The following is a 57,671-nucleotide window of genomic DNA, read 5'->3' as shown; positions in this document are numbered from 1 at the left end:
AGTAACTGACCACCGGTCTCGCCAGCAGATTGGAGTCGAGACCGTCGAGACGAGCCTGCACATCGGGGCCGAGGTCGTCGAGGGTCCGGCCTTCCGGCGCGGTGTACAGCGCGACGACATCCGGTGTCTGACGCCCGTAATGGTCCTCGATCAGCTTCTCGGTGGCGACCGCTTCACTGCCGGGGTCGGCGTAGCCGCCCGCACTTAGCCGGTCCATGACGGTGGCGCCGAACGCACCGGACAGCACGACGATCACGACGGACGTCAACAACACGGCCAGTCTGTGTCGGAGAACGACACCGGCCCACGTCGTCACGGGCGTGCCTGCACGGTCTGCTCCGTGATGTTCGACGCTTTCGCGATCTCCGGATACAGCGGCGAGAACACGCCGAGCGCAGTCGCTCGCTCGAAGTTGGGGTCGTCGCGGTGCGTATCCAGCGTGCGGATGCGGTCGAGACCGTAGTACTCGGATGCACCCGGCCGCACCACCGCTTCGGGGTGACCGGAGACGACGGCGTCGAGGTTGCGCTCGAACAGGACGTGACAGGACTTGATCCCGGCCATCATCACTTCCTGGAATCGGTCGTCGGGGCAGATGTCGAAAGTCTCCACGTCGACGACTCGTCCGGTGTCGATACCGGCGTCCACTTCGTGCAACGTTGCCCCATAAGTGTTTTCACCTGCGAGGATTGCGTGAACGATCGCGATTTCGGGTCGGCCCCGGAAACCGGGGAGCAGTCCGTTGTGAATGTTGTAGATCCGCATACCCGAACCGATCAGCGGTGCCTTCAGGATCGTCGCGTTGTTGACGGACCACACGACGTCGTCGGTGCGGGCGGTTTCGATCGTAGCGAACTCGGTGTTCACGTTGTCGGAGAAAAGAATTCGGTACGGATGTTGTCCATCCGGAACCTGCTCCCGCGTCGGTACACAGACGAGATCGACGGAATGGCATCGACTCGAGGCCAACCGCACGGCCCGCCACAGGAGGGAACCGCTGCCGATGAATATCATCCGTCTGCCCCACTTTTCGCGGCGACGGCTGCTTCGTGAACTCGACCAAGCGTCAGATGGTGAATCAGCCCCTCCAACTGCGCTACGAAAACCTGCTCGCCCGCCCTGCCGACGATGTCGCGTGACACCTTGGCGAGCATCTCGACCGAAGCGAGGGAGTCGCCACCGAGGGCGAAGAAGTCCGATGATGGGCCGAGCGAGGCCGCATCCACCGACAACGCATTCGACCAGATCTGTGTAACAGCGGCGAAAGCGGGATCCGTCACGGTCGATTCCGGGGCCTCGGCACGCTCGCCGGTGTGACGCTCTTCGAGCAGGGTGACGTCGAGTTTCCCGTTCGAGGTGAGGGGGAGTGCCTCGACGAAGGACAGCGTCGCCGGAATCATGTAGGTGGGCAAACGGGTTGCAAGGTGGTCGCGAACGGTCGCTTCCGGATCTTCGCCGAGAGTGCCGTCTGCGACGACGTACGCGGCGAGAACATTGCCACCGTCGGGGCGGCGCACGGCTGTGACCGCGGCGTGGCCCACACCGTCCAGTTCCACGATCGCAGCGCGGACTTCGCCGGGCTCGACCCGGTTGCCACGAATCTTCACCTGGTGGTCCACTCGGCCGACGAACTCCAGCTCACCGTTCGGGAGTCGGCGTGCCAGGTCACCGGTCCGATAGAAGCGTTCTCCCACCGCTGATGTCACGAATCGTTCCGCGGTCAGATCCGGCCGGTTCAGGTAACCGCGCGCAACCTGAGGTCCCCCGAAGAGGAGTTCGCCGACCTGACCTTCGCCGACCTCCTGACCGGAGGAGTCGACGATCTTCGACCGGGTGTCGATCGCCGGGTACCCGATCGGTACGGAGGGTGCTTCGGTGTCGAGACGGTCGCCGATGACATGGGTGGTGCACACGATGCTGACCTCGGTGGGCCCATAGCTGTTCAGCAGCCTGGTCGTCGGACCGAAGAAGCTGCGTGCCCGCGCTGCCAGGTCGGGTACGAGGAGTTCTCCTCCGATGATCACCGTTCGTGGTGGCGGTACGCCGATACCGAGTCGCACGATCACCTCGAGCAGGCTCGGGGTGAGCAGGAACGTGTTTGCGCCGGAGTCGCACAGCATTTCACGCAGTGACACGTGGGATACGTCATCGGGCACGAGGACGATGGTGCCCCCTCTGAGCAGGGGGCTGAGGAACGCAGCACACGCCATGTCGGCTGCAGGTGTGTGATAGTGGGCGAACCGAGTCTCCGGGCCGAGTGCGAACCACTCTGTCGCCGAGGCCACGTAGTTCGCCACCCCGCCGTGGGTGACGACAACACCCTTCGGGCGTCCGGTAGAGCCCGAGGTATAGGTGACGAATGCACTGTCGGTCGGAGTGACGTCACACTCGTCGCCGGGCTCGCCAGGTGCGATGTCGCCGAGGTCCAGAGAAAGAACGTTGGGTATGTCCGCGTAGTCGGTCTCGACGAGTGCGAGCGCAGCTCCGGAGTCCTGCAATGTTTCCCGTATACGGGCGCGGGGGTGTTTCGGGTCGAGTGGCAGAAACGCGGAGCCGGCCCGCATGATCCCGAGTTGGCCGGCGATGCCTGCGAAAGTGCGGCCGGAGATCACGGCAACTATCGAGCCGGGGCCGATGCCGCGAGCGGACAACTGTGCTGCAATTCCTGCGGATCGGGCGTCGAGGTCGGCATAGGTGTAGTCGCGTTCGGGGGACTTCACTGCGATGGCTTCGGGGTTCTCGGCCAGCCGTGCGGCGAAAAGGCCTACGACAGTTTCCGATTGCCGATTGCGTTCGACGGCCTCGTCGGCAGGGGAGCTGGTGGTCACTTCCTTTTCGAGGGCCTGGGCGATCCGGTCGAGCAGCGCATCCAAGCGCGGCTCGATGCCGACGCCGGTCCGGCACGACGCCGTGATCTCGGTCCTGCCGCCGGCTTCCAGTGCCACGAAGGAGAGCGGCACCATCCCGGTGTGCACAGGAAGCGCACGGACCGTGGACGGAGTGAAGCCGGGGGCGGCGAAGTCGTCGAGATCGATCGTTCCGGCGTGAGAAACGATGGCCGAAACCAAGTTCAGGTTTCGCCGGGAACCGAGTGAGTGCACCGCTCGCAGTACCCCGCGGGTGACCACGGGTGGAAACTTCCCGAGCCCGCCGTTGTCCATCTCGTTCAGTTCACGCTTCTCGACCAAACCTATCAACATCTGGGCGTTGACCTGCGTCCAGTCCTGTCCGGGCGCCACCGTCAGGAAAAGCGGAAGGGCGAGGTTGGCGGTCGACCGGATGCTCGGGTCGTGACGTCGCAGATCCACGGGAACCATCAGTCGCACAGGAGCGTCGGCGGATGCGGCGAGGACGGCACCTATCCTGGCCACCACTGTTCCCGGAGTTGCCGTCACGGTCCGGTGCCGCCAGCCGAATTTCGCATGGCCTCGAATCGGGGCGCCGGGGCCGATCGGAGAAGGAAACGTCGGGAGCAGCCGAGTTGCCTTGCCCGGACGCCCCAGACGCTCGACGAGCGTGTGGTCGGCAGTGACGTCGGGCGCACCCTCCACCGCCTCGCCCCGAAGAGCACGAAAGACGTCGGACGCCCACAGTGTCAGTCCCTTTGCGTCCATGACACCGTGAAAGGCCCTGAACACCAATGCGGCTCGTCGTCCACGTACGAGAACGACCTCGGTTGTGGCGTCCGCCCTCGGCCCGAGGGGACGACCGAACAGCTCGTGCGCATCGGGGTCGTCCAGATCGAGGTCGGTACCGGTCGTCATCTCCACGTGTGGCGCGCGCCCGGTGTCCACCCAGGTGCTTCCCGATCGGACGAGCCTCGAACCCGGACACGCGGCGGACGCTTTGGTCACGGCGGCTGTCAGCGCGTCGAGGCCGATGCAGCCGGCACCTTCGACGATCAGCTGGATCGCGAACGGCGAGGCCAACTGCTGCCCCGACAGGTACAGCCGTTCGGTCGGCGAGATCGGTCTGTGGAAACCGGATGTGGTCGATGTCGTCATGGTCACCTCGGAGGAAGAACTGTTGCGGTGTCGGCGTGGAGTTACTTCAGATCTCGGGTCAGCTCGGCCACCCCGCCCTGCGCCTGTACCCAGGTCTTGAAATCGGCGAGCCCGGCATCCCGGTCGACAACGGGGGTGTATCCGAAATCTCGCCGCGCAGCGCCGGTGTCGAACGTGGACGACCTGGTCAGAAGTGCGAGAACGTAGCGAGACAGCGGAGGCGAATAGCGGTTCGCGAGAAGGGGAATCTTCCAGATCAGTTCGATGGCCGTGACCGCAGCCGACACCACTCGCGGATTCGGCTTTCGAGTCGGTGGGGTGATTCCGAAGTCCCGTGCGGTTTCTGCCATGAAGGGCCAGATGTCCGTCACCTCGTCGTCGGCGATGAAATAGGCCAGACCGCCCACGTTGTCGGACCGGGAGGCCTTCACCGCAGCATCGACGATGTTGTCGACGTGGCACAACGACGCCAACACCTGACGGCCGCCGGACAGGTCGGGGAGAGCACCCGTGTTCGCTCGTCCGAGCAGTCGCACGATCGGACCGGAGCGATCACCCGGACCCCAGATTGCACGTGGCCGAAGTGCGCAGGTCACGAAGCCCGGCTCGTTCGCATCCAGCACGGCCTGCTCGGCCAGAGCTTTCGTTTCCGAGTAGTAATTCAGGTAGCGCTTCGGGTACGGAACGGATTCGTCGATGTTCAATTGGTCGCCACCGTCGTACTCCATCAGCGCGCTCGGGCTCGAGATGAACACGAACCGGCTCACCCCGTTCGCCTTCGCAGATGTGAGCAGATGTTCGGTGGCATCCACGTTCTCGGCGACGAACTGTGAACGCACGCCACATTCGTCGACGCGGGCAGCGCTGTGGAACACGACATCGATCCCCCGAGTCGCTGCTTCGAGTGAATCCTTGTCGGTGAGATCGCCGTAGACGAGACTCAGTTGCGAGAGGTCACCGAGATCCTGCAGGTTGCTGGTGCGCCGTACGAGTACCGAAACGTCGTTCCCGCCGTCCTCGACGAGGCGGCGGGCCAACCGCCCGCCAAGGAACCCGGAGGCGCCGGTCACGAGTACCTTCATCGAGCTTCCTCTCGAACGGTTGGTTTGTGTCTTCCACCAGGTCAGACCGAACACCAGGGTCAGCAGTGCCGTGCGAATTCGCGAGTGGCCGAGTCGATCACCTCGGCGAACGGCCGACGGGATCTGGGCGGCGTGGACGACGATGCTCAGAAACGCATCGATCCACCAGACGACCCGCAGCAGAGGGTGTCTCAGTGGCTGGGCGCGACTCGCCCGGAGTACGCCGTACATGAGGAATACCCAGCCAAGAACGGGGATGGTCCGGAGGGTCAGGGTCTTCCCGCTCATCACGAATCTCCGAGTTGCTTGGCGGCCCAAACCGCCAGCTTCTCGCGTCCGATCTTCGCGTTGTGACGAATATCGACGGGAAACGACGGGTGGAACAAGAAGGTTTCGATGGACGCGGCGAGTGCGAAGTCTGCGCTGCGGGCCCGCAGCGCAGCTGCCACGGCGGGATGATCAGCCCCCTCGCGGGCCTCGACACAGAGCACCGGACGCTGTGCACCGCGGGTCCCGATCCCCACCAGTGCAGTGCGTGCGACGCCTTCGACGGCGTTGAAGATCTGTTCCACCTGTACCGAGAACATCGGGCCTGTCGGGGTGACGATCCGTTGGCTCTTGCGTCCACAGAACCAGATTCGTCCCACGTCGTCGATCCAGCCGAGGTCCCCGGTGCGGTGCCAGACTCGGGCACCGTCCTGGATTTTGCCGATGCGGTTCGCTTCCTCGGGCCAGTAGTAGCGAGTACTGACATTCTGCCCGGCAACGACGATCTCGCCGATACTGTCGATCCCACTGTCCAACTGCCGGGCGTCTGCCCACGTAAGGACGGGATCGTCGGTGATGGCGACGATGCGAGCCTCGAGGCGTGGCGCCGGACGCCCGATGCAGGTTCCGTGACCCGTGCGAGACTTCTCGACGAGACCGGCCAACAACTCACGGGATTCGATCGACGACATCGGAATTGCCTCGGTGGAGCCGTATCCCGCGTGCACTTCCGCAGTGTCGGAAAGGACCTCCCGCAGACCACCGATCACGTGATCGGGGACGGGCGCCCCGCCCGAGAAGATGGCCTGCACGGACGGCATCACGACGTTGTGGGCTCGGGCGTACGTGAGAAGGGGGCCCAGGACGGCGGGAGAGCCGAACATGGTGTGCACGTCGAAACGGTTGATCGCGTCGACCACGTGGGCGGGATCGGTGGAGCCGACGTTGCTCGGAATCAGCGGTGGCAGGATCACACGCGATCCGAGGAACAGGTCGAGCACTCCGAACATCGGCAGGGTGACCAGCGAGGCCTCGGGGGCGAGACGGGAGCTGAGCGTTTCCATCTGGTCGACCATCGCGGACAGATTCCCGTGTGACATCTCCACGGCTTTCGCCGGGCCCGTAGAACCGGTCGTGAAGGCGATCATGAGGAGATCGTCCTCTTCCGCAACAGCTTCCGGCAACGCGCTTCCGTCCAGTTGGCGGCTCCATTTCGCGAGCTTGTGCCCGCCCCAGAACCAACGGCGTCCTACCGTCACCTTGGTCCCGACACCCCGGAAGGTCCGGCGGAAGAGGACTCGAACTGCATGGGCCGCCGGAACTCCGATGAACGCCTGCGGTGACGTTGCGGCAAGGCAGCGCAACATCGGGCGCAACCCCATACCCGGATCGATGACGACGGGTACGGCGCCGAGCTTGAACAACCCGAACAAGATCGCGTACAGCTCGGGGCCCGGCGTGACGAGCACGATAGTTCGTGTGCCGGTACGGACTCCGTCCGCCGCGAGTTGCTGGGCGAGTGCGTCGGACCACCGGTCGAGTTCGGAAAACGTCACGTCCGAATAGACGGGGAGGCCACTGGCGTCGGTGCCCGTCGCGTGGGTGACCGCCGGCCGCTCGGGATTCCGGCCCGCGAACGCCCGAAACCGGTCGATCGATCCGCAGTAGGTCGGTGTCCTCATGCGTTCGCTTCGGCGGAGCCCGAATCCGGGCCGGTGGCCGGGATCCGATAGACGACGGAGGCCGCGCTCGGTCCGGCACCGGCAGTAACGAACAGGATGTCCCTGTACCCGTCGAGAAGTCCCCTTTGCAGGGCGTGGTGGTACGTCAGAGTCGCAGTGGCGGTGTGAGGGTCGCGGTCGAATTCACGAAGAAGATCCGACTCGGCGGCTGTGACGCCCAGTTCCGCCGCCAGCTTGGCCGGGAAGTCGGCAGTCGGAGTCGAAGCGATGACCAGAGTTGTCTGTGGGTCGGCGGCCGATTCCGCCAGTGCGGCCCGGGCCGTGGATGCGGCTATCTCGAGAAGCCGGATCTCGAATCCGTCTTCGCACTCGACGGTCATCAGATTTCGCCCGTTGGCCCCGATTGTGTCGCCGTCGACATACCCTCGAACACCGTTGGTGCCATCGCCGAGCTCGGTGTGAACACGACCGAATCCGTCTGCGGAGTCGGTGAATCCGAGCAGCATGGCGGCTCCGCTCGTGGCGTACGGGAAGTCCGCAGGTGCGTCGGCACCCGTCATCGAAGGGTGGGTGTCACCCGAGACGACCATGACGTGTTCGGTGCTCCCGGTGGACAGCAGCGAGGACGCGACGTGGACGGCGTCGAGTACCCCGCACGCGCCGTTCATGAGATCGAACGAGAAGGTCAGTGGATCCTCGGCTGCGTATTCCAGACCGATCTCCGCCTCCTTCTGGACCAGTGCTGCCAGGGCGGGCTCCATGGTGTTCGAGTCGCGGTAGACGCAGGTGTTGATAAGCACACCGACCTGGGTGGGGCTGATTCCGGCCGCCGCGATGGCAGACTTCGTGGCCCGTGCAGCGTGGGTGACGATGCTGGCAGTGTCGGTGTCGCTGCTGGTACCGGTGGCTGTGATGACGACGCCCATTTCAGGCCTCCAGAGACGAGATCGTGGCGGACAGGTAACCGGTGACGATTCCGGAGGCGGCAGGGACCATCAGAATCTTGGACCCTGCCGGTAGGTTCTTCTGTTTCAGCTGATCGTGCAGTACGACGAAGTGTGATGTGCTGGAGGTGTTTCCGTACTTCTCCACCACGTTGAGCGCCTCGGGCATGGGAGTTCCGAACTCCCTCTCGGCGAGGTTGTTCAAATAGGTCACCGCGGAGGCGCCGAACTGGTGGTGAATGATGTAGTCGAAGTCCTCGTCGGCGAACGATCGGCCCTGTGAGTCGAGGAAACGGCCCTGGCTGTTCGTCCACAGCTTGAAGCGATTCTCGTTGTGCATTCGCCGGTTGTCCGTGTAGAGCGCTATCCCCTGAGTGCGGTCGCTCGGCATTCCGAGGCAGGCGTCGGCATACTCGGACGCGGTCAGCAGGTCGATGTATTCGATGCAGTCGTTCTCGTCCTCTGCGCGGTCGAGAATCACTGCTGCGCCGGAGTCTCCCACCGACAACGAGGCGAACTGCAGATCGTACTTCTCCGAGATCTCCTTGACCGCGGTGTCGGCGATGGGAGTGATCGATTCGCCGCTCACGACCATGCCGTTGCGTACGGAGCCGGACCGGATCATTCGGTCCAAAATGTATGTCCCGGTGAGCATCCCGGCGCAGGCGTTCGAGATGTCGAAGTGGATTGCCTTCTTTGCTCCGATCGTCTTGGCGATCATTGCCGCGAACGACGGTTCGAAGTAGCAGTTCATTCCACCCTTGAATCGGGTGATCGAGGTGGAGATGACGACGTCGAGTTCGCTCGCGTCGTAACGGGAGTGCGACAGGCACTCCTCGACGGAGTTGAGGGCGAGACGAAAGGAATCCTCGTAGTTGTCGGGGCTCTTGTCGTGAACTCGGCGCTCGGTGACCCCGGTGATGGCCTCGAGGTCGAACGATGGCGGCTCGGCCAGGCGAGAGATCAACTCGTCGGTCGTGACGACTTCCGAAGGCAGGTACGCGCCGATGGATTCGAATCTGGATCGAGACAACGTCGCTCCTTGTATCAAGTGAACAGGTCGAGTCGAGAGACGTGAATCGATACACCCCCGAGACACGGCAATCCATGGCGGATCGCGACCCGCCAAGCGTGGATCACCATGTACGAAGAAGGATGAAAAGTACAGACTGTAGTGCTGTGCGCTGCAGTTATGTGGGATTACTCACAAGTAAGTTCGTGTGGATCACGGCCTGCAGATGGTCACCGGGCACGGCGCGTGATGCAGCAGGTTCTGGCTCGTCGAACCCATCAGCGCGCCGACGATCGGTCCGCGGCCGTGACTGCCCACGACGACAAGCTGTGCACTTCTTGCCTGCTTGATCAGGACCTCGGCTGCGCTGCCCTGCTCGGTGACGTGCGTGACGGAGACATCGGGGAAGCGTTCGGACATTCCCGCCAACCCCTCGGACAGCAGAGCCGACTCTTCCTGCTCGACCGCTTTCCAATCCACCAGGACTCCGGTACCACCGGCGCCGAGTGCAGACGATCCCCGCCACGCGTGCACTGCAATCAGCGGGACGCCGGTCAGATCCGCGAACTCGAAGGCATGAACGACAGCGTGGTCGCTGACAGAACTGCCGTCAACGCCCACAACGACAGGTCTTTCGTCGGGAACGGCAGTCTCCGAGGAGCCGCGCCAGACGGTGACCGGGCAGGTCGCTCGATTCGCGACGTGGAGTGCCGTCGAGCCGACGAACAGCGACCGCACCGCACCGGCACCGGTGGCGCCCAGAACCAGCATTCGGGCGTCGTCGGCCTCTTCGAGAAGGTGCGAGCCTGCGGATTCCGGACCGATGCTGTACTCGATGTCGAGATCGGGAAACTCCGACCGCACGAGTCTGGTCGCCCCGTCGATGATCGCTTCGCCGTCTTCGCGGAGTTGGCTCAGGAACTGCGATTGCATCAACACTGCGGCCGGGCTGAGGAGTGCTCCACTCTGTGGCAGTGCATGAGCCAGCAGCAGTGTGGCGTTCATGCGGTGCGCCACCGACGCGGCCCAGCGTGCAGCGTCCAGGGAAGTGTCGGAACCATCGACTCCCGCGACGACGACGTTCGGGTCGGGTGGCGTTGTCATTGTGGCAGTTCCTTCCGGTCGACTGCGGAGCTTTGTTCCACTCTCCGCTATTCGGTCAGTTCGCGTGTGGCCTTCCGCGCTTTCTTCCACGAGCGGGACAGCTCGGACTTGTCGCCGTCGCCGCGTGCGACTTCGCGCGCGTACATCAACCCCAGACCGAAGCCGATGCTCGCGGATCGGTCGGTGCCGGATGTCATCGCGACCAGATGCCGACGAGCGACCATCGAATCCTGGTGTTCGCCGAGTAGTTCCTGTAATCCCTTGTATCCGTGCACGGCGCGGTTCGTCTTACCCGTCCTCAGCGGTTCGAGAACCTCGACGGCGTAGCGGAGTCGCTTCACACCCTTTCTGGCATGGTGCAGAAGCTCGCCACGCTTGGTCGGATCGCCTTCTTTCGACGCCGCCCGTAGCCGACTGTTCACCTTCCGGGCGAGGTGAGCCACGGCGCCGTAAGCGTTTTCGCGTGCAGCCCTACGGTCCGACCTCTTGCGGTCGGCGCCTGACGACTCGAGATTCGCACGGAGAGCGGCGAGCGTGTCGAAGACGTTCAGATAGCGGGCGGACGACATCGTGTCGGTCGCCACCTGTCGCGCGCGGGCAGCGAGTTCATCGAAGTACGGTTCGATCACACCGGCGACCTCGGCCCGATCGGGGACATCTGCCGTGGTGCCGGCCAGTGCGACCAGGCGTTCCCGTTGGACTTCCACGTCCCGGACTTCGCCGAGTCGGCGTCCGACCCAACGGAGGTCCTCGATCGCAGTATCGACCAGGGCGTGGTCGTCGATCGTGTCACCGTGCACTCGAAGTGCGCTGCGCAGGCGTCTCGCCGCAACCCGGAGGTCGTGCACGGCACCGGGAAGGTCTCGGCGTAGCGCGATGTCCGCAAGTTGCATGGCGCGCGTCTGGGTGCCCAGGTAGACGGACAGTGCTGCCCTGGGATCGGACGAAGAATGTTTCACCGTCGAGACACGGGACAGACTGCCGACCGCACGGTGCAGCTTCGACGGATAGGCCGATCGAGTCATCCCCGACGCGAGAAGCCTCGCCTCGACGGAGTCGAGCAGTCCCGTGTCACCGGCGATCTGCTCGACCTCGACCTCCCGCCAGACATTGCCGTCGCGGTCGCTTTCCGGAACAGCCGCGACGACCAGATCCAGCACGACTTCCACCAGGACGCGGCCGGCGGAGTCGTGGAGTCGGTGTCGTTCCCGGTCGGTACCGACGAGGGCGAGCGGTGTGAGTTCGGCCCCGCCCGTCACCGCCGCGAGCAACCCGGCGAGTGCTGCCGGGGCCTCTTCTGTCCCAACACTGTCCGGTAGGTGCAGTTCCATGCGCGAGTCCTCGCTCACGGGCAGTTTCAAGTGCCAACCCGCGTCGTCCCCGCCCTCCCGACGACGAAGCGTGATGGCCGAATCGAGCAGCCGATGGTCTTCGGTGTCGTAGTACAGGGCGGACAGCGAGAAGTTGTCCACGATCGATTCGCCGGCGACACCCGGTAGACCCGACAGTGACGGAAACCGGTTGTCTCCGGTGGTCTCGTACTTGCGCTCGACTTCCTCGAACGCTCGAGGTTTCGCCATCGGCTGATTCGTCCGGCTCATGCCGTGATTCTCCCGATTACGGGCGAGAAGCGAAAGGGCCGACACCGACCGATTGTGGGGAAGTCGAATCAGGCGGGCCAGGAGAGCGTTCGCTCGCTCCTGAAGGTTCTTCGGAGACCCGTCAGCGGGTCGTCGAACTCCAGAGAGCGCGCGAGAAGTCGGAGCGGACTCGAATAGTCGTCGGCGGGAACGTCGTAGAAGGTGGGATAGAAGTTGTCACCGGTGATCGGGATGCCCAGAGAGCTCAGATGAACTCGGAGTTGGTGCGTTTTGCCGGTGGTGGGCGTGAGTCGATAGCGTGCGTGGCCGCCGTGTCGTTCGACGATCTCCACGACCGTCTCGCTGTTGGGTTCTCCTTCGGATTCGTACGCCTGCAGGCGCCCTCGTTCCTTGACGATCCGGCTCCTCACCGTTGCGGGAAGGTGCAGATCTGCTCGGTACGGCGCGATCGCCTCGTACGTCTTGGTGACCTTCCGTTCGGCGAACATCGATTGGTAGGCGCTACGTATCTCCGGACGAAGCGTGAAGACCAGGACCCCGGCGGTGAGTCGGTCGAGTCGGTGCGCGGGGGAGATGTCGGACGATTCCAGTTCGCGACGCAATCGGACGAGGGCCGACTCCACCACGTGCGCTCCGCGGGGAGTCGTTGCAAGAAAGTGTGGTTTGTCCACGACGAGCAGATCGTCGTCGCGGTGCAGAACACGCAACGAGAACGGGACGGGTGTCTCCTCCGGGGGATCCCGGTAGAGGTACACGAAAGTGTGGGAAACGAAGGGCGTCCGCTCGGTAATCGGGACACCGCTTCCGTCGACCACTTCGCGCGCCGCAACCTTCTCTCGAAGTCGTTCGGCGTCGTGGGGGAACCGGGTGACGAGGTACTGCAGCACGGTGTGCCACGCACTGGAGTTCGGCAATCGCAGCCGCGTGGGATCGAGGCCGTCACGGAGGGGAAGCGGTGCCGGGGCCACCCGAACACGGTAGTTCACCGATCGTTGACGGGCGTGAAACGTCTGGCTACTATCCGGTAAGTTTGTGACGGGAGGCACACCGCGATTCCTATCGTGGGGAATGCCACAAGGAGACGGGGGAGCCCGTGAGGCGTTCGCGGCGCGCGAGCAGATCGAAATTTCTCGGAGTTCTCGCTGTATCGATGGCGATGGGTGCAACGTTCGTTCCCGGCACCGTGGCTTTCGCGGACCCCACCGGTGGCACGGCCGGAGAGTCCTGGCGGGCGGCCGTGGATGCGCCCGACGAGTACCCCGGCGTGGCGATCGACTGGGACGTTCCGATCACGATGAGCGACGGAACCGTATTGAAGGCGAACGTCTACCGGCCCGCCGATGCGGCAGGCAAGGCGATCGACACGAAGATGCCGTCGGTTCTCAACATCACGCCCTACACCAAGCTCATCAGCAATCTCGTCGACTCGACGTACGCGGTACCCGGTCTCGAAGACTTCGTGGTGAACCTCGTGAACAGCATCGATCTCTCGGGTACCCCTCTCAATGGGGTACAGGAGATGTCCGAGGTTGCCGCCGCCGGCGGCATGCGGGTGTTCTCCGTCAACCGGGACCTGGTTCGCAACGGATACACGCAGGTCGTGGTCGACACGCGCGGCACCGGATTCTCGCAGGGCAAGTGGGACGTTCTCGGCCCACGTGAACAGCAGGATTCCGTCGAGGTCATCGACTGGGTGAGCAAGCAGAGTTGGTCCAACGGTGATGTCGGAATGGGTGGCGTGTCGTACTCCGCCATCAACGCGATTCAGGCTGCCGGACTGCAACCGCCTGCGCTCGAGGCGATTTTCCCCGTCGAGCCCGGTAACGATCTTCTCCGCGACATCGTCGGCACCGGCGGCGGACTCGGTCTCGGGTTCATGCCGCTGTGGTTGACCCTGGTCAATGGCACCAAGCTGATTCCCGATATGGAGTCTCTGTTTCAGGGTGACTTCGACGCGCAGTGGCTGAGGGATCGTGTCGAGGACCCGGTGACGCTCATTCCCGCGTTGGCAGAAGCGATCACTCGTCCCGATATCGAAGGGCTGGATCCGGACACCCTTCGCGTCGCACAGGACGGTGAGTTCTACCAGGACCGCCAAGCCGATGTGCAGAGCATCGAGGTGCCCGCGATGGTCTACGGCGGCTGGCACGACATCTTCGCGAACAGCGAGCCGCGCATCTACAACGAGCTCCCGCTGCCGCCCGGCGAGAAGCAGCTCATCATGGGCGACGGCTACCACGTCTCCATCGGCGGCGATCACGGTAAGCCGGGAACACCGCCGCAACTCGACGTCCTCGAACGGGCCTGGTTCGACAAGTGGTTGAAGGGCGACGACAACGGCATCGACGAGTTCGGGCCGGTGACTCTCTATCAGCAGGGCGGTGGCTGGACCACGACGGATCAGTTCCCCCGCGCCGGCGTCGACTACTCCCGGATGTACCTCAGCGGTGCCCCCAGCGGAACGGCAGGCCACTCGATCCATGACGGCAGCCTCGTCGCCACCGAACCGAGCGAGGCGGCACGCCTCACCGTGGCCCCCGGCCTTCGTGGGGTGTGTTCACGAGACGGCGCCCAGGGAACGGCGGGAATCTCCGTGATACTCGGGTCCGGGTGCACCAAGGACTCGCGTTTCAACGAGGCGGAAGGGCTCACTTTCACTTCCGCTCCGGTCACGGAAGCGACACAGTTGTCCGGGCCGATCAACGTGCATCTCGAAACCGTGCACGACGCGACCGACGGCTTCTGGTCGGTGACCGTGAACGACGTCGCGCCGGACGGAACCTCGACGTTGCTCTCCAACGGTGGCCTCACTTCCTCGCTGCGAGGGGTTGACGACTCGAAGAGCTCGAAGTCCGAGAACGGTGATTACACCGACACTCATCACGCGCTGACCTTGGACACGATGCAGCCCGTTGTTCCTGGTCAGGATACTGCACTGGACGTCAACATCGTCCCGACGGACGCCGTACTGCGGCCCGGGCACCGTTTGCGTATCGACGTGTATGCGGGCAACGTATCGCGTTACCTGCCGCTCGGCCCGATGCGAGTCGCAAGTGAATTGCGGCCGCAGCACCTGGAGCTCGCTCCCGGACGACCGAGCTTCGTCAATGTGCCCTTCGTCGGAGCCAATCCGTGGTGAGCTGGGGAATCGAGCGAATCGGTGTTGGATAACGATTCGGCGGACTAGACAGGACTCTGTTGCAACGGGGTAATACTGTGCAGCAGTAACGACATCCGTCGGGGTGGAAGCGGAGGCAGAAATGGGCAAGGTCCTCGGTGTGTCGGCACGTCGCCGGCTGCGGGTAATCGCGCACGTGATGATCGCCGTCGTGGTGCTACCGGTGGCATTCGTTCTCGTCGGTGGCGGGACCGCATCGGCGCACCCGTACGACCGCCTTCGTGAGCACTGGGTTGCTGCGCCGGGCGGTGTCGGACAGATCAAAGTCCGGATCTGGCTGGCGAACAACGGCAGCAACAAGGCCGTCTATCTGCTCGACGGGCTGCGGGCAACCGACGACGTCAGCGGCTGGGAACACGAAACGAACGCCGCGTGGCTGTCGGATCACGGAGTGAACGTCGTGGAACCGGTCGGCGGACAGTCCAGCTTCTACGCGGACTGGTACGCCCCCAACAACTTCACCAACCAGCCCTACACCTACAAGTGGGAATCGTTCCTCACGCAGAACCTGCCGGACTTCCTCGCGAACACATACGGGATCAGCCGCAACCAGAATGCAGTGGTTGGCCTGTCCATGGGCGGCAACGCGGCACTGACTCTCGCGGCATATCACCGCGACCAGTTCACTTTCGCCGGCGCGATGTCGGGCTACCTGAACCTGTCCGCCCCTGGGATGCGCGAGGCGATTCGAGTGGCGATGCTCGATGCGGGTCGTTTCAATTCCGACGCCATGTGGGGCCCGCCGTGGGATCCGGCGTGGCTTCGTCACGACCCGTTCGTCTTGGCCCCGAACCTGCGCGGGCTTCCGATGTGGATTTCTGCCGGCAGCGGTATCCCGGGACCGCACGACAACCCGCAGAGTGCGATCGACGTGTTCAACACCGGCACCGGTATGGGTCTCGAAGCGCTCGCACTCGCACAGAACCGTGCATTCGAAGTGCGGCTGGCGACGCTCGGAATTCCGGCTCACTTCGACTTCCCGGCAGTCGGTACCCACAAGTGGGGCTACTGGCAGGACCAACTGTGGGCGATGCTTCCGATGATGAAGGGTTCCATCGGGGCCTGAGTTCTCCGTAGGCTCGTTCCATGACCAAGTGGACAGCACAGGACATCGAAGACCAGCACGGCCGCACCTTCGTCGTCACCGGTGCAAACAGTGGTCTGGGTGAAGTTGCAGCGCGTGCTCTGGGCGCGGCGGGGGCGCACGTCGTGCTCGCCTGCCGGAACGTGGACAAAGGGCGGGCCGTGGCGTCGGAGATCGGCGCCAATGCGGAGGTCCGCGAACTCGACCTTGCGGACTTGGCGTCCGTGCGGGAGTTCGCTGCCGGAATCGATTCGGTGGATGTGCTGATCAACAATGCCGGTGTCATGGCACTTCCGTTGCGCCGCACAGCCGACGGGTTCGAGATGCAGTTCGGTACCAACCACCTCGGACATTTCGCTTTGACCGGGTTGCTGCTCGATAAGGTGACCGACCGGGTGGCCACCATGTCGAGCGCGTTGCATCAGGTGGGCGCGATCGATCCGAAGGATCCGAACTATCAGCGCCGCAAGTACCGTCGCTGGCCCGCCTACGGGCAGTCGAAGCTTGCCAATCTGCTGTTCACCTACGAATTGCAGCGTCGACTCGCCGCCGCGCGCGCGGGCGTTCGCGCAGTGGCCGCGCACCCGGGATACGCATCGACCAACCTGCAGGGACGAACCGAGTCGTTCCAGGATCGGTTGATGAAACTGGGTGGAGACTTACTCGCGCAGTCCGCGGAAATGGGTGCCCTTCCGATGCTGTACGCCGCGACGCAACCGAAGGTGATCGGCGGCGCCTATTACGGTCCGGACGGTCTGTTCGAGCAGCACGGGTACCCCAGGCAGGTGAGCTCCAACGGCAAGTCCCGGGACGAGGCCCTGGCCGCGACACTGTGGGACCTGCCGGAGGAGCTCACCGGGGTCACCTACCGATTCGTCTGAGGGAGGCGTCGGTCAGTCGTCGGTGACTTCCAAGGCGACCTCGATGTTGCCCCTCGTCGCGTTCGAGTAGGGGCACACCTGGTGGGCCTTCTCGGTCAGGGCGAGAGCTTCGTCGTGGGGGAGGTGCGGGAGCGAGACCTCGAGCGTGACGGTGAGGCCGAAGCCGCCGCCGTCGATCGAGCCGATGCCGACTCGCGCCCCAACCGAGGAATCGGAGATGTCGGCCTTGTCCTGGCGGCCGACCAACTGCAGAGCGGAGTGGAAACACGCTGCATAGCCGGCTGCAAAGAGCTGTTCGGGGTTCGCGCCGTTGCCGCTGCCACCCATCTCGGTGGGAATGGCCAGGTCCAGATCGACTCGACCATCGGTGGTCCGGGTGTGTCCGTTGCGGCCTTCTCCGGTCGCGAGAGCTTCGGCGGTGTAAAGGACGTGCATGGTTTTCATCCCTTTCGGTTGGGTGGTACCGGGGTCAGTGTGCATCGCGCAGGGATGCGGTGACGCGGTTCAGAACGTCACGAAGAAAGGTCATTTCGCTACTCGACAGGCCGGTTGCCTCGGCAATGGCAGCCGGGATGTCGGTGGCGCGCTCGCGAAGTTCCGAACCGGACTTCGTGAGGTGGATGTGGACGCGCCGTTCGTCCGAGCCGACGCGTCTACGTTCGACGAGTTCGAGCGATTCCAGGCGTTTGAGAAGCGGCGACAACGTTCCGCTGTCGAGGTGGAGACGGCCTCCGATGTCTCGGACTCCGATTCCGTCCTCCTCCCAGAGGACGAGCAACACGAGGTACTGAGGGTAGGTGACGCCGAGACGGTCGAGCATCGCCCGGTAGGTGCCCGTGGTGGCCCGGGACGCCGAATAGAGGGCGAAGCATACTTGCCGGTCGAGTTCGAGTTCGTTGCCCACACCCACGATGGTAGTGCACAATTGAATTGTGCACAATCAATATTGTGTCGAGCGTGACCGGATTGCGCGGCGTACCGTCGACGCAGTGACGATTCGCCTTGGATACCAAATGCCGAACTTCAGTTACTCCAACTCGGTCGCGGACCTGTTCCCGACCGTCATCGCGCAAGCCCGGGAGGCCGAATCCGCGGGATTCGACACAGCTTTCGTGATGGACCACTTCTACCAACTACCCGGTCTGGGCGCCCCGGAAGAACCGATGCTCGAGGCGTACACGGCTCTCGGCGCGTTGGCGACGGCGACCGAGAAGATCCAGTTGTCGGCTCTGGTCACCGGAAACACCTACCGCAATCCGCCGATGCTGGCGAAGACGGTGTCCACGCTCGATGTCGCGAGTGGCGGTCGCGCGATCCTGGGTATCGGCGCCGGCTGGTACGAACTCGAGCACCAGCAGTTCGGGTACGAGTTCGGAACGTTCACCGACAGGTTCGAGCGGCTCGACGAAGCACTGCAGATCATTGCGCCGATGCTGCACGGCGAGCGGCCGACCTTCGACGGAAAGTGGTATCACGTCGAGAACGCCATCAACGAGCCGCGTTTCCGTGACAACCTACCGATCATGCTCGGCGGTGGCGGCGAGAAGAAGACGTTCGCTCTCGCCGCGCGTTTCGCCGATCACCTCAACATCATCTGCAATACGAGCGAACTGACGAGAAAGCTCGATGCGCTGGACGCACGGTGCTCGGAGGCGAACCGCGATCGCTCCGCTCTCGAAACGAGCTACCTGGCCTTCGTCATCATCGACGAGGACGGCGACAGGGCAAGGCGGCTGCAGCGGGAGTACCTCCTTCGTCAGGGTGTCGACCTGTCCACCGCATCCGAAGAGGAGCGGGCAGCGGCAACCGATCGTCAGTTCTGTGGTGCGCCCGACGAAGTGGCCGAGCAATTGCAGACGCGGGTGCTGGACAAGGGCATCGACGGAATCGTCCTCAACCTGGTCGTCAACGGACACGAGCCGGGCATCGTGGGACTGGCAGGTCGTACCGTCAAGCCCCTCGTTGCCTGACCCCTGTTCGTGCATACTGTCGGGAGTGACACGGGGTGCCGTCCTTCCTGCGGCTGAGAACACACCCGTCGAACCTGATCTGGCTGATACCAGCGAAGGGATGTCGCGGTGGTGCGGCGTACGCATTTCACTTCTGCGGTTTCGTTTCGCTGACCGAACAGAAGGACAGAGATGCAACTCGACGAGCAGACAGTATTGGTCACCGGCGGGGGGCGGGGACTCGGCTCGGCCGTGGCCCGCGCTTTCGGTCGTGAGGGCGCCCGGGTGGTCGTGAACTACCGTCGCAGCCGGGAATCGGCCGAGGCATTTGCAGCCGAGTTCGGGAACCGCGCGGTCGCAGTCCAGGCGGACGTGACGGATGCGGAGCAGGTGGCCGGATTGTTCGCCGCCGCCGAGAAGCACTTCGGTGGCCCGGTCACCACCGTGGTCAACAACGCGTTGGTCGACTTCTCGTTCGACGGTGACGCGCGAGCCAAAGCCGATGTCATCGGTTGGGATGCATTCGACACGCAGCTACGCGGCAGTGTGAAAGCTGCGCTCCACACAACACAGGCTGCGCTCGCGGGGATGCATGCAGCCGGGTTCGGCCGCATCGTGAACGTGGGGACCAACCTCTTTCAGAATCCGGTGGTTCCGTACCACGATTACACGGCGGCGAAGGCGGCCGCGCTGTCACTGACGCGGACCCTGGCTGCGGACCTGGGGCCGGACAACATCACGGTCAACATGGTTTCGGGCGGGCTGCTGCGCACGACCGATGCCAGCGCGGCAACACCCGAGGAAGTCTTCGATCTCATCGCATCGAGCACCCCGTTGCGGCGGGTGACGACCCCGGACGAGTTCGCGGATGCGGTCCTGTTCTTCGCCTCCCCGTGGGCGAGGTCCGTGACGGGCCAGAACCTCGTCGTCGACGGCGGCTTGGTGAAGGACTGACATGACCAGGCGACTGCACTTCAACGCTTTCCTGTTCGGATGTGGTCACCACGGTGCTGCGTGGCGCCACCCGGAGTCCGAGGTGGAGCGGCTCGCGGACATCTCCTACTACGAAGATCTGGCCCGCACTGCCGAACGTGGTTGTCTCGACGCGGTGTTCTTCGCCGACGGACACTCGGTCCGCGATCCTGCGGGTGGCGGGGTGTGGTTTCTCGAGCCCCTCACGGCGCTGTCGGCGGTGGCTCGGGCGACAGAGAAGGTCGGTTTGGTGGCAACGGTGTCGAGCACGTTCTACACACCGTTCCATGCGGCCCGCATGTTGGCCTCGCTCGATCACATCAGTGGCGGACGGGTGGGCTGGAACGTGGTGACGTCGATGTTCGACGCCGAAGCCCGCAATCACGGTCTGGAAGCGATGCCGCCACATGCGGAACGCTACGAGCGGGCGGAAGAGTTCGTCGATGTTGCTTTGGCACTGTGGGATTCGTGGGAAGACGGCGCAATCGTGGCGGATCGCCGCGGACTCTTCGCCGATCCGGACAAGGTGCACGCCATCGATCATCGAGGGAAGAACTTTCTCGTCGACGGACCACTGAACGTGCCGCGCGCGCCGCAAGGCATGCCGGTCCTGTTCCAGGCAGGTGCTTCGGAACAGGGGCGGGCTCTTGCGGTACAGCGCGCCGAAGGGATCTATGCGGTTGCCTACGACCGAGAGTCGGCGCATTCGTACTACTGGGATGTGAAGGAGCGTGTGCGTCGTGAGGGCCGTGATCCGGTCGGTGTGACGATCATGCCGGGTCTGGTCACCTACGTCGGGTCCACGATGGACGAGGCCCGCCGCAAGAAGGCGGAACTCGACGCACTGTTGCCGGTGGAGCAGTCGTTGCGGCAGTTGTCGACGTTCGTTCAGCAGGACTGTTTCGAATGGAATCTGGACGCACCCGTGCCTGCGCTGCCACCGCTGGCCGAGTTCACGGGTCCGCACGGACGCTACGACACCATTCTTCGGATCATTCGGAAGGACGAGCCGACGGTTCGGGAATTGCTTGGGACGCTCGCTGCCGGCGGCGGGCACGCCACGATGATCGGCACGCCCGAGTCGATTGCAGACGAGATAGAGGACTGGTTCGGTAGCGGTGCGGCGGACGGGTTCAACCTGATGCCGCCGCTGTACCCGCACGGCCTCGACGACTTCGTCGACCAGGTGATACCGGTGCTTCAGCGGCGCGGGTCCTTTCGCACGGCCTACGAGACGACCACCCTGCGCGAGCATCTGAGCACCTGACGTCGAGCAGCTGACACAAACAACACAACCTCCACTACGTCCGTAAGAGTGACTTGGCGCACGCCCTCACCGACTCTGAGTGTTACCGCGGTCACAGTCGCGGTCCACGACCGGTCTGACGAGGAGTTGGAAAATGTTGGTGGTGCTCGGCTTTCTGATGGTCGCCGTGTTCATGTATCTGATCATGTCGAAGCGGGCCACGCCCGTCGTCGGCTTGATCACCGTTCCGGTGGCCTTCGGCATCGCGGCGGGTGCAGGACTTGGCATCGGCGACATGATCACCGATGGCATGAAGGCACTGGCCCCCACGGCGGCGCTGCTGTTCTTCGCGATCATCTTCTTCGGAATCATGATCGACGTGGGTCTGTTCGACCCGCTGGTGAAGCTCATTCTGCGCCTGGTCCGAGACGACCCGATGCGGCTCGTCGTCGGTACCGCCGTGTTGGCCATGGTCGTGTCGCTCGACGGTGACGGGTCCACCACGTTCATCATCGTCACCTCGGCGCTGCTGCCCCTCTATCTCGAGTTGGGCGTGAGCCCGGTCGTGCTCACCGTGGTTGCAGGACTCGCGAACGGCGCGATGAACATCATTCCGTGGGGTGGGCCGACCGTGCGTGCTGCTGCAGCACTGGATATTTCGCCGTCCGAGGTGTTCGTACCGATGGTGCCGTCGTTGATCGTGGGCCTCGTGGTGGTGATGCTCTTCTCGGTGCATCTGGGTGTCGTCGAGCGGCGTCGGGTGGGCAAGTTGGTACTGGATGCGCAGCCGTTGCTGGTCCGGGCCGGGGTCGGTGCGGGCGGAAGCAGCTCGGGTGGAAGCAACTCGGGTGGAAGCAGCTCGGGCGGAAGCGGTTCGGGTGGTTCCGGGACCGGGGAGCTACCCAAATCTGCTGGCGGTAGCAGCAGTTTCGTCGAGGGCCTCGATCCCGAGCGTGCGACGCTTCGTCCGAAACTCTTGTGGTTCAACGGTGTATTGACCGCAGCGCTTCTGGTTGTTCTCGTGATGGACGTGCTGCCGATTCCGGTCCTGTTCATGGGAGCTGCCGCGATTGCACTCGTCGCCAACTTTCCGCGAGTTCAGGAGCAGCAAGAAGCGATCACCCGGCATTCGTCGAGTATCGTCTCGGTGGTTGCGATGGTGTTCGCCGCTGCGGTGCTCACCGGCGTGTTCCAGGGGACCGGCATGGTCGAGGCGATGGCGCAGTGGCTGCTCGAGGTCGTCCCGCCGTCGATGGGACCGCACCTGGCTGTCATCATCGGCGTGCTGAGCCTGCCTTTCACCTTTTTCATGAGCAACGACGCCTTCTATTTCGGAATCATGCCTGTGCTAGCCGAAACCGCCTCGACGTACGGGATCGGTCCTGCGGAGATGGCCCGAGCCTCGATCACGGGTCAGACCTTTCACATGCAGAGCCCTCTGGTTCCCGCGATCCTGCTGCTCGTCACGCTCGCCGGGGTTTCGCTTGCGGACCATCACAGGAAGGTGCTGTGGCGCGCGGCACTGGTGTCACTGTCCATGCTGGTCACCGGGGTATTGATGGGGCAGATTCCCTTCTGATGATTCACGGCTCTCTCGAGACGCGCGGAGCGCATACTGAGAAGAACGGTCTCGAACTGCCAGGCGGTGCGCAGTGTCCAATCCCGAGGTGTTGGTTGTCGGATCCGGTCCGGTGGGTCTCACCGCTGCGATCGAATTGTGTAGGCGCGGCGTCTCCTGCCGGATCGTGGACGCGCTCGACGCGCCGCCGCAGTACGCCAAGGCGGTGGGCGTTCAGCCTCGGACTCTCGAAGTGTTCGAGGGTATGGGTGTTCTCGGTCGGTTCCTCGACGCAATCGTCCCGATGCTGGGCCAGATCGTTTACGTGAACGGATCCGAGGTGGCGCGTTTCGACCTGGAACTGCCCGACGAGATTCCGTTCGGGTTCGTCGGACTACCTCAGTACGCCACCGAGCGGATTCTCACCGAGCACCTGGCCGAACTCGGAACGTTCGTCGAAAGGGGAGTGCGTCTGACGTCGTTCGCGGAGAACGACGACGGAGTCGAGGCCACTCTCGAAGGAGGACGCGGAACGGAGTCGGTACGCGCGCAGTACCTAATGGGCTGCGACGGAGCCCACAGTGTGGTCCGCAAGAAGTTGGGACTCACGTTCGAGGGCGCTGCGTTCACCGAGCAGTACATGCTCGGTGACGTGGCGGTCGATTGGAATCAGCCGCACGGCTACGCCATTCGGTCGATGCACGTCACCGATGGGCAGACGGACGACGTGCTGGTGTGCATACCGCTGCCGGGCCGGGGCAGATACCGCATGTCGATGCTGGTGCCCGACGAACTCTCCACCGAAGGGGTCGGTTCGGCCGACGGCGTGGAACACGGATTCGAAGGCGAGCGTGTACCGCAACTGCACCACATTCAGGCGGTACTCGATCAGCTGTCTCCCGAACCCACGACGGCGTCGAACATGCGTTGGTCCTCCGTGTTCAAGATCAGCCACCGGATCGTCGACTCGTACGGCCTGGGGAGAGTGTTCGTGGCGGGCGATGCCGCGCACATCCACCCCCCGACCGGCGCGCAGGGCATGAACACCGGCATCCAGGACGCGCACAATCTCGCGTGGAAGATCGCCTTGTCGATCGCCGGTGACGCGTCGCCGTCACTTCTCGGCACCTACGATGCCGAACGTCGGCCGGTCGGAGAGGACGTCGTCGGCCGTACCGTCCGCAGCGCACGCGAGGGCATCGGCGCCGGTGAGTCCGACCCGCGGCAGACAATGCTGCGGCAGGCCCAGTTGCTCATCGACTACTCGCAGAGCCCGATAGTCGCGGGAGAAGCGCATCCCGTCGGCCCGGGATCGCGCGCTCCGGACGCTCGTGGCCTCACTCGCGAAGGCGTCGCGTTCTCGTTGCGGTTGTTCTCCTTGCTGGACCGGTTGGGTCACACGCTCCTTGTCTATGCTCGTGCGTCCGTCGACCTGGACGCGATCGATCGTGTGGAGAAGCTTGCTGCGACCGCGCGGGGCCTCGCTCACGGGCGTCTTTCCGTCTATCTGGTCGTGGCGCCCGAGACGGATGTGGTGAGCACCGTCCTGCCTGTGGTGCGAGACACAGATGGCGAATTCGCCGCCGGTTACGGCGCCACCGAACAGTCGACATATGTGGTGCGACCTGACGGCTACCTGGGCTTTCGTTGCGGAAAACCTGATGGTGACGCACTGGCGGAATACCTGAAAGCCACCTTTCGCTGACTGCAGGTGAGGCCCTTCCCCTCTGGATCCGGCTCTATCTTCGACCTCCGGGAATTGATCGCTACATTGGCACGTTAGTTGAGTCAGTAACGCTCAACCTTCAGGAGGAGGCTTCGGAATGCCAGCATTCTTCGGGCCCGAGGGCCCCGGTCGTATCGACATCAGTCGGCTCATGAGCCGAGGAACCCAGGAAGTCATGGGAGCCGCAGCACGCTTCGCTGCCGGCCGCGGTGACTCCGACCTCGATGCTCTGCACGTTCTGCGCGTCATGGCAGAACAAGAACCCGTGAAGTCGCTGATGGAGCGCGCGGGCGCCGACGGGTCGGCGGTTGCCGAAGCGGTCGAGCTTCGCCTCCCACAAGGACGCGACTCCTCCGGTTTCGCAACACCCACCCTCAGCAGTGCAGTCAAGACGGCGCTGCTCGAAGCGCACCAGCTCGCCAGGGCTCTCGGGTCCACGTACATCGACCCGGAACACCTGTTCCTCGCAATGGCGGCGGACAGTGACCACGCGGCAGGACGACTCCTCGCATCCCAGGGAATCACCCCCGAGCGCCTGCAGACCGCAGTGCAGGGCGGGACCGTGGACGAGTCCTCCGAGTCGAATACGCCGAACCTGGACAAGTACGGCTTCGACCTGACCGCCCGTGCACGTGACGGTGGCGTGGACCCGGTGATCGGCCGGTCCGACGAAATCGAACAGACCATCGAGATCCTCTCTCGGCGTACCAAGAACAACCCCGTTCTGGTCGGTGAGGCGGGTGTCGGCAAGACCGCGGTCGTCGAGGGCCTTGCTCAGCGCATCGTGGACGGCGACGTCCCCGAGCGGCTCATCGGGAAGCGTGTGGTCCAGCTCGATCTCTCGAGCATGGTGGCGGGCGCTCGATACCGGGGTGACTTCGAGGAGCGCCTCAACTCGGTGATCGACGAGATCACCGAGCACGCAGAAGAAACCATCGTGTTCATCGACGAGATCCACACCATCGCCGGTGCAGGCGGTGGCGCGGAGGGAGCGATGGATGCCGGAAACATCCTGAAGCCCAAGCTGGCGCGCGGCGAACTGCACGTCGTCGGTGCGACGACGCTCGACGAATACCGCAAGCACATCGAGAAGGACGCCGCCCTCGAGCGACGGTTCCAGCCGGTCACGGTCGACGAGCCGAGCATCGAGGACGCCGTCACCATCTTGAACGGACTGCGGGACCGCTACGCCGAGCACCACGGAGTGCACTACACGGACGAATCGATCACGGCCGCAGTGGAACTGTCTGCGCGCTACATAGGTGACCGATTCCTGCCGGACAAGGCAATCGACCTCGTCGACCAGGCAGGAGCACGGTTGGCGCTACGCACCCCGGGCGTCGACAAGGAAGATCTGCGTAATCGGATCGTCGAGCTCGAACAGGACAAGGAAAAGGCGGTCGCGGACGAGGACTACGAACGTGCATCCGGGCTGCGGGACGAAATCAACGCCGTGACGGCACGTATCGACGGTGCTCCGGATCAGGCCGCCGGCACGCCGGAGGTCACCGCCGAGCACATCGCCGAGGTCGTTTCCCGTGCCACGGGCATCCCGGCCAGCCGAATGACGGAGGCCGAGAAGGAACGGCTGCGCCGTCTGGAAGACGAACTGCACCAGCGGGTCGTCGGCCAGGACGATGCGGTTCGTGCCATCGCGCAGGCAGTGCGTCGGAGTCGGACGGGCATGAGTGACCCCGACCGCCCCGTCGGCAGCTTCCTGTTCCTCGGGCCGACGGGTGTCGGCAAGACGGAGTTGGCAAAGGCATTGGCCGCGAGCCTCTTCGGTGACGAGAGAAAAATGCTGCGACTCGACATGAGCGAGTTCGGCGAACGCCACACGGTGAGCCGCCTCGTCGGTGCACCTCCCGGCTACGTCGGATACGGCGAAGCGGGACAGCTCACCGAGCAGGTGCGGCGCAACCCGTACTCGGTGATTCTTCTCGACGAGATCGAGAAGGCGCACCCGGACGTGTTCAACACGTTGCTGCAGGTGCTCGACGACGGACGACTCACGGACGGCCAGGGTCGGACGGTGGACTTCAAGAACACCGTTCTGATCATGACCAGCAACCTGGGGTCGGACATCATCTCGAGCAAATCGGGTGGTCTGGGCTTCGTGACCGGCAACGCCGAGGCTGCGGAGAAGCCACTGCGTGATCGCGTGATGGCGCGGCTGCGGGAGTCGATGCGGCCCGAGTTCCTGAACCGTATCGACGAGATCGTGATCTTCCGCAAGCTCGACGATCAGCAGTTGCACCGGATCACCGATCTCCTGTTGGAGGACAGCCGAAAGCGGCTCGAGTCGAAGGGCATCGAGATCACCTTCAGCGACGATGCGGTGGACTGGATCGCAGAGCATGGGCATCAGCCCGAGTTCGGTGCTCGTCCGTTGCGTCGGTCCATCCAGCGTGCCGTCGACGACCGGATCGCGGATCTGATTCTCGACGACGTGTTGCTCGAAGGCGGGCGCGTTCAGGTCGGCGTCGCGGACGACGAACTCGACCTTATAGTGCGCTGACGCGCCCGTGAGTGGTTGACGAGTCTCTGGACTCGTCAACCACTCACAGGGGTTTCGGGGACCTGTGGGTAGGGGAGGTGTCTACTGTTGCGCTCGTTGACCAGGATCGGACGCCCCAACTGGGGGAAAGCGCGTTGTGGGCAGGCAGGTCGGTCACACACCTTGCAGCCGGCCCCGATCGGAATGGCCGCATCGGGATCGTCGAGTTGCAGACCTTTCGAATAGACCAGGCGCTCTGCGTATTCGAGGTCGCAGCCGAGTCCGATCGCAAAGTTTTTCTGCGGCCCTCGGTATCCGTGACCACCGCTCTGGGTGGTCCTGGCGATCCAGAGGTAGCTGCGGCCGTCGGGCATCTGAGCCACCTGGCGCAGAATCCGTCCCGGCCGTTCGAACGCTTCGTGAACAACCCACAGCGGGCAACTGCCACCCGCCCGGGAGAAGTGGAATGCCGTGGCGGACTGCCTTTTCGAAATGTTTCCGGCGCGGTCGGTGCGGACGAAGAAGAAGGGAACTCCGCGCTGGCCTTTTCGTTGCAGCGTGCTGAGTCGGTGGCAGATGGTCTCGAAGCCGACCTCGAATCGTTGCGCCAGCAGATCGATGTCGTAGTGCAATTCCTCGGCCGAATCCAGAAACATCTCGTACGGGAGAATCAGTGCGCCGGCGAAGTAGTTCGCGAGGCCGATTCGGGCGAGAGTTCGAGATTCCGCGGTGAGCGACGTATCTTCGCCGACGAGCCGCTCCAGTTCGTCTTCGTGTTGCAGGAACGCCAACTGCGTGGCCAACTGGAATGCCCGTTGACCCGGTTGTAGTCGACGTGCGAGTTTCAGCACCGCGCGGTCCGGGTCGTACTGGCGGTGCGGTCCGAGTGCTCCCACGTCCTCGTTGAGGATCTGGACGCTGACGCCGAACTTGCTTTCGAGCAGACGAGTCAGCTGCAGATCCATCGACCCGATGTGCATACGTTCGCTGCGAAACAGATTCTCGGCGGCCTGATCGAGCGACGGAATGTGATTGCGTCGGTCGTAGAAGAAGTCACGAACCTCTTCGTAGGGCATCGGAGTCTGTGAGTCCGTCGGCGCGCCGGACAAGTGCGCCGAGAACTGATCGAGCTGATCCGCAGCGGCGTGCAGGCGCCGGTGCAAGGTGACCAGTGTGCGACCGATCGACGGCATTCGGGCCACGAGTTCTTCCACCTCGGACAGTTGTGCTTCGCCGTTGGCCTCGGAGAGGACGTCGTGTAGATCCGAGACCAATCGTGCGTCGCTGTCGGCGGCGAAGAACTGCACGTCGAGGTCGAACGTGGCGTTCAGTTTGAGGAGGACGGGGACCGTCAGTGGCCGCTGGTCGTTCTCGAGCTGATTCAGGTAGCTGGACGACAATCCGAGCGCCTTCGCAAGTGCCACTTGGGTGAGGCGGCGCTCTTCCCGAAGTCGTCGCAGTCGGGCTCCGGCATACATCTTGCGCACGCCACTCAGCGTAACGTCGGATGTTCGCAACTATTGCAAAATTGGGAAGTGCGATCCACAAAAATAGGCATTTGCGAGGCATTATGCAGCGATGTTCCGCTGTGTAGCGTGCGAATTATGAAGAAGCACGTAGTACGTACCCGTCCCTCCGCCGAAGAGTTTCCCCGCGAAGACCACCTCGCGTGGAAGGTTGCGGAAGTTGCAACAGATGCGGTTCCGGTTCCCTCCGACACCACCGACATGATCGTCAACCGCATCATCGACAACGCCGCCGTCGCGGCCGCGTCGATCACCCGTGGCCCGGTATCGAGTGCGCGTGCGCAGGCCCTCGCTCACCCGTACAAGCCCGGGTCCACAGTTTTCGGTGTCAGCGATCGCGTCTCGCCGGAGTGGGCGGCATGGGCGAACGGCGTCGCCGTCCGCGAACTGGATTTCCACGACACGTTCCTGGCGGCGGAATACTCGCATCCGGGCGACAACATTCCCCCGATTCTGGCTGTGGCACAGCACGCCGGTCGTAGCGGCGCGGACCTGATTCGCGGACTCGCGACGGGTTACGAGATCCAGATCGATCTGGTGCGGGCCATCTCCCTGCACGAGCACAAGATCGATCACGTCGCCCACCTCGGCCCGTCGGCGGCTGCCGGAATCGGAACGCTCCTTGGTCTCGACGACGAAACGATCTACCAGGCGGTCGGTCAGGCGCTTCACACGACGACTGCCACTCGCCAGTCGCGCAAGGGCGAGATCTCCAGCTGGAAAGCACACGCTCCCGCGTTCGCCGGGAAGATGGCTGTCGAGGCCGTCGACCGGGCGATGCGCGGTGAAGGCGCGCCGTCACCCATTTGGGAGGGCGAAGACGGTGTGATCGCCTGGCTACTCGGTGGCCCCAATGCCGAATACTCGGTACCGCTGCCAGGCCCAGGGGAGGCCAAGCGTGCGATTCTCGACAGCTACACCAAGGAGCACTCCGCCGAGTACCAGAGTCAGGCCCCGATCGACCTCGCCCGCCGAATGCGCGAGCGTGTCGGCGACCTGTCCCAGATCGCGTCGATCGTCCTGCACACCAGCCACCACACGCACTACGTGATCGGCACGGGCTCGAACGATCCGCAGAAGTTCGATCCCTCGGCCAGCCGTGAGACTCTCGACCACTCGGTGATGTACATCTTCGCCGTGGCGCTCGAGGACGGCGACTGGCATCACGAACGCTCGTATGCTCCCGAGCGCGCCAATCGCACCGAGACGATCGAACTGTGGAACAAGATCTCCACCGCCGAGGATCCGGAGTGGACTCGGCGCTACCACTCGACGGACCCCGACGAGAAGGCGTTCGGCGCACGCGCCGAAATCACCTTGAAGAGCGGCGAAGTCATCACCGACGAACTCGCCGTCGCCGACGCACACCCGCTCGGAGCTCGTCCGTTCGCACGCGACCAGTACATCGCGAAGTTCCGCACCCTCGCAGAGGGCGTCATCGCGCCCGCCGAGCAGGACCGCTTCCTGGACGTCGCGCAGCGGACCCCCGAATTGAAGGCCGGCGAACTGGACCAGCTCACCTTCTCGGTATCCGCCGAAGTTCTGGCCGCGGCACCCACCGTGGCGAAGGGGATCTTCTGATGAGCGCCGCGAGCACTTCGAGGGTGATCGCAGCGCCCACGTCTGCCTCGGACAAGCGGAAAGCGTTTCGAGCGGGCCTGGCGTCGGGCAAGATTCAGCGGATGCCCGGGGCGTTCTCGCCACTCGTTGCGATGTTGGCGCAGGAGATCGGCTTCGAGGGTGTGTACGTCTCCGGCGCCGTCGTCTCGGCGGACCTCGGACTCCCGGACATCGGCCTCACCACTCTCAGTGAGGTTGCGGGACGGGGGCAACAGATCGCACGAGCCACCGACGTCCCCACGCTGATCGACGCGGATACGGGATTCGGCGAGCCGATGAGCGCGGCCCGAACCGTCACCGTGCTCGAAGATGCCGGTCTCGCAGGGTGTCACCTCGAGGACCAGGTCAACCCCAAGCGCTGTGGGCACCTCGACGGCAAGGCGGTCGTACCTGCCGGCGACATGATCCAACGGATCAGAGCTGCCGTGTCTGCGCGCAGGGACCCGGATTTCGTGATCTGTGCACGCACCGATGCGCGCGCTATCGAGGGGCTGGATGCGGCGATCGCACGCGCGAACGCCTACGTCGACGCCGGCGCGGACATGATCTTCGTCGAAGCCCTGGCCGATCCTTCCGAGTTCGAGAAGTTCCGTGCCGGGGTCCAGGTTCCGTTGCTGGCCAACATGACCGAGTTCGGCAAGTCCGAGCTGCTGTCGGCGGGCCAGCTCGAGAACCTCGGGTACAACGTCGTGATCTACCCGGTGTCGACCCTGCGTCTCGCAATGTATGCCGCAGAACAGGGATTGCGTGAGATCGCGGAGACCGGAACCCAGGCGGGCGTCGTGGACCGGATGCAGACTCGCAGTCGGCTGTACGAGTTGCTGCAGTACGAGAACTACAACGAATTCGATTCCGGGATATTCAACTTCGAGCTCCAAGGGGAATCATGACCGACATTCGAAAGGGGTTGACGGGTGTCGTCGTCGATACGACTGCGATCTCCAAGGTGGTACCCGAAACCAACACCCTGACCTACCGGGGATACCCCGTGCAGGACCTCGCGACGCACTGCTCGTTCGAAGAGGTTGCGTACCTGCTGTGGCACGGGGAGCTGCCCGACGAAGGACAGTTGCAGGAATTCGTCCAGCGAGAACGTGCTCAGCGTCGGGCAGATCGGTCGCTGCTGTCGTTGCTCGCGAAGCTTCCCGACACGTGCCATCCGATGGACGTGGTGCGTACCGCGATCAGCTACCTGGGTGCCGAGGATCCAGAAGAGGACGACAACGGCGCGGAGGCCAATCTCGCGAAGTCGCTGCGCATGATGGCGGTTCTTCCCACCGTTGTGGCGGCAGATCTTCGAGGTCGGCGGGGCCTGAACCCCGTCAGCCCGGATCCGAACCTGGGCTTCGCCGAGAACTTCCTGTACATGTCGTTCGGCTCGGTGCCGGACAAGCGGATTGCGAAGGCGTTCGAGACCTCCCTCGTTCTGTACGCGGAGCACAGTTTCAACGCGTCGACATTCGCCGCCCGCGTGGTGACGTCGACGCTGTCCGACATCTACAGTGCGGTGACCGCAGCCATCGGTGCCCTGAAGGGTCCACTGCACGGCGGTGCGAACGAAGCCGTCATGCACATGATGCTCGAAATCGACGACCCGTCGAAGGCGTCGGAGTGGTTGCGGGGCAAGATCGCCGACAAGCAGAAGGTGATGGGTTTCGGTCACCGGGTCTACAAGGACGGCGACTCCCGGGTTCCGTCCATGCGTGACGCTCTGAAGGACGTCGCCGCTGTGACGGACGGCCAGAAGTGGCTCGACATGTACGACGAGCTCGAGCGAACCATGTTCGACGCCACGGGTATCAAACCGAATCTGGACTTCCCGGCCGGCCCTGCCTACTACCTCATGGGTTTCGACATCGAGGTGTTCACACCGATCTTCGTCATGGCACGAATCACGGGGTGGACGGCGCACATCATCGAACAGGGCGCTTCGAACGCCCTGATCAGGCCGCTCAGCGAGTATTCGGGGGTGGAGCAGCGAGCCGTGGCCCGCTGACCCCCGTGAGTGGTTAGCGAGTTCCTGGACTCGCTAACCACTCACAGGCGGGGGCCTACAGCTCGGCGCGAACCAGCTTCGCGGCGTCGACGAGGTTGCGAAGCGACGCCTCGACCTCCGCCGGACCACGAGTCTTCAAGCCGCAGTCAGGATTGACCCAAAGCCGTTCCACAGGGACGGCTTTCAGTGCTTCCCGAAGCGAGGAAGCGATCTCGTCGACACCAGGCACACGCGGGGAGTGGATGTCGTACACACCCGGCCCGACACCGAGGTCGAAGCCCACCGCGTTGAGATCGTCGAGAACCTCCATGTGCGAACGCGCAGCCTCGATCGAGGTCACGTCTGCGTCCAACTTGGCGATGGCCTCGATGACCTCACCGAATTCCGAGTAGCACAGGTGGGTGTGGATCTGTGTCTCGTCGGCTACTCCCGATGTCGCGAGCCGGAACGATCCCACCGACCAGTCGAGGTATCCGGCCTGGTCCGCGCTACGCAGCGGCAGTAGCTCGCGCAGTGCGGGCTCGTCCACCTGAACGACCTTCACGCCCGCATTCTGGAGATCCACCGTCTCCTCGCGAATCGCGAGAGCAACCTGATTGGCGGAGTCCGCCAAGGGCTGGTCGTCGCGCACGAAGGACCACGCAAGAATGGTGACCGGACCGGTGAGCATCCCCTTGACGGGCCGCTCCGTGAGGGTCTGCGCGTACGTGATCCACTCGGTCGTCATCGGCTTGGGGCGGCGCACATCACCGAACAGGATCGGCGGCCGTACGCAGCGGCTTCCGTAGGACTGCACCCAGCCGTTCGCCGTGGCGAAGAATCCGTCCAGCTGCTCGGCGAAGTACTGCACCATGTCGTTGCGCTCCGGCTCGCCGTGCACGAGCACGTCGATGTCGAGCTTTTCCTGCAGCGCGACAACGTCCGCGATCTCTGCGCGCATCCGCGAGAGGTACTCTTCCTGGTCGATCTCACCCTTGCGCAGGGCCGCGCGGGCCACCCGGATCTGTGTGGTCTGCGGGTACGAACCGATCGTCGTGGTGGGGAGCAGTGGAAGGTTCAGCGCCGCCTGTGCCTCACGGCGCTGCGCGGCCGGGCTGCGTCCCGAATCGGACTCGACGATAGAGGCCAGACGGCTCCGCAACTCGGCGTCGTGCAGGCGCGGGTCGCTCGCACGAGTCGAAGCGGCAGCGCGGGCGAGTGCGAATTCTTCCTCGACGGACTCGCGTCCCTCGGTGAGTGCCGTTCCCAGAGCGACTACCTCGCGTACCTTCTCGCTTCCGAACGCGAGCCAGGAGCGCAGTGCCTTGTCGATGCCGGTCTCGGCATCGAGCGTGTAAGGAACGTGCAGGAGCGAGCACGACGTCGAGACCGCCAGGGAACCGGCAGAACCCAGAAGGGTGCTCGCGGACGCAAGTGCCTTCTCGAGGTCGGTGCGCCAGATATTGCGTCCATCGACGACCCCGGCGACGATGTGCTTGCGTGACAGCTCCGGAACGGAAGCGAACGTGTCGTTGCCGGCGACGAGATCGACTGCCAGGCCTTCGATTCCGGTGGCGACCAGGGCGGGGAGAGCATCACCGAGACCGCCGAAGTACGACGCGACGAGGATAGCCGGACGGTTCTCCAGGCCGGACAGCGATTCGTACACCCGTGACGCGACCGCGATTTCCTCGGCCGTGCGGTCGGCGACGAGTGCCGGCTCGTCGAGCTGAACCCACTCGGCCCCCTTGGCGGCGAGGAGCGCGAGAAGTTCGGAATACAGCGGAAGCAGTTCGTCGACACGGTCGAGGAGCGGTGCATCCGATCCGACGGACTTCGAGAGCAGCAGGAACGTCACCGGACCGACGATCACCGGGCGCGCCGGAATGCCCAGTGCACGTGCTTGTTCGAGTTCCGCGAGGACCTTCGACGGGTCGAGGGAGAAGGTGGTGGACGGCGAGATCTCGGGAACGAGGTAGTGGTAGTTCGTGTCGAACCACTTGGTCATCTCGAGGGGCGTCACGGTGTCGTTTCCGCGTGCGGCCGCAAAGTAGCGGTCGAGCGGGTTGTCGATGCCCGCGACGCGGTCGGGGAGCGCGCCGAGCATGGCAGCCGTGTCGAGTACGTGGTCGTAGTACGAGAACGTGTTGACCGGGATCGAGTCGAGGCCGGCGTCGCGCAGCTCGGTCCAGTTCCGAGTGCGGAGGTCGGCGGCGACGGACTCGAGGCCGGCAGCGTCGATCTTGCCCGACCAGTAGCTCTCGACGGCCTTCTTGAGTTCGCGATTCGGACCGATGCGAGGGGAGCCCAGCACGGTCGCGGTGAATGAAAGTGTCACGAGATTCTCCAGTTGCGTAGCGGTACGGACACCACCGGCAAGCGGGTACACCTCTCGAGCCCTGGGTATTGCTGCAAGCGCACGGAGGTCTACGCGCCCATTCCACGAGGCGGTGAACCGTCGAGCACGGCGTGCCCGACACAGTCGGCAGGTCTTCGGACTCGCAGGCTCCCGATGTGACGACATCGGACCTAGTGGCCGTCGCTTCCCAGGCGGTTGCGCCCAGTGCGTGGTGACGGCGGTCGTTCCTGCTCACCGCTGCGGGACAGTTCCGGATTCTCACCGGATTCCCTCTCACACGAGTCACCGGAGTGACGCGTGCTTCGACGCCGAGTGTGGTCTTCGGGGCTCCTCACGACCGCACAGGGCGAACCAGCTGCAGTGCCAAGCATAGGCGCAGTGCCTCTGTGAGCGGCAGACGAGTCCATGCACTCGTCAACCGCACGGTGGCGCGGACGCTTACCGGCCGCTACTGTGGTCCGCATGCAGCGCACGTATTTCTGGTTTAGCAGGTCGGCCCCGGGTGGGTCGGTCGGTGTAACCACGCGCTGACCTCCCACTCCACGAGCCGGATCACAGACCGGCTCGCGGAGTTCCTCGAAGGCTTCGAGGGTCGGTCGGAACAGGAAACCGACATCATGTCCGTCACTCTGGACAACCACCATCTCGACAATCAGCGAACGGTCCAGCTCAGTCCGCTCGTGCCCCCGAACGTGGTTCGGGGCGAACTCGGGCCCGACGACGTAGCGTCCGCGACCGTACGCACCGGCCGCGCCAACACCGTCGACATCCTGAACGGGGACGACGACCGCCTGCTGGTCGTGGTCGGGCCGTGCTCGGTGCACGACCCCGTCGCTGCGATGGACTACGCACGCCGTTTGGCGTCCAAAGCAGAGGAACTTCGCGCCGACCTGCAGATCGTCATGCGGGTGTACTTCGAGAAGCCGCGCACCACGCTGGGGTGGAAGGGTCTGCTCAACGACCCCCACCTGGACGGGACGTTCGATATCGACAGCGGTCTGCGAATCGGCCGGAAGCTGCTTCTCGACATTTCGCGTCTCGGGCTACCCGTCGGGTGTGAATTCCTCGATCCGATCATGCCGCAGTACATCGCGGACCTCGTTTCCTACGGGGCCATCGGTGCGCGAACGGCGGCGAGCCAAGTGCACAGGCAGTTGTGCAGCGCGCTGTCGATGCCCGTCGGGATCAAGAATTCCACGGAAGGGGACGTGCAGGTCGCGGTCGACGGCACGCGCGCCGCAGGTGCGAGCCACGTGTTCCCCGGAACCGATCTGGACGGTCATGCGGCTCTGGTGAAGACAGTGGGAAACCCCGACTGTCACGTGATTCTGCGGGGCGGCAGCCAGGGGCCGAACTACGATGCGGAAACGGTCGCAGACACGGTTGCGCGACTTCGCAAGTCGGGTTTGCCCGAACGCGTCGTGGTGGATGCCAGCCACGGCAACAGTTCGAAGAACCACGAGAAGCAGATCGACGTGGTCTCCGATCTGAGTGAGCGGATCGCGAACGGAGAGAAGAGAATCGTCGGCGTGATGCTGGAAAGCTTCCTCGAAGCCGGCAGGCAGGACCTTGCGCTTGGCCGTTCCGACGAACTGGTCTACGGCAAGTCGATCACCGATGCCTGCCTCGGCTGGGAAACCACGGCAGCCCAGCTGGATCGGCTGGCGAATGCGGTGGCCGCGCGACGGTGACGCGTCAGCGAACGCCTCTCGTGCGGAACTGCACACTGATCCGCGGTCCGGTCGGGCGGGCGCTCTTGGGGATGGAATGTTCCCAGGTGCGTTGGCACGAACCGCCCATGACCACCAGATCACCGTGTCCCACGGTGAATTTCAGCGATTGTCCACCGCCGCGCGGCCGCAACATCAGCGGCCGTGCGGCGCCGAGTGACACGATGGCAACCATGGTGTCCTCGGTGCGGCTGCGGCCTGTGTCGTCCCCGTGCCAGGCGACGCTGTCGTTTCCGTCCCGGTAGTAACAGAGGCCCGCCGTGGCGAACCGTTCACCGAGTTCGGGTTCGTAATGGTCGGACAGTGCTTCGCGGCAGGCGTGCAGCAGCGGGTCGGGAAGCTGATCTTTCTCGGCGTAGAACCTGACGAGTCGCGGTACGTCCACCACACGGTCGTACATGGTGCGGCGTTCTGCCCGCCACGGTGTTTCCGTGACGAGCCGGTCGAACAGGTCCTCCGAGCCGGTCAACCAGCCGGGACGAGCGTCGACCCACGCGCCGCGACTGAGCGCGTGCCGCCGAAGAGACCCGCTCAGGACGCCGAGCTGCGTCCCGAGCGCGGGGTCGTCGAACAGCGATGGCTGGAGCATGCGGTCCAGCATACTCCAGCCATCGAACATATGTTCTAATTCATCGGATCGCGGTGAAGTCCCTGCTCCCGAGATACCTGGGTCGCGGGCTCGGCGCGGAGAACGGGTCCGTCGGGGTGTTCTCCACACTGTTGAACACGACGAAAAGGTTCGAGCGAGCGAACGGCGTGATGTTTCCATTCGAGCCGTGCATGCAGTTGGAGTCGAAGACGGTCGCCGAACCGGCATGACCGGTCATGACTTCGATTCCGTACTCGTTGGCCATGCGGGACAACATGCGCTCGTCGGGTGAACCAGTGGGCGGAGCGGTGCTGACCAGTGATTCCTTGTAGTAGTTGTCCGGAGTGCGGCCGGAACACGAGACGAAGTCCTTGTGCGAGCCCGGCATGATCATGAGTCCGCCGTTGTAACCGTAGTTCTCTGTCAGTGCGATCGAAATGCTCATCGCCCGCGGCGTCGGCATGCCGTCTTCGGCGTGCCACGTCTCGAAATCGGAGTGCCAATAGAACGGACCGCCGCTGAAGCCCGGCTTGAAGTTGAGCCTGGACTGATGCACGTACACGTCGGAGCCGAGGATCTGGCGAGCGATCCCTACGACCTCGGGCCGACGAACGATCTCGTCGACGACTGAACTCAGCAGATGGACGTCGAAAACGGAGCGAACCTCTCCGTCCCCGTTCTCTCGCACGACACGACCGTCGCCAACCAGCCGACGATCCTGAGCGAGACGGGTCATCTCGTCCTTGAGGTCGAAGACGTCTCGGGTGGGCACGAGGGCTTCGGAAGAATGAAAGCCGCGGGAGTCGTAATCTGCGATTTCGCGGGGGCTCAGTGGCCCCTTCGTCGGTGTGTCTCGATTCGATTCGAACCACGTGACAGGGTCGTGCCGTTGGCTCACTGTGCACTCGTTGCGGTCACGTGTGGGGTAGTGGTCGGCGACAGCCGTACGCATATTTCGATCTCACCCTTTCAGGTCAGCAATATAGGTACATATCCGACGTTCCCACTGGTCGTCGGCTAATGCAAGCCTGTGCGCAGGCCAGGAACGTCGAAGTGGACCGTGACGATCACGCGCCCCGGATGCGACTCTGGGCGCCGTGATCAGTGCCGCAGCAGTCCTTGGTGTCGCAGCCGTCGAGTTGGGAATGGTGCTCACTCCCGGGCCCAACATGGTCTATCTGGTGTCTCGAAGTGTGACCCAGGGACGGGTGGCCGGACTCGTGTCACTCGCGGGAGTGGCGCTCGGTTTCGCGTGCTACCTGGTGGCCGCGACGCTCGGTATCATCAGTGTGTTCGCAGCGGTCCCGCAGCTGTACACGGCATTGAAGATCGCCGGTGCCCTGTACCTGGCATGGATGGCCTGGCAGGCGTTGCGTCCGGGCGGGAAGGACGTCTTCGCGCGATCGGGGATGCTGGCGCCGGACGGGCGGCGAAAGCTCTTCGTCATGGGTTTGACGACCAACCTGCTCAACCCGAAGATCGCGGTGCTGTACCTCGCCCTGATCCCGCAGTTCATACGCCCCGGAGACGGACCGGTGTGGGCGCAGAGTCTCGTGCTCGGCTCGGTTCAGATCATCGTGGCCCTAACCGTCAACGCGCTGATCGTCTGTCTCGCAGGCGGAATCGCCACTTTCCTCTCGTCGCGCCCAGGGTGGGTGCGGGCCCAGAAGGCGGCAATGGGGACTGTACTCGGCGCCTTGGCGGTGCACCTTCTCGTCGACAAGTCGCGTCCGGCCGCCGCATGAGGCGGACCAAAGTGTCGGTGGGCAGATCTAGCGTGGGTACATGTCGATGGAACTTCAGGTAACTGTTGATCCGGAAATGCCCCACGAACTCACAAAATGGTGGGCCGACGCACTCGGATGGGAGGTGGAGCCGAGTGACGAGGAGTTCATCCGCGGATTGATCAGCGCCGGACATGCGCAAGTGTCCGACACCACCACGTTCGAGGGCGTACTCGTGTGGCAGCAGGGCGCGGCCATCCGGGACCCCGATCATCCGCAGCGCCCTCGCGTTGTATTCCAGTGGGTGCCCGAGTCCAAGCAGACCAAGAACAGACTGCACCTCGACCTGCAAGCCGGCGACGGTCGTGAAGACCTTGCGGCGGTGCTCGAGTCGAAGGGGGCGACAATAATGCACCGCCGAAGTCAGGGCCCGTACCGATGGATCACCATGTCCGACCCGGAAGGAAACGAATTCTGTCTGTGCTGACCCCGCACCGCGTCAGTGCCGAAAACTGCTCGGAGTACTTCCTGTCCACCGCTTGAACGCTCGCCGGAACGCACTCGGCTCGGAAAAGCCCAGACGGGCAGAAAGCACCTCGACCGACTCTCCACGCCGCAGACTGGCAACCGCAGCGTCACGCAATACTTCCTCGCGGAGTTGGTTCAGCGAGGTGCCGTCCTGGCGCAGCAGTCGACGCAGATGCGGCACGCTGATCGACAGCATGTCCGCGATGTCCTCGGCGGTTGCGGTTCGCCCTTTCACTCCGAGCTCGAGGGCACGGCGTACCTGTGCTGACGCGGCAGAATCGTAGTCCCGTTCGGAGAGCAAGAGATTCGGTGATCCACGCAGGTAGTCCTCGAGGGCTTCCTCGGTCCTGATGACGGGTAGGCGCAGCGCTGCGTTGTCGAACTCGATCGCGGGTGCGGGGCAGTCGAACGCCACCGGGACCCCGAATATGTGGTCGTAGTTCTGCGCCAGTGTCGGAAGCGGCGTGGGGTAGGGGACTTCGACAGCCAGTAGACGAACCCGCTTTCCCACGAGCCAGGCGGCGAATCGGTGCAGGAGGATCAGCGTGAAGTCCGTGACGATTCGGGCGGCTTCCTCGGGAATCTCGCTGTCGGCATCGTCCTGAACGACCGTGACGACCGTCCCGCGCTCACCTTCCTCGATGCGCAGCTGCGGCAGTGAAGGCAATGCGCGTACAAGATCGGCCAGTCTGTGCAGCACGGCTGCCAGGTCCGGGCTGTGAATCAGCGCGAGGCACAGCAGTCGGAACGATCCACGCGGAACGGGAGCTGTTCCGAGACCGAATAATTCGTCGTTCGTGAGACGCCATACTTCCTGGGTGAACACGGTGACCTGAGCCGGCGTGAGCCGCGCCAATGGATCCGTCAGTGCGGCCTCTCCGATACCTGCGGCGGACACGGCGGGTCCGAGGTCGACGCCGCCCTGAGTCGAAAGCTCGACCGCGCGCCTGACGAAGTCTGCGGGAATGGTTCGCACGCTCATGTGGCACCGCCTTGGCGGGTCTCGGCTCCGCCGAGGGAGCGAAGGCGTCGGGCAGCCTCGTCGAGGACTTCGTCGCGTTTGCAGAAAGCAAAGCGCACCAGATGATTCCACCGATCGGGGTGGTCGGTGAAGACGCTGACAGGGACGGCGGCGACGCCGATGCGTTCGGGCAGTGTCCGACAGAATTCGATGCCGTCACGTTCGTCGATCGAGGTGATGTCCGCGCAGAGAAAATAGGTGCCCCCGCCGGAATACACTTCGAAGCCGGCCTCGACGAGTGCGCCGTACAGCACATCGCGTTTGGCTTCCAGATGCGAGCGGGAGGACCGGACCCATGCTTGTTCGTGAACGAGCGCGTGCGCGACCGCAGGCTGAAACGGTGCCCCGCCGACGAATGACAGGTACTGCTTCGCCGTGCGAACGGCCGAGATCAGATCGGCGGGCCCGCAGGCCCATCCGATCTTCCAACCGGTGACGTTGAACGTTTTCGCAGCGCTCGACACGGTGACGGTTCGTTCCCACATACCGGGCAAGGAGGCGAGCGGGGTGTGCGCCCGGCCGTCGAAAACGAGATGTTCGTACACCTCGTCGCTGAGGACGAGCAGATCGTGCTCACATGCGATTTCTGCGATGGAGCGCATTTCGTCCATCGTGAGCACCGTGCCGGTCGGATTGTGTGGGGTGTTGACGACCAGCATCGTCGTTCGCGCTGTGATCGCCGCCCGCAGTGCGTCGACGTCCAGACGGAACCCCGAGCCGGCGGGCACCAGGGGTGCGCTCCTCCTGGTCGCACCCGCGAGCGCAACGGAGGCTGCATACGAGTCGTAGAAGGGTTCGATCAACACGACCTCGTCGCCGGGCTCGATCAGACCGAGCAACGTCGCGCTGATCGCCTCGGTCGCACCGACTGTGACCAGCACCTCCGACTCGGGGTCCAAGTCGACGGCGTACCGCCGTTTTCTGTCCTCGGCGATCGCTTCACGCAGGATCGGCATTCCCGCGCCGGGTGGGTATTGATTGACGCCGTCGGCGATGGCCTGGCGCGCTGCAGCGAGCATCGACTCCGGACCGTCGGTGTCCGGAAATCCCTGGCCCAGGTTGACGGCGTCGTGGCGAACGGCGAGTTCCGTCATCTCCGCGAAGATCGTGGATGCGAACGGTTGTAGACGGGCAACTGTCCGGTTGCGGGCTCCCTCGGGCATAACTGCAGGGTAGTCGGTGTCTGTCGACCGATTCGATGCGGTCATGTCACATTCGGTGGCACTGATCCGTCATACGGTTGAAGGGGTTGCACACGGCACCCCGAAAGACGTTGGAGGACGACATGCCCCGGATTCCTGCCGTAACGCCCGCGGATGCGGGACCGCTGGTGAAGATGGCCTACAAGTACGCCGCCAAGCAGTACGGGGAAGTTCCGGAGCCGTTCGCGGTCTCCGCACACCACCCCAAGTTGTTCGTTGCATCGGCAATGCACGAACTTGCGGCGCAGAAGGCTTCGACGACTCTCCCGGCCAACGTGCGTGAGTTGGCTGTGTATCGGGTGGCCTGGACCATCGGCTGCTCGTGGTGCGTGGACTTCGGCACCATGCTGCAGCGTCTCGACGGTCTGGACGTCGACCGGTTGAAGGAGATCGGTAACTACGCCGAGTCGAGTTTGTACACCGACGACGAGAAGGCTGCCATTGCCTACGCCGACGCGATGACGGGTGATGTTCACGGTGAAAGCGGTGTCACCGACGAGCAGGTCGCCGACCTTGCGCGCCGGTTCGGAAACAACGGTGTCGTCGAGCTGACATATCAGATCGGTCTGGAGAACATGCGTGCCCGCGTGAACTCGGCGCTCGGCATCACCGATCAGGGGTTCAGTACGGATGCCTGTCGAGTGCCGTGGGCCGACGACACCGTCACCGGTTGATGCGTATTCCGTTGAACTTTTCCGGATTCGCGACGTCGTACGCGGCGTAGACGAGTCCGTCGCGGACGGTGAATCCGTTGACCCGTGCAGGGAAACCTCGGTGGGCGTCGTCACCGGGGAAGCCGTGGTTGAAGAATCCGAGCTGGCCGTTGACGAGTGCGGGTTGCAAACCGTTGAAGGACTCCCGTCCGTAACGGTGGAGTAGTCCGAGGAAGAACCGCGCGAACTTGTCCGCCCCGGTGATGATGTTGACGGCGGTGCTCGTGGTCCCGTTGGCATCGCCGATCACCCTGGCCTCCGGGTGCAGCGCTGCGACGACGGCATCGAGGTCACCGCTGGCCATCGCTTCCATCAACCGCGTGACGGCGGCCGTGTGTTCCTCGTCGGGGACCGGGGGAGGAGCGGTCGCAGCCGCTTTGCGGCCGCGGGACGCGAATTGTCGCGCCGTCGCGACCTCTACGTCGAGTATGCGTGCGATCTCCGAGAACGGGACCGAGAAGCCGTCATGCAACACCAGGGCGACGCGTTGCTGCGGCGGCAGCGAATCGAGCACAACCAACGCGGCCAATCGGTTCTCTTCCTGGCTGACAACGTAGTCCAGTGGATCGGGCTCGGCCGACGGTCCGAACTCGGTGACGATGGGTTCGGGAAGCCATTGCCCCACATAGGTTTCTCTGCGTACGGCCGCGGAGCGAAGACGATCGAGGCATACCCGGCCGACGACGGTGGTGAGCCATGCACCCAGATCGCGAATCTGCGACGAGTCCTGAGCATCGAGGCGAATCCAGGATTCCTGTACCGCGTCCTCGGCGTCACCCACACTGCCCGTGAGTCGGTAGGCAACCGACATCAGATGACGCCGGTGCGTCTCGAACTCGTCGGCGAGCTGCAGGGTCATGCGGCCAGTCTACGTCCGGACCCGACATAAAATCGGCCATGTTCGTAACCATTGCAGGTGGGGGTGGGGGCGAACGTATGGTCTCTCCAATGCGCCGCCAGTTGGGCGGACAACTCGACCAGGGAGTAGCCATGTTCCAGTGTTTCAGCTGTCTCGGCTGACCAGAACTCTCAGCGCTCTCCTTCTCGGCACGGCTGTCGGCCTGTCCCCCCTACCGGAAAGTTCGCGATGATTCGCCCACGAACCCTTCGTCCCTTGGCGGCTGTGGCCGCGCTACTCACCCTCGCCAGCGGGGCCGTTGCCTGCCAGTCCGAAGCCGCCAAGACGGCAGACGGCAAAACCCTCCTTCGATACGAAGGAGTCACCGGTCAGGTCGGCTTTCCCGAACTGGCCGAAGATCTCGGCTACTTCGAGAACGTGAAACTCGAGTGGAAGGGCGACACCACCAGCGGACCTCAGAGCATTCAGAACGCAGCCACCGGCGAGACCGACTTCGGTGGCGCTTTCAACGGTGCGGTACTGAAACTTGCTGCTGCGCAGTCGCTCGTGACGTCGGTGATCGGCTATTACGGGTCGGACGAGGAGACCTTCAACGGCTACTACGTCCTGGACGACAGCCCGATCAGAACCGCGCGGGACCTGATCGGCAAGAAGGTCGGAATGAACACTCTCGGTGCACACCACGAGTTCCTGGTCCGGGAATGGTTGGCGCAGGAAGGGTTGACTCCCGAGGAGATCGAGCAGGTCGAACTGACCGTGGTACCACCGGTGAACGGTGAACAGGTACTCCGGCAGGGGCAGGTCGACGTCAGCACCCTCGGCAGTGTCTTCCGTGAGACCGCCGTCGAGCGCGGCGGGATCCGCCCACTCTTCACGGACGAATCCCTTTTCGGCGCATTCACATACGGAAGTATCGTCTTCCGTGACGACTTCGTCGAGAAGAACAGGGACGCGGTAGCGGACTTCGTGCAGGGCACTGCCCGAGCGATCAGGTGGACGCAGACGACGCCACGCGATCAGGTGATCGACCGGTTCCGGCAGATCATCGAAAAGCGCGGCCGCAACGAGAACACCGACCTCGTCGGCTACTGGAAGAGTCCCGGCGTGGCCGGCCCCGGTGGCCTGATCACGGACAAGGAGATCACGACCTGGATCGACTGGCTCGAGCGAAACGGTGAGGTAGAGCCCGGAAAGCTCGATGCGGCCGAGGTCTACACCAACGAGTTCAACCCCTACGCCAACGGCACCTATCCCGAGAGCAGCGGGGCCGACGGCCAGGCATTGGAGGGAAGTAAATGAGCACGACCACACAGCCCAAGCTGAGGCTCGAACACGTCACCCAACAGTTCCCGTTGCGCGGTACCAAGGAGAAGTTCACCGCAATCGACGACATCAGCATCGATCTCGCTGCCGGCGAGTTCCTGGTACTGGTGGGCCCCAGCGGATGCGGAAAGTCCACCCTGCTGGACCTGCTGGGCGGACTCGAAAAGGCCACTGCAGGTGACATATTCATCGATGGAGAGCCGGTGTCCGGACCCGGTCTGGATCGGGGCATCGTCTTCCAGCAGTATGCGTTGCTGCCGTGGCGTACGGCCCGCCACAACATCGAGTTCGGTCTCGAAGCGAAAGGGCTGCCCAAAGCGGAGCGACGCGAACGCGCGGAGCACTACCTCGAATTGGTGGGATTGCAGGGGTTCGGTGACAGGTACCCGCACGAGCTGTCCGGCGGAATGAAGCAGCGTGTCGCGATTGCCCGGAGCCTGGCGTTCGATCCGGAGGTGCTCCTCATGGACGAGCCGTTCGCGGCACTTGATGCTCAGACCCGAGAGTCGTTGCAGGACGAGCTGTTGCGTATCTGGAAGGCAACGGGCAAGACGATTCTGTTCATCACACACGGCATCGACGAAGCAATCTATCTGGGTCAGCGCGTGGCAGTCCTGACGTCTCGGCCCGGCCGCGTGAAGACGACCGTCGACATCGACATCGATCGTTCCGGTGAAGACATCCGCTCGACCGAGGAGTTTCGCAAGTATCGGCACCGGATCTGGACTCTGCTGCACGGCGAGGTCGAGCGTGCCCAGGTGATCGAGAAGGAGGCTGCCCATGTCTAGCGCCATTGCCAGCGAACCGCGTGAGCTCACGTACGAGCCGTCTGCAGCCGAAGTCGACTCCTTCGTGGCGGTCCCGGCCGAACCAGTGCGCGATGTAGGTTTGGCGGGTCGAATCGTTCGGGCGAGTGCTCCGGTTGCGTGGAGATTGCTCAAGCCTTCGGTCGTCATCGTCGCGTTCCTGGCACTGTGGGAAATAGCGCCCCGGGTAGGTCTGGTCGACGAAGTTTTCCTGCCACCTTTCACCACGGTGGTTGGCGCGTTCTTCGATCTGGCTCGATCGGGAGAACTGTGGCAGCACGTGTCCGCCAGCCTCTTTCGTGCACTGGTCGGGTTCCTCGTTGCGATCGCGATCGCGATTCCTCTGGGAATCGCGATCGCCTGGTACCGCCCGGTCGCGGATTTCCTCAACCCGATACTCGAGCTGTTCCGGAACACGGCAGCCCTGGCCCTGCTACCGGTTTTCGTCTTGATCCTGGGAATCGGTGAGGAATCGAAGGTTGCGCTGGTCATCTATGCATGTGCTTTCCCGATTCTGCTCAACACCATCTCCGGGGTGCGCACCGTCGATCCACTTCTCGTGAAATCGGCTTCGTCTCTGGGGTTGTCTCCGATTCGCTTGTTCCAGAAGGTGGTACTGCCCGCCGCTGTGCCCACGATCTTCACCGGAATCCGTATGGCCGCGGCGTCGTCGATCTTGGTGTTGATCGCCGCAGAGATGGTAGGCGCCAAGGCTGGGCTCGGCTACCTGATCACAGCCTCCCAGTACAACTTTCAGATTCCGAACATGTACGCGGGAATCATCGCGATCTCGATTCTCGGTCTGACGATCAACGCGGTCCTGGTGCTGGTCGAACGTAGACTGTCGCGCTGGCGTGCCGCTATCTGACAGGTCGCTTCGTGCATCGGTGCCGACCGTCTTCGTGCCGGCGATCTTCGGCGCGGACTGCTCGCACGCACACAGGCAGAGGCGGTGCTCGACGGGGGAGTGGCGCAGATTCAGTCTGCTGAACAAGTTCCCTGAACAGGTGCAGTCAAAGCGGAACCGGCAACGCGAGGAGACGCGCGGCGGTTCCCGGCGCACGATTCGCCTGCGCCACGGCCACACCTCGAGGTGCGCACGCGGCCGGAACGCTGATCCGGATGGCAAAGAGGCGCAAGATCAAGCGATTCTCCATGGCTACACAGGGCAGGCGGTGGGCCTTGGGCGGCGAAACGGCTTGCTGCAGGCCTGCTTCAGGGACGATACTCCGCGACGGATCATCATCGCAGGGCGTCGGCGCGGTGAGCAAGGGAGTTATCAACCGCTACGCCAAATACGGGTCCCGCACCGCCGACTACGCGTGGCTTCCAGGCCAGAGGTGACTGGGGCATGACCCGCTTCCGCAGGTAGTCGGACCGGCCTCCGAGACTCGCTATTGGTAATGACAAAGGTTGTCATTTAGTGTCAGCGGCAGACTGGCCACGACCGCCATGCCTTCTATCCGAGAATCAGCTCAGCGCACTTCTCACCGATCATGATCGACGGTGCATTGGTGTTGCCTCCAGTGATGGTCGGCATGATCGATGCGTCGGCGACGCGCAAGCCGTCGATCCCACGTACGCGCAGTTCCGGATCTACCACGGCATTCTCGTCGACACCCATCCGGCACGAGCCGACCCCGTGATACACGGTCGTGGCCCGATTCAGGATCTCGCGGTCGAGATCGGCACCGGTATGCTCCGCGCCGGGATGGACTTCGCCCTTCGACGAAGGTGCGATCTTGGCGTTGCCCATGATCTCGCGGATCATCTCGACGCCTTCTCTGAGCACCTGCCTGTCGCCGGACTCGGCGAGGTAATTGAAGTCGATCAGCGGCGCCTTCGTCGGATCGTTGGTGGCCAAGCGCACGGTGCCGCGTGAGCGCGGGTAGATCAACGTCGACATCACCGTGAGGCAGGGGAAGGGGTCGACGCCGTGAAAAGTCGGGGCGTCCTGGTTGGGCGACGGGTAGCCCCACGGCAACACGTGGATCTGGAGGTCCGGGACGTCGGCGGCGAGCGAAGTCCGTACGAAACCGACAGCTTCGAAAACGGAGTTCTCCAGGAACGAGCCGCCCCGCGTGAACTGCTTGGCCATGCCTCGGGCGAAGTACCCGGGAGTGCCGCGGTGCGTCGCATTCGGCATCGACCAGCTCGTCGGCACAAAGAGATGATCGTGCAGGTTGTCGCCGACGGGGAGGTCCATGACCGTCGTAATGCCCTTCTCGGCCAGATGATCTGCGTGGCCGACGCCAGAGAGCATCAGCAGCTGAGGCGAGCCGAAGACACCCGCAGAGACGATCACCTCGCTATGTGCTCGGATGGTCCGCCGACGGCCCGATTTGTCGATCACCTCGACGCCCGTTGCGCGTCCGCCTTCTATGACGATGCGTGCGACGGTGACGCCCGTCTGCACCGACAGTGTCGGGTGCGAACCGTTGTGCAGGTAAGCGCGAGAGGAGGAGTAACGCAGTCCGTCAGAGGTGTTTTGTTGGAAGGTGCTGAACCCCTCCTGCGACTCGGCGTTGTAGTCCTCGAGCACACGAACGCCCAAGGTGTCTGCGGCCGCGTCCTGAAATTGCTGGCTGGCCTCGGTCGGATTCGCGTTGCGAGTGACTTTGATCGGCCCTCCGGCGCCACGGAATTCGTTGCCGCCGTCCTCGAAATCTTCCATGCGCCTGTACACGTCGTTGACGTCGTCGGCACCCCAGCCCTTGTTGCCCTCGGCGACCCAATCGTCGTAGTTGGCGCGGTTTCCGCGCACCCAGAGCATGCCGTTGACCGAACTCGACCCGCCGAGCACCTTGCCCCGCGTCTGCGGAATCTTGCGGTCGAGGGCGTGCTTTTGAGGTGTGGTGTGGTAACCCCAGTCCGCGAGCTTCTCGATCTGCGGGACGGCATGCATAGGCGCAATAAGGCCAGGCAGCTTGTAGAGGATCTTGTCGTCGCTGCCGCCGGCTTCGAGTAGCACTACCGACGCCCCGGACTCGGCCAGTCGGGCGGCGACAGCACATCCGGCACTGCCGGCTCCGGCCACGACGTAATCGGCCTCGTCGACAAGATTCTGCTTGCTCATGGACAACCTTTGCTCGTGCGGGATCCTGGTTGTGACGACTGTAACAAGTTCTAGTTATTGCCGTCGAGGCGCGGCGTTGATTTCTCGGCGCAGGCAATGTGATTCTGCGGTCGCTGGTCGGTAGACCCGTCAGGGTAGGAGTGGACGTCTGGCGACGATCGCGAAGTTGAGCGGAATGCGAGGTGTGGTCGCCGGCAACGTCCACCCTTCCCGGCATGGCGTGAGGTCGGGAAACGCAGGCCAGTCCATGTACGGCAACTCGGCGAACGCGAGCATCTCGAGACCGGCGTTCAGCAATGCACCGATGATCTCGCCCAGGTCGTGCCGCCATTCGTGGTTGGTGACGTGCCCGATCGCCGCGTCTGTGTCGTTGTCGGTGTAGGTCCCGGCATCCTCGTAGGTACGGGTGCCTCCGCCGCCGAGATAGTCGTCGGTGATTGTCCAGGGCTCGAACTCCATCGATCCCAGAATCGGGTGGTCGTCGCGAATCATGAACACGCCGCCGGGTTCGAGAAGGTCGTGGATCGACTGTGCCCAACCCGTGAGTTCCGGTAGCCAGACGATGGTTCCGGCGCTGGTGACCACCACATCGAATCGCCGGGCGATCAACGTCGATGCCCCCCGTGCATCGCCCTCCACCCAGGTGATGGTGCGCCCGTCTGCCTCCGCGATTCGAGCCGCATGGCGAAGTGAGTTGGGGGAGAAATCGAGTCCGTGCACGTCGCTCGCACCCAGTCGCGCCCAGGAAACCGTGTCCGTCCCTATGTGGCACTGCAGGTGCAGCAGCGAACGGCCACGAACCCCGGAGTCCGGCAAGTGCGGTGCGAGAACCAAGAGATCGTTCTGCACGACCGTCGAGATTGTGCTCGGATCGGCCAGGAAATTCTCGACGTCATACATCGCGGAACGCACGTGCACCTCCGCCCGCTCGTCCCAGTTCGCTCGGTTGTCGAAGACGGCATCCGATTCGCGCATGGTGGCCCTTCGATTGGGTGCTGCTGATTCGGCGACAGCATGCGGCAATTCGCCGACCGGCACATCTTCTTTTCTTGCGAGGCGGGTCTTGACTCGAACGGGTGTTCGAAATAGTGTTTGGTGCATGGGGTCGGGGGACACAGTTCCAGAGGTCGGCGAGTACGCGGGCGCGGACGAGGCTTTGCGTGCGGATGCGGTGCGGTTGGCGACGCAGGCCCCGTCCTCGTGGCAGCTGGGTGAGCGAAAATTGTGTGATTCAGTGCTCGAGGTGTCTGCGCAGATCGCCCGGTGGTAGCGCGTCGGGTGCGGTTGGTGGCGGAGGTCGATTCCCGCTGCCGGATGGATGTTCTCGGTTTCGGGTCCGCGAAGATGTGGTTGGCATCGAACACCTTGCTCGAGGTCGGCGCGGCGGGCCGGTTGATCGCCCTCGCGATCGGTCTTCGTGAGCATCCTGCGGTCGGCGAGGCCTTGGACGCCGGTCTGATCTCCATCGCTCATGCCGGTTTGGTTGTGCGGTTCTGCGAGAGTCCACCTCCGGGGATGCCAGAAGAGGCATTGGGCGCGTGCGTGGAGGCGTTGTTGGCGGCGGCGCGTGGTCCGGCGGCGACGTCGGAGGGTGTGCGGGCGGTGATCGCAAAGTTGGAGCGGATCTTCGAATCCGACGCCCCGCCACCAGGAGAGGACACCGATCGCAACGAGTTTCATGCTTCGAGCACGTTGAACGGGCGCATGAGTGTGAAAGCGGATCTGGATGCGGTGACGGGGGAGATGCTGCTGGCCGCATTATCGAGGTTGTCCGCGCCTCGGCCAGGCACCGATGGAAGCAAGGATGTTCGTTCTCCGGGTAAGCGGCGGGCTGACGGGTTCACCGAACTGTTGCGCCGGTACCTCGCCTCCGGTGTGGGTCCGGTCGAGGGCGGGCAGAAACCGCAGGTGACAGTGAGTGTGAAGGCCGCGGATCTGGCCGCCCATACGAAGCCTGTGGCTGATCGCGAGTGTGCGGATGTGTTCACGGACCCCGACCACGATCATGTGGGTTGGGCATCCTGGATGGGGCCGTTGACGATCAACACGACCCGAATGCTTGCTTGCGATTGTGCGCTTTCAACGGTGGTCGTCGACGCCGAGGGTGCCCCGTTGGATCTGGGGCATACTGTCCGCACCGTCACCGGAAAGCAACGCCGCGCGTTGGTGGCTCGTGATCGAGGGTGTGCGTTCCCGAACTGCGGTGCCCCTGCCTCCTGGTGCGAGGGGCACCACATCGTGCATTGGGCTGATCATGGGCCGACAGATCTGAACAATCTGGTGTTGTTGTGCCGGTTTCATCACCGACTGTTGCATCATTCGCGGTGGGAAGTGGTGATGGGGACGGATCGGTTCCCGTGGTTCCTGCCTCCACCGATCCCCGGAACCACACGAAGGTATCCGATCCCGTCGAATCACCGGTCCGCACATCACGAGGACCGGGCCGGCCCCGGCGCCGCCTGAAGCACGTACGAACCGAATCACCGCACCGATCAGCGCCGCCCACAGCACCACGGGCAGGCGCCGATCGGCGTGCGTGTGGGTTCGGTCGACATGAAGACTTGCATGTGACGCGACGTCAGCTTCTACGGTCGTAAAGGTGGAACAAGCAGAAGCCGCGCACGTGTGCGGATGGAAGGTCGGGCAGCTTGCCGAACTGACCGCCGTGACCGTTCGAACCCTCCGTCACTACGACCAGACGGGACTCCTGCGCCCAGCTGGTCAGACAGCCGGTGGACATCGGCTATACAACCGCGAGAACGTACGCAGGCTCTATCGGATCCTTGCTCTGCGACGCCTTCGGTTCAGTCTCGCCGAGATCCGTTCTTTCCTCGACAACCCAGAATGGGATCTCGCTTCGATGGTCGCCCGGCACACCGAGGAGATCGACCGCGACATTGCTGCGGCCAGTCGGTTGAGCGCACATCTGCGAGCGATCGACGCGGAGATCACGCGATCCGGAGATGCCCCACCCGACACCCTGTTTCTGATCATGGAGGAGATGACCATGCTGGATACACCTATTCGCAGCACCACGACACTGGTGGTCTACGACGACCTGGCGCCAGCACACGCCTATCTGACCGAGACGTTCGGTCTCACCGCGGGTTCACTCACACACGACGCCGACGGGCGGGTGGTGCACGGTGAACTGTACGCGGGAGACCAGTCGATCTGGTTGCACCCCGCGGGGAACGATTACAGCTCGCCGCAAGACCTCGGCGGCGTGAGCAGAATGATCGTCATCGCCGTCGACGATGCCGACGCCCACCACGCGTACGCAGAAGAACATGGGGCGGACGTTCTCGGACCTCCGGTGGACCAGCCGTACGGAGTGCGGGAGTACGGAGCCCGTGACCTCGAGGGCCACCTCTGGTATTTCCACAGCCCGCTCGAGTCGTCCTCGAGCTAGCGCAATTCCTCGGGGAGTTCACCGATCTCGAGGAGGACGCGTTGGTCGGGACTGTTGCGGACGGTCTCGGATTCGTCGATCCTGGATGCGAGGAAGTCCCACTCGATCCCGTCGATTGCGGCGTCTGCGCGAACGCGCGTCGCTTTGTCCCGGGTTCCCCACGCGATCGGCATCGGACTGACCATCTGCCAGGTCGTTGCCCCGCTTCGACGGCCACGATCACCGAGAAGGGCGACTGACGGCATTCTGTCGCCGATTCGCAGCTGCAGGCCAGGCATCGTCGGAATGTTTCGGGTGACCAGTGCGTATGCGCGGCCACCGGTTTCGGACTTCGCGATGTCCACCAGCGCGAGCAGGGTCAGGGCACGAGGATGCGATTCGGAGACCACGGCGGGAACCAGTGGGCTTTTCCGGTACAACTCGTCGATACTGCCCATCTTGCGCGGCATCCACACCGCCAGGAACAAGGACGTGACGGCACCGGCGATCAACACCACCCCGAGCACCACGGACCACGCGCGGCCGACCATGATCAGAAACACGGCGCCCGCCACTAGGACGACAGCGAGAATGACCGCCGAGATCTGCATTTGTCGCAGGTCTTTCAGGGTCTGGTTCACCGATTTTGCATGGGCACGGTCGACCGTGAACTCGAAATGTCGCACGTGACGACGCTATCCGATTGCCGGTCCCAGCAGGTCGTCGGCGTCCGTGATTCGGTATGCGTAACCCTGCTCGGCGAGGAAGCGCTGCCGGTGAGCCGCGTACTCGGCGTCCAAGGTGTCGCGGGAGACCACCGAGTAGAAGTGCGCTTGGCCACCGTCGTGCTTCGGCCGCAACAGTCGGCCCAGGCGCTGGGCCTCCTCCTGGCGCGACCCGAACGTGCCCGACACCTGAACGGCGACCGAGGCCTCGGGGAGGTCGATCGAGAAGTTGGCAACTTTGCTCACCACCAGGGTCTGAACCTCACCCGCGCGGAACCGGTCGAAAAGTTCCTCGCGTTCCTTGTTCTTCGTGGACCCCTTGATGACGGGAGCATCCAACGCTTCGCCGAGCTCGTCCAGCTGATCGAGGTAGGCGCCGATCACGAGGGTCGGAGAATTCGGGTGCCTCTCGAGAATGGACTTCACCACGGCGATCTTGGTGTGCGCCGTGGAGCAGAGCTTGTACCGCTCGTCCGGCTCGGCGACCGCGTAGGCCATGCGCTCCGCATCCGTCATGGTCACGCGGACCTCGATGCAGTCGGCCGGGGCGATCCAGCCCTGTGCCTCGATGTCCTTCCAGGGTGCGTCGTACCGCTTGGGGCCGATGAGAGAGAACACATCGCCCTCTCGTCCATCCTCGCGCACCAGAGTCGCGGTCAGCCCGAGACGACGCCTTGATTGGAGGTCTGCCGTCATACGGAAGACCGGTGCGGGCAGCAGGTGCACCTCGTCGTAGATCACCAGACCCCAGTCGCGGGAATCGAAGAGTTCGAGGTGCTTGTATTCGCCCTTCGTGCGGCGAGTGATGACCTGATACGTCGCGATGGTGATCGGCCGGATCTCCTTGCGCTCACCCGAATACTCGCCGATCTCCTCTTCGGTGAGTGACGTCCGGGCGATCAACTCACGCTTCCACTGGCGTCCGGCGACCGTGTTGGTCACCAGGATCAGCGTCGTTGCCTTGGCCTTCGCCATCGCTGCGGCACCGACCATGGTCTTACCTGCACCGCACGGCAGCACGACCACGCCGGAACCACCTGCCCAGAACGAGTCCGCCGCCATCTCCTGATAGTCGCGAAGCTGCCAGTGGCCTTCCTCGAAGGCCAGGTCGATCGGGTGCGCCTCGCCGTCGACGTAACCGGCGAGGTCTTCGGCGGGCCAGCCGATCTTCAGCAGCATCTGCTTGAGGTGTCCACGTTCACTGGGGTGAACGATGACAGTGTCCTCGTCGACCGCTGCGCCCAGCATCGGCGCGATCTTCTTGTGCCGCATGACCTCGGTGAGGACTGCACGATCGAGGCTGACCAGGGTGAGCCCGTGCGCGGGGTTCTTCACCAGTTGGAGACGTCCGTACCTGGCCATCGTGTCTACGATGTCGACGAGCAACGGTTGCGGGACGGCGAAACGCGAATAGTTGACCAACGCGTCGACGACCTGTTCGGCGTCGTGTCCGGCGGCGCGGGCATTCCACAGTGCCAAGGGCGTGACGCGGTAGGTGTGCACGTGCTCGGGGGCTCGCTCGAGCTCGGCGAACGGGGCGATCGCCTGCCGAGCATCGGGGGCGCGTTCGTGATCGACCTCCAACAGCAGTGTCTTGTCGGACTGAACGATCAACGGTCCGTCGGTCACGGGTACCTCCTAGATAGCGGTGCCGGATGTAGCCAGCCTTGCCATTGTCCTGGTTCTGCGGTCCTCCCGCCACGTTGGCGCGTGGTGGGAGGACCGCAGCGACCGTGAGGAGGTGGAATGGAGACGCTATCGCGCCGCCGCTACACGACGGGCTCGCCCACGGAAAGAATCCGAGGAAAAACGCGAATTTCGAGCAATGTTCAAGCTCGGCGTTCGTGCCGGGCGCGAGCTCGGTGGTAGGCAGATTCGAGAAGTTCACGGACTGCGAATTCGGTCGCGGGGCCGGGGTTCACCACAGCGAGCCAACCCGCCGATCCGTACAGCGGATGGGCGACGACCGTGTCGGTGCCCGTGAAGGGAGGGACGGTGGCGGGTTCACGGGGAGTGCGGCCGATGAACCGAGCGAACTCGTCCTTGTCGGCGGCGACGTTCACCCGGAACGCCCCGGGAGAGTCCAGTCCACACCGGTCGTCATCGGGATAATTCTTGGTGACGACGGTTGCAAACGGTTGGCCGGGCGGCACGGTGCCGTCGGGAGAGAAGTAGAAGAACGTGTCACCCCACGCAATTTCGGGAGTTCCGTCCCCGGCCTCCGGTCGCAGGACCAGCACATCGCCGAAGTCGGTCACGAAGTCGATGATCTCGTCGATACTCATGTACTCCAGCGTTTCATTGAGGTGCATGTGGAGACTTCGGCTCGGAAAGTGCAGGAAGCGTCGTGGAAACTCTCGATTCACAGACTCTGCGTACCGCGGAGGTGGGGCGTCTCGTCGGTTGCTCCGTTCAGCAGATCCGCAACCTCGAACGCGACGGCGTTCTACCCACCGCTCATCGCACCACAACGGGGTATCGCCTGTACCGGCCGGTTCACGTTCGGTGCGCGCGTGCGTATCGGGCGCTGGCGTTGGCGGTGGGACCGGTCGAAGCCAAGCAGATCCTCCGGGCGGTCCACGAGGAATCCGACACCGCGCTCGCTCGACTCGACGCCGCGCACGCCGGACTGCACCGCGAGCGGATCGGCCTCGCGTTGACAATGGAGGCCGTCGCTGCGATTGCTGCGGAACCGATCGCGGAGATGCGCCCGGGCGATGCGATGACGGTGGCAGAACTGGCAGACGCACTCGGTGTACGCCCGTCGACCTTGCGACACTGGGATGCAGAAGGTCTCGTGGTTCCAGGTCGCGTAGCGCCTCGCCGTAGGCGGTGGTACTCGCCTGCGGACGTGCGTGACGCCAGGATCGTCCATCAGCTCAGGAGCGCCGGATACCGGGTGCCGACCCTGCGGGTCGTGATGCGTGACCTGCCGCTTGGCGGTTCCGTCGAGATCGAAGCTGCCCTGGCGGCCAGGCATGCGAACATCGAAATGCGCTCGCGTGCGCTCCTCGACGCTGCTGCAGAACTCGCCGCGATCAGCCCACCGGCGATACCGAGGTGATTCGGTGGAGGGTGAATCGCCGAACGCTGCCGGTTGCGGGATCGTATGCGTCGAGTTGTCCGCCGCCCACACTGACGGGATCGACGATGCGGTGCGTTGCCACACCCTGCGCGTCGACATAGCCGATGGTGACGCTGGACTTCCTGCTCGCGGCCTTCGCGAGCAGTGCGAGGGTCGCGGCCGTTCCCGCGCGGGAACCGTCCGACCGAACACCGCCTCGTACGTCCGCGGAGGCCGCTCGGTCTCCGGCCCGCAGTGTCCGCACCAATGCTTCGAGCTGGGCATCGGCGGCGACAGCGGGCGTACGTGTGATGACGCGAGGGCGGCGAGTCTGGACTCGTGCCCCGCGTGGCCGCAGATCGACGAGAGCACCCGTCGAATCCTCGCCGGCGGGGGAGAAGCCGGCGGACCGAAGTTCGGCGAGCACGTCGCGCAACGGTGCCTGCGAGACGGCGACGGTGGGCGCGAGCGCACGTAGCGCCAAAGGCTCTGCAACGGGGGATGCGAGGACTTCGGCGAGAAGGGACGGGTCCTCACAACGAACGAAAGCAGTTGCCACACCGGCGCGAAGACGACCGTGACGGCGCGCTACGTCGTCGATGAGATAGGTGAGCGACTGCGGGACCGGGGTGCGGGAACGGGACGAGAAGAGACTGTGGAGCTCCGTTGCGCTCGTGCCGACGTCGAGGGCTCGACGCACACTTGCCTCGCTGATCCGGTACATGGATGCCGCGCCGGCGGACTCGATGTCCGCGACGAGGGTGAGCTGTTCGAGGAGATCCGGAGTGAGCGGCCCGGGAACCACCACGGTGAGGTCGGCCTGAACAAGGAAATAGTCGACCGGCTCGGGGAGTGCGGTATGCATTTCGGCCTCGGCATCGCCACCGTGCAGCAGCGCTCGTCCGGGTGAGCTCAGCGCACCGTGGGCAACGAGTCCGAGAGCCGTTGCCTCTGCGAGCGTCCGCTCGACGGCGAACGGACGCAGGCGGGCGCCCCAGCGCGGACGCTGCCACGCGAGGAGGCGGCTGACGTGGTCGGCGGTAGCACTGCGACCTGTGCCCAGGTCGGCGAATGCGCCGAGGATCGTTCGCCGGTCCAGGGGCGCCGACGGCGCTCTTGCCTCGTCCGACAGAGCTGCGACCGGCTTGTCGTTCGAGTCACGCATCCCTACGAACCACGGCACGCGGGGCAGATCGAGCCAGGCGGATGCGAGAGTGTGCCAGCGCTTGGCGGTGGAAGCGTTCGACCATGCGTCTAGGCCGGTGCTCGGAGCCCAATAGGTGTCGCCGGTGTCGCCGACGGGCACCGGATCGGGTATTCCGGCGGCAATCAGACCGGCGCCGGCAAGCATCTCGACGACCAGGCTGACTCGCGCCTCGTCGATACCCGCCGATTTGGTGATCCGGCGCAGTTCACGAACGCCGAGCCCACCGGCTCGCAGCATCGGTGCCGGGGATTCTCCGAGGATGGTGACCACATTCTCGCAGTGCCGAATGAGCTCCAAGGATTCCCCGGCCGCGGCAGCATTGATGTCCGCCGGAGGGTTCTTCCTGGTGGGAACGGTGGGCGGGGTGAGGGCGGTCGGGTCGAAGACCGCTTCGCCGCGCAGCACCTGTCGAACTCGGTGGGGTAGCTCCACCGTCTCGGCGTCGATCCAGTGCAGCAGACCCGCGGACAGGAGGCGCTGGACCGGTCGATCAGGGGAGGTACCGGGAGCTGCGTCGCGCGTCCGCCCGATCGAACTCGTCCGCGCGAGTGTGTCGAGGAGGTCGCGTTCGCGGGACTCGAGGGTGGTCAGCGCGGCTGCGATCTCCGGCTCGCTCAGGACGTCGGTGGTGTCGGCCGAACTCCCGACGCGCCAGGGGATGGTCGCGCGGACGGCCTGCATCACGCGCAGCGACCGATCCCCCCACACCAGTGCGGACGCACGCAGTCCGTCGATCGCCTTGTCGACGGCCTTCTTGGTCGCGCGCCCGCCCACTGCCTCGGCGAGAACCTCACGTGCCACCCCGGTCTCTTCGGCGCCTTCCAGGAGCAGTGCCTCGAGGATGCCGAAATCGAGTGTCGTGAGGTCGTCGGCGGCCCGCACCACCGACGCCCGCTGCTCTGCACGTCCGGCGAGTACGACAACCGTGGACGGTGGCGGCACCGCAAGGTCGGGTCGACGCCGAAGCAGTTCGGTCAGCTCGGCGTCGGATCGGTGAGCCAACCATTCCGCGAAGGTTGCCGCGGATGTGGTGGTCTCGGAGGAGTCGTCGATTTCGGTCATCGCCTATCAGATTAGAGACCTGGGCTGTACGTCGCTTTGTGCTCCTGTCAAAATGTCCTCGTGGCTAACAATTCGAAGAAGCAGTATGTCGATCCAGGGTGGCCGGAAACTGCAGACGGAGATCACGCAGTGACCGAGCTGTCGTCGAACCGCGCCGGCGGTCTCTCCCCGTTCGGGGAGGACACCGAGTTTCCGCTACCCGCGGACTCGCTGCCGTACGCGCACCCGCGCACCGTCATCAACCGCTAGTCGGTCGATACGAGAGAGGGGCCCCCCCCCCCCGGGGGGGGGGGCGCGGGGCGTTTGGTGGGGGGTGTTTGAGGGTGGGGGGGGGGCCTGTTTTTGGGGCGATAATTGTGTGGACGGGGAGTCGTATATGATGGC

The 57,671-nt window shown here is 64.0% G+C and carries 49 protein-coding genes and 2 riboswitches (1 of these 51 cut by a window edge); of the genes, 24 read left to right on the top strand and 25 right to left on the bottom strand.

Features of this window, described 5'->3' with window-relative positions:
- From ACFWO3_RS07110 to ACFWO3_RS07065, 10 genes are all read right to left on the bottom strand, one after another.
- On the bottom strand, positions 1-316 hold the 5' portion of the coding sequence (locus ACFWO3_RS07110) for an MMPL family transporter (RefSeq protein ID WP_378575390.1). 1,778 nt of this gene lie to the left of the window's left edge; 316 of the gene's 2,094 nt are visible here — the first part of the coding sequence; the start codon lies at positions 314-316; its stop codon lies off the left edge, out of view.
- Positions 313-867 (bottom strand): formyltransferase family protein, encoded by a 555-nt coding sequence (locus ACFWO3_RS07105; protein WP_378575387.1) that lies wholly within the window; start codon positions 865-867, stop codon positions 313-315. The genes ACFWO3_RS07110 and ACFWO3_RS07105 overlap by 4 nt, the downstream gene beginning before the upstream one ends.
- Before the next feature lie 143 nt (positions 868-1,010).
- A complete protein-coding gene (locus tag ACFWO3_RS07100; protein WP_378575384.1) occupies positions 1,011-4,004 on the bottom strand; it encodes a non-ribosomal peptide synthetase in 2,994 nt (997 codons plus the stop codon).
- Positions 4,005-4,045: 41 nt separating this feature from the next.
- Positions 4,046-5,374 carry an NAD-dependent epimerase/dehydratase family protein gene (locus ACFWO3_RS07095; protein WP_378575381.1) on the bottom strand — a complete coding sequence of 443 codons (1,329 nt, stop codon included), beginning with the start codon at positions 5,372-5,374 and terminating at the stop codon, positions 4,046-4,048.
- Positions 5,374-7,035 (bottom strand): fatty acid CoA ligase family protein, encoded by a 1,662-nt coding sequence (locus ACFWO3_RS07090; RefSeq protein ID WP_378575379.1) that lies wholly within the window; start codon positions 7,033-7,035, stop codon positions 5,374-5,376. The genes ACFWO3_RS07095 and ACFWO3_RS07090 overlap by 1 nt, the downstream gene beginning before the upstream one ends.
- On the bottom strand, positions 7,032-7,961 hold the full coding sequence (locus ACFWO3_RS07085; RefSeq protein ID WP_378575377.1) for a hypothetical protein: 930 nt from the start codon (positions 7,959-7,961) through the stop codon (positions 7,032-7,034). The genes ACFWO3_RS07090 and ACFWO3_RS07085 overlap by 4 nt, the downstream gene beginning before the upstream one ends.
- A gap of 1 nt (position 7,962) precedes the next feature.
- Complete coding sequence (locus ACFWO3_RS07080) at positions 7,963-9,012, bottom strand: 3-oxoacyl-ACP synthase III family protein (protein WP_378575374.1); 1,050 nt, start codon at positions 9,010-9,012, stop codon at positions 7,963-7,965.
- A gap of 192 nt (positions 9,013-9,204) precedes the next feature.
- Positions 9,205-10,095 (bottom strand): universal stress protein, encoded by an 891-nt coding sequence (locus ACFWO3_RS07075; RefSeq protein ID WP_378575371.1) that lies wholly within the window; start codon positions 10,093-10,095, stop codon positions 9,205-9,207.
- Between the two features lie 47 nt (positions 10,096-10,142).
- Positions 10,143-11,696 carry a CHAD domain-containing protein gene (locus ACFWO3_RS07070; RefSeq protein ID WP_378575368.1) on the bottom strand — a complete coding sequence of 518 codons (1,554 nt, stop codon included), beginning with the start codon at positions 11,694-11,696 and terminating at the stop codon, positions 10,143-10,145.
- 68 nt (positions 11,697-11,764) lie between these two features.
- A complete protein-coding gene (locus ACFWO3_RS07065) occupies positions 11,765-12,664 on the bottom strand; it encodes a pseudouridine synthase (RefSeq protein ID WP_378575365.1) in 900 nt (299 codons plus the stop codon).
- A gap of 188 nt (positions 12,665-12,852) precedes the next feature.
- On the opposite strand from ACFWO3_RS07065, the gene ACFWO3_RS07060 reads away from it, so the two are divergent.
- From ACFWO3_RS07060 to ACFWO3_RS07050, 3 genes are all read left to right on the top strand, one after another.
- Positions 12,853-14,835: a CocE/NonD family hydrolase gene (locus ACFWO3_RS07060; protein ID WP_378575905.1), complete on the top strand. Its 1,983-nt coding sequence runs from the start codon at positions 12,853-12,855 to the stop codon at positions 14,833-14,835.
- Positions 14,836-14,956: 121 nt separating this feature from the next.
- Positions 14,957-15,940: an alpha/beta hydrolase gene (locus tag ACFWO3_RS07055; RefSeq protein WP_378575363.1), complete on the top strand. Its 984-nt coding sequence runs from the start codon at positions 14,957-14,959 to the stop codon at positions 15,938-15,940.
- Between the two features lie 20 nt (positions 15,941-15,960).
- Complete coding sequence (locus tag ACFWO3_RS07050) at positions 15,961-16,839, top strand: oxidoreductase (protein WP_378575360.1); 879 nt, start codon at positions 15,961-15,963, stop codon at positions 16,837-16,839.
- 12 nt (positions 16,840-16,851) lie between these two features.
- On the opposite strand, the gene ACFWO3_RS07045 is transcribed toward ACFWO3_RS07050, so the two are convergent.
- Together ACFWO3_RS07045 and ACFWO3_RS07040 are read right to left on the bottom strand one after the other, a co-directional pair.
- Positions 16,852-17,274 carry an organic hydroperoxide resistance protein gene (locus ACFWO3_RS07045; RefSeq protein WP_378575356.1) on the bottom strand — a complete coding sequence of 141 codons (423 nt, stop codon included), beginning with the start codon at positions 17,272-17,274 and terminating at the stop codon, positions 16,852-16,854.
- A 34-nt stretch (positions 17,275-17,308) separates the two neighbouring features.
- Entirely contained in the window at positions 17,309-17,743 is a 435-nt protein-coding gene (locus tag ACFWO3_RS07040; RefSeq protein WP_378575353.1) for a MarR family winged helix-turn-helix transcriptional regulator, read from the bottom strand.
- An 85-nt stretch (positions 17,744-17,828) separates the two neighbouring features.
- Between ACFWO3_RS07040 and ACFWO3_RS07035 the strand changes: the two genes are divergently transcribed.
- The 6 genes from ACFWO3_RS07035 (at position 17,829) to ACFWO3_RS07010 (ending at position 26,808) form a co-directional block, all read left to right on the top strand.
- A complete protein-coding gene (locus tag ACFWO3_RS07035; protein WP_378575350.1) occupies positions 17,829-18,809 on the top strand; it encodes an LLM class F420-dependent oxidoreductase in 981 nt (326 codons plus the stop codon).
- Positions 18,810-18,830: 21 nt separating this feature from the next.
- A riboswitch (TPP riboswitch) is annotated at positions 18,831-18,927 on the top strand.
- Between the two features lie 53 nt (positions 18,928-18,980).
- The gene (locus ACFWO3_RS07030; RefSeq protein WP_378575348.1) at positions 18,981-19,742 is read left to right on the top strand and encodes a 3-oxoacyl-ACP reductase; all 762 of its coding nucleotides are present in this window, start codon (positions 18,981-18,983) and stop codon (positions 19,740-19,742) included.
- Between the two features lies 1 nt (position 19,743).
- On the top strand, positions 19,744-21,027 hold the full coding sequence (locus ACFWO3_RS07025; protein WP_378575345.1) for an LLM class flavin-dependent oxidoreductase: 1,284 nt from the start codon (positions 19,744-19,746) through the stop codon (positions 21,025-21,027).
- A gap of 133 nt (positions 21,028-21,160) precedes the next feature.
- The gene (locus ACFWO3_RS07020) at positions 21,161-22,585 is read left to right on the top strand and encodes a CitMHS family transporter (protein ID WP_378575342.1); all 1,425 of its coding nucleotides are present in this window, start codon (positions 21,161-21,163) and stop codon (positions 22,583-22,585) included.
- A 73-nt stretch (positions 22,586-22,658) separates the two neighbouring features.
- On the top strand, positions 22,659-24,269 hold the full coding sequence (locus ACFWO3_RS07015) for an FAD-dependent monooxygenase (RefSeq protein ID WP_378575340.1): 1,611 nt from the start codon (positions 22,659-22,661) through the stop codon (positions 24,267-24,269).
- Between the two features lie 118 nt (positions 24,270-24,387).
- Positions 24,388-26,808, top strand: a complete 2,421-nt coding sequence (locus ACFWO3_RS07010) for an ATP-dependent Clp protease ATP-binding subunit (protein ID WP_378575337.1) — start codon at positions 24,388-24,390, stop codon at positions 26,806-26,808.
- Between the two features lie 35 nt (positions 26,809-26,843).
- Here the strand turns inward: ACFWO3_RS07010 and ACFWO3_RS07005 are convergent, their stop codons facing one another.
- Positions 26,844-28,274, bottom strand: a complete 1,431-nt coding sequence (locus ACFWO3_RS07005; protein WP_378575334.1) for a short-chain fatty acyl-CoA regulator family protein — start codon at positions 28,272-28,274, stop codon at positions 26,844-26,846.
- 117 nt (positions 28,275-28,391) lie between these two features.
- Between ACFWO3_RS07005 and prpD the strand changes: the two genes are divergently transcribed.
- From prpD to ACFWO3_RS06990, 3 genes are read left to right on the top strand one after another with little or no spacing between them, the layout of a single operon-like run.
- A complete protein-coding gene (gene prpD, locus ACFWO3_RS07000) occupies positions 28,392-29,894 on the top strand; it encodes a 2-methylcitrate dehydratase PrpD (protein WP_378575332.1) in 1,503 nt (500 codons plus the stop codon).
- Positions 29,894-30,823 carry a methylisocitrate lyase gene (gene prpB, locus ACFWO3_RS06995; RefSeq protein WP_378575329.1) on the top strand — a complete coding sequence of 310 codons (930 nt, stop codon included), beginning with the start codon at positions 29,894-29,896 and terminating at the stop codon, positions 30,821-30,823. The genes prpD and prpB overlap by 1 nt, the downstream gene beginning before the upstream one ends.
- Positions 30,820-31,929, top strand: coding sequence for a bifunctional 2-methylcitrate synthase/citrate synthase (locus ACFWO3_RS06990; RefSeq protein ID WP_378575326.1), 1,110 nt, complete (start codon positions 30,820-30,822; stop codon positions 31,927-31,929). The genes prpB and ACFWO3_RS06990 overlap by 4 nt, the downstream gene beginning before the upstream one ends.
- A 55-nt stretch (positions 31,930-31,984) precedes the next feature.
- On the opposite strand, the gene metE is transcribed toward ACFWO3_RS06990, so the two are convergent.
- Entirely contained in the window at positions 31,985-34,246 is a 2,262-nt protein-coding gene (gene metE, locus ACFWO3_RS06985) for a 5-methyltetrahydropteroyltriglutamate--homocysteine S-methyltransferase (RefSeq protein WP_378575323.1), read from the bottom strand.
- A gap of 128 nt (positions 34,247-34,374) precedes the next feature.
- Positions 34,375-34,572: riboswitch (cobalamin riboswitch) on the bottom strand.
- A gap of 312 nt (positions 34,573-34,884) precedes the next feature.
- On the opposite strand from metE, the gene ACFWO3_RS06980 reads away from it, so the two are divergent.
- Complete coding sequence (locus ACFWO3_RS06980) at positions 34,885-35,958, top strand: 3-deoxy-7-phosphoheptulonate synthase (RefSeq protein WP_378575320.1); 1,074 nt, start codon at positions 34,885-34,887, stop codon at positions 35,956-35,958.
- A 4-nt stretch (positions 35,959-35,962) separates the two neighbouring features.
- On the opposite strand, the gene ACFWO3_RS06975 is transcribed toward ACFWO3_RS06980, so the two are convergent.
- Positions 35,963-36,586: an alpha-ketoglutarate-dependent dioxygenase AlkB gene (locus ACFWO3_RS06975; RefSeq protein WP_378575317.1), complete on the bottom strand. Its 624-nt coding sequence runs from the start codon at positions 36,584-36,586 to the stop codon at positions 35,963-35,965.
- A 40-nt stretch (positions 36,587-36,626) separates the two neighbouring features.
- Entirely contained in the window at positions 36,627-37,538 is a 912-nt protein-coding gene (gene thpD, locus ACFWO3_RS06970) for an ectoine hydroxylase (RefSeq protein WP_378575314.1), read from the bottom strand.
- Positions 37,539-37,683: 145 nt separating this feature from the next.
- Between thpD and ACFWO3_RS06965 the strand changes: the two genes are divergently transcribed.
- Both ACFWO3_RS06965 and ACFWO3_RS06960 read left to right on the top strand, forming a co-directional pair.
- A complete protein-coding gene (locus tag ACFWO3_RS06965; protein WP_378575312.1) occupies positions 37,684-38,331 on the top strand; it encodes a LysE family translocator in 648 nt (215 codons plus the stop codon).
- A 40-nt stretch (positions 38,332-38,371) separates the two neighbouring features.
- Positions 38,372-38,797, top strand: a complete 426-nt coding sequence (locus ACFWO3_RS06960) for a VOC family protein (RefSeq protein WP_378575308.1) — start codon at positions 38,372-38,374, stop codon at positions 38,795-38,797.
- A gap of 12 nt (positions 38,798-38,809) precedes the next feature.
- On the opposite strand, the gene ACFWO3_RS06955 is transcribed toward ACFWO3_RS06960, so the two are convergent.
- Positions 38,810-39,820, bottom strand: a complete 1,011-nt coding sequence (locus ACFWO3_RS06955) for an AraC family transcriptional regulator (RefSeq protein WP_378575305.1) — start codon at positions 39,818-39,820, stop codon at positions 38,810-38,812.
- Positions 39,817-41,022 carry a pyridoxal phosphate-dependent aminotransferase gene (locus tag ACFWO3_RS06950; RefSeq protein WP_378575302.1) on the bottom strand — a complete coding sequence of 402 codons (1,206 nt, stop codon included), beginning with the start codon at positions 41,020-41,022 and terminating at the stop codon, positions 39,817-39,819. Before ACFWO3_RS06950 ends, ACFWO3_RS06955 begins: the two co-directional genes overlap by 4 nt.
- 122 nt (positions 41,023-41,144) lie before the next feature.
- Between ACFWO3_RS06950 and ACFWO3_RS06945 the strand changes: the two genes are divergently transcribed.
- On the top strand, positions 41,145-41,735 hold the full coding sequence (locus ACFWO3_RS06945; RefSeq protein WP_378575300.1) for a carboxymuconolactone decarboxylase family protein: 591 nt from the start codon (positions 41,145-41,147) through the stop codon (positions 41,733-41,735).
- Here ACFWO3_RS06945 and ACFWO3_RS06940 read toward each other — a convergent pair.
- On the bottom strand, positions 41,725-42,633 hold the full coding sequence (locus ACFWO3_RS06940) for a sigma-70 family RNA polymerase sigma factor (RefSeq protein WP_378575298.1): 909 nt from the start codon (positions 42,631-42,633) through the stop codon (positions 41,725-41,727). The genes ACFWO3_RS06945 and ACFWO3_RS06940 overlap by 11 nt on opposite strands.
- Before the next feature lie 228 nt (positions 42,634-42,861).
- Here ACFWO3_RS06940 and ACFWO3_RS06935 point away from each other — a divergent pair, with 228 nt between their 5' ends.
- From ACFWO3_RS06935 to ACFWO3_RS06925, 3 genes are read left to right on the top strand one after another with little or no spacing between them, the layout of a single operon-like run.
- Positions 42,862-43,932: an ABC transporter substrate-binding protein gene (locus tag ACFWO3_RS06935; protein WP_378575296.1), complete on the top strand. Its 1,071-nt coding sequence runs from the start codon at positions 42,862-42,864 to the stop codon at positions 43,930-43,932.
- Complete coding sequence (locus tag ACFWO3_RS06930) at positions 43,929-44,744, top strand: ABC transporter ATP-binding protein (protein ID WP_378575294.1); 816 nt, start codon at positions 43,929-43,931, stop codon at positions 44,742-44,744. Before ACFWO3_RS06935 ends, ACFWO3_RS06930 begins: the two co-directional genes overlap by 4 nt.
- Positions 44,737-45,630: an ABC transporter permease gene (locus ACFWO3_RS06925; RefSeq protein WP_378575291.1), complete on the top strand. Its 894-nt coding sequence runs from the start codon at positions 44,737-44,739 to the stop codon at positions 45,628-45,630. Before ACFWO3_RS06930 ends, ACFWO3_RS06925 begins: the two co-directional genes overlap by 8 nt.
- 591 nt (positions 45,631-46,221) lie before the next feature.
- On the opposite strand, the gene ACFWO3_RS06920 is transcribed toward ACFWO3_RS06925, so the two are convergent.
- Together ACFWO3_RS06920 and ACFWO3_RS06915 are read right to left on the bottom strand one after the other, a co-directional pair.
- Entirely contained in the window at positions 46,222-47,838 is a 1,617-nt protein-coding gene (locus ACFWO3_RS06920; RefSeq protein ID WP_378575288.1) for a GMC family oxidoreductase, read from the bottom strand.
- A gap of 129 nt (positions 47,839-47,967) precedes the next feature.
- Positions 47,968-48,813, bottom strand: a complete 846-nt coding sequence (locus ACFWO3_RS06915) for a class I SAM-dependent methyltransferase (protein WP_378575286.1) — start codon at positions 48,811-48,813, stop codon at positions 47,968-47,970.
- A gap of 124 nt (positions 48,814-48,937) precedes the next feature.
- Between ACFWO3_RS06915 and ACFWO3_RS06910 the strand changes: the two genes are divergently transcribed.
- The 3 genes from ACFWO3_RS06910 (at position 48,938) to ACFWO3_RS06900 (ending at position 51,250) form a co-directional block, all read left to right on the top strand.
- Positions 48,938-49,108 (top strand): hypothetical protein, encoded by a 171-nt coding sequence (locus tag ACFWO3_RS06910; protein WP_378575284.1) that lies wholly within the window; start codon positions 48,938-48,940, stop codon positions 49,106-49,108.
- 17 nt (positions 49,109-49,125) lie between these two features.
- The gene (locus ACFWO3_RS06905) at positions 49,126-50,301 is read left to right on the top strand and encodes a DUF222 domain-containing protein (RefSeq protein WP_378575281.1); all 1,176 of its coding nucleotides are present in this window, start codon (positions 49,126-49,128) and stop codon (positions 50,299-50,301) included.
- A gap of 136 nt (positions 50,302-50,437) precedes the next feature.
- Positions 50,438-51,250 (top strand): MerR family transcriptional regulator, encoded by an 813-nt coding sequence (locus ACFWO3_RS06900; protein ID WP_378575278.1) that lies wholly within the window; start codon positions 50,438-50,440, stop codon positions 51,248-51,250.
- On the opposite strand, the gene ACFWO3_RS06895 is transcribed toward ACFWO3_RS06900, so the two are convergent.
- The 3 genes from ACFWO3_RS06895 to ACFWO3_RS06885 form a co-directional block, all read right to left on the bottom strand.
- The gene (locus ACFWO3_RS06895) at positions 51,247-51,915 is read right to left on the bottom strand and encodes a DUF3239 domain-containing protein (protein WP_378575275.1); all 669 of its coding nucleotides are present in this window, start codon (positions 51,913-51,915) and stop codon (positions 51,247-51,249) included. The two genes, ACFWO3_RS06900 and ACFWO3_RS06895, sit on opposite strands and share 4 nt — an antisense overlap.
- Before the next feature lie 9 nt (positions 51,916-51,924).
- Positions 51,925-53,583, bottom strand: coding sequence for a DNA repair helicase XPB (locus tag ACFWO3_RS06890; RefSeq protein ID WP_378575272.1), 1,659 nt, complete (start codon positions 53,581-53,583; stop codon positions 51,925-51,927).
- A gap of 200 nt (positions 53,584-53,783) precedes the next feature.
- Positions 53,784-54,239 (bottom strand): DUF6194 family protein, encoded by a 456-nt coding sequence (locus ACFWO3_RS06885; protein WP_378575270.1) that lies wholly within the window; start codon positions 54,237-54,239, stop codon positions 53,784-53,786.
- 62 nt (positions 54,240-54,301) lie between these two features.
- Here ACFWO3_RS06885 and ACFWO3_RS06880 point away from each other — a divergent pair, with 62 nt between their 5' ends.
- Positions 54,302-55,018 (top strand): MerR family transcriptional regulator, encoded by a 717-nt coding sequence (locus ACFWO3_RS06880; RefSeq protein WP_378575268.1) that lies wholly within the window; start codon positions 54,302-54,304, stop codon positions 55,016-55,018.
- Here the strand turns inward: ACFWO3_RS06880 and ACFWO3_RS06875 are convergent.
- Positions 54,993-57,287 carry a helicase-associated domain-containing protein gene (locus tag ACFWO3_RS06875; protein WP_378575266.1) on the bottom strand — a complete coding sequence of 765 codons (2,295 nt, stop codon included), beginning with the start codon at positions 57,285-57,287 and terminating at the stop codon, positions 54,993-54,995. The two genes, ACFWO3_RS06880 and ACFWO3_RS06875, sit on opposite strands and share 26 nt — an antisense overlap.
- A gap of 60 nt (positions 57,288-57,347) precedes the next feature.
- Between ACFWO3_RS06875 and ACFWO3_RS06870 the strand changes: the two genes are divergently transcribed.
- Positions 57,348-57,536 (top strand): hypothetical protein, encoded by a 189-nt coding sequence (locus ACFWO3_RS06870; RefSeq protein WP_378575264.1) that lies wholly within the window; start codon positions 57,348-57,350, stop codon positions 57,534-57,536.
- Positions 57,537-57,671: the final 135 nt, after the last annotated feature.

Source organism: Rhodococcus sp. NPDC058521 (assembly GCF_042719695.1).
GTDB lineage: Bacteria > Actinomycetota > Actinomycetes > Mycobacteriales > Mycobacteriaceae > Rhodococcus_F.
This window is presented reverse-complemented; position numbering and strand designations above follow the sequence as displayed.

Coding starts and splice junctions, on each gene's coding strand:
- ACFWO3_RS06955 (WP_378575305.1), bottom strand. CDS start 39,820: ATGAGCGTGCGAACCATTCCCGCAGACTTCGTCAGGCGCGCGGTCGAG.
- ACFWO3_RS06925 (WP_378575291.1), top strand. CDS start 44,737: ATGTCTAGCGCCATTGCCAGCGAACCGCGTGAGCTCACGTACGAGCCG.
- ACFWO3_RS06935 (WP_378575296.1), top strand. CDS start 42,862: ATGATTCGCCCACGAACCCTTCGTCCCTTGGCGGCTGTGGCCGCGCTA.
- ACFWO3_RS07050 (WP_378575360.1), top strand. CDS start 15,961: ATGACCAAGTGGACAGCACAGGACATCGAAGACCAGCACGGCCGCACC.
- ACFWO3_RS06975 (WP_378575317.1), bottom strand. CDS start 36,586: ATGCTCCAGCCATCGCTGTTCGACGACCCCGCGCTCGGGACGCAGCTC.
- ACFWO3_RS07100 (WP_378575384.1), bottom strand. CDS start 4,004: ATGACGACATCGACCACATCCGGTTTCCACAGACCGATCTCGCCGACC.
- ACFWO3_RS07090 (WP_378575379.1), bottom strand. CDS start 7,035: ATGAGGACACCGACCTACTGCGGATCGATCGACCGGTTTCGGGCGTTC.
- ACFWO3_RS06915 (WP_378575286.1), bottom strand. CDS start 48,813: ATGCGCGAATCGGATGCCGTCTTCGACAACCGAGCGAACTGGGACGAG.
- ACFWO3_RS06885 (WP_378575270.1), bottom strand. CDS start 54,239: ATGAGTATCGACGAGATCATCGACTTCGTGACCGACTTCGGCGATGTG.
- ACFWO3_RS06930 (WP_378575294.1), top strand. CDS start 43,929: ATGAGCACGACCACACAGCCCAAGCTGAGGCTCGAACACGTCACCCAA.
- ACFWO3_RS06980 (WP_378575320.1), top strand. CDS start 34,885: ATGTCCGTCACTCTGGACAACCACCATCTCGACAATCAGCGAACGGTC.
- ACFWO3_RS06940 (WP_378575298.1), bottom strand. CDS start 42,633: ATGACCCTGCAGCTCGCCGACGAGTTCGAGACGCACCGGCGTCATCTG.
- ACFWO3_RS07045 (WP_378575356.1), bottom strand. CDS start 17,274: ATGCACGTCCTTTACACCGCCGAAGCTCTCGCGACCGGAGAAGGCCGC.
- ACFWO3_RS07030 (WP_378575348.1), top strand. CDS start 18,981: ATGCAACTCGACGAGCAGACAGTATTGGTCACCGGCGGGGGGCGGGGA.
- prpB (WP_378575329.1), top strand. CDS start 29,894: ATGAGCGCCGCGAGCACTTCGAGGGTGATCGCAGCGCCCACGTCTGCC.
- ACFWO3_RS06910 (WP_378575284.1), top strand. CDS start 48,938: ATGGGGTCGGGGGACACAGTTCCAGAGGTCGGCGAGTACGCGGGCGCG.
- ACFWO3_RS07025 (WP_378575345.1), top strand. CDS start 19,744: ATGACCAGGCGACTGCACTTCAACGCTTTCCTGTTCGGATGTGGTCAC.
- ACFWO3_RS06960 (WP_378575308.1), top strand. CDS start 38,372: ATGTCGATGGAACTTCAGGTAACTGTTGATCCGGAAATGCCCCACGAA.
- ACFWO3_RS06945 (WP_378575300.1), top strand. CDS start 41,145: ATGCCCCGGATTCCTGCCGTAACGCCCGCGGATGCGGGACCGCTGGTG.
- ACFWO3_RS06920 (WP_378575288.1), bottom strand. CDS start 47,838: ATGAGCAAGCAGAATCTTGTCGACGAGGCCGATTACGTCGTGGCCGGA.
- ACFWO3_RS07010 (WP_378575337.1), top strand. CDS start 24,388: ATGCCAGCATTCTTCGGGCCCGAGGGCCCCGGTCGTATCGACATCAGT.
- ACFWO3_RS07055 (WP_378575363.1), top strand. CDS start 14,957: ATGGGCAAGGTCCTCGGTGTGTCGGCACGTCGCCGGCTGCGGGTAATC.
- ACFWO3_RS07060 (WP_378575905.1), top strand. CDS start 12,853: ATGGGTGCAACGTTCGTTCCCGGCACCGTGGCTTTCGCGGACCCCACC.
- ACFWO3_RS07070 (WP_378575368.1), bottom strand. CDS start 11,696: ATGAGCCGGACGAATCAGCCGATGGCGAAACCTCGAGCGTTCGAGGAA.
- ACFWO3_RS06875 (WP_378575266.1), bottom strand. CDS start 57,287: ATGACCGAAATCGACGACTCCTCCGAGACCACCACATCCGCGGCAACC.
- ACFWO3_RS07095 (WP_378575381.1), bottom strand. CDS start 5,374: ATGAGCGGGAAGACCCTGACCCTCCGGACCATCCCCGTTCTTGGCTGG.
- ACFWO3_RS06950 (WP_378575302.1), bottom strand. CDS start 41,022: ATGCCCGAGGGAGCCCGCAACCGGACAGTTGCCCGTCTACAACCGTTC.
- ACFWO3_RS07075 (WP_378575371.1), bottom strand. CDS start 10,095: ATGACAACGCCACCCGACCCGAACGTCGTCGTCGCGGGAGTCGATGGT.
- ACFWO3_RS06990 (WP_378575326.1), top strand. CDS start 30,820: ATGACCGACATTCGAAAGGGGTTGACGGGTGTCGTCGTCGATACGACT.
- prpD (WP_378575332.1), top strand. CDS start 28,392: ATGAAGAAGCACGTAGTACGTACCCGTCCCTCCGCCGAAGAGTTTCCC.
- ACFWO3_RS07020 (WP_378575342.1), top strand. CDS start 21,161: ATGTTGGTGGTGCTCGGCTTTCTGATGGTCGCCGTGTTCATGTATCTG.
- thpD (WP_378575314.1), bottom strand. CDS start 37,538: ATGCGTACGGCTGTCGCCGACCACTACCCCACACGTGACCGCAACGAG.
- ACFWO3_RS07085 (WP_378575377.1), bottom strand. CDS start 7,961: ATGGGCGTCGTCATCACAGCCACCGGTACCAGCAGCGACACCGACACT.